The following is a 57,671-nucleotide window of genomic DNA, read 5'->3' as shown; positions in this document are numbered from 1 at the left end:
GATATCCGTACGGTAATCGACATGCTTAGAAACAGAAAAGATTTTTCCATCATCGAAGAAAAAGATTATATAACCAGACAGAAGGATAGCGGGTACAGATCGTATCATGTCATAATCAAATATCCGGTTGAAACGGTACATGGAGAAAAGAAAGTGCTCGCCGAAATACAAATCCGCACATTGGCAATGAATTTTTGGGCGACCAATGAACATTCCTTGAATTATAAATACGATGGACAAATTCCTTCGAACATAAAATCAAGATTGAAAAGAGCTGCAGAGGCTGCATTTAAATTAGATGAGGAAATGTCCCTGATTAAAGACGAGGTCCAGGAAGCGCAGCGTATATTCCATAAAAATAAAAGCACACACTAGTTAGGAGGACATTTTTAACATGAAATTCTCGATCACTTCCAAAGGAGACCAAAAGTCAGATGAATTGAAAGCTATGATCAAACAGTATTTGACCGACTTTGAACTAACCTACGATGAAGAGGAGCCTGATTTGTCCATTTCGGTAGGCGGGGATGGCACTTTTCTAGAAGCATTCCATACATATATCCACCGTCTTGATAAAACTGCATTTATCGGAATTCATACAGGACATTTAGGTTTTTATGCTGACTGGGTTCCGGAAGAAGTGGAAAAGTTGATAATTGAGATTGCGAAAAACCCTTTTCAGGTTGTCGAATATCCGCTTCTGGAAGTGACTATCTGTCCGAAATCCGGAGGGGATGTCGACCGTTATCTTGCCCTTAACGAGTGTGCGATCAAGACTGCAGAAGGTTCGGTTGTTTTCGATTTGGAAATAAAAGGGGAACACTTTGAGACATTTCGAGGAGATGGACTGTGTATATCAACCCCGTCTGGAAGTACGGCTTATAATAAAGCACTTGGCGGCGGAATCATCCACCCTTCGCTGGAGTCGATTCAAATCACAGAAATGGCGTCCATCAACAACCGGGTGTTTCGTACAATAGGCTCTCCGCTCATACTGCCTAAACACCATGCTTGTGATCTTCGTCCTATCTATGACAAGAGCTTTCTCATAACGATTGATCACATAACGAAGACTTATACAAATGTCGACAGGATTGAATGCAAGGTGGCTGAAGAGAAAATACGGTTTGCCAGGTTCCGTCCGTTTCCTTTTTGGAAAAGAGTACGCGATTCCTTCGTGTCGGATGAAGAATAAAGCCTGACGAGAGACTTGATGAAAAGGTGAAAAACGTGAAATGGAAGATTGCACCCGAACATGATGACATGCTCATCAAAGAGTTTTTACAAAATCAGGGATTTTCCCGTCGGATTCTTAAAGCTGTTAAATTCGAAGGGGGCAGAATCAGTTTGAATGGGAAAGACGTAACAGTCAGGCAGCATCTTAAAACAGATGACGAGCTCGAAGTCATTTTCCCACCTGAACAAAGAGGGGACCGAATGGAAGCGGAAGAATTGGACTTGGACATCGTTTATGAAGATGAGGATGTCCTCGTTTTAAACAAACGTGCAGGGATTGCAACCATTCCATCAAGAAATCATCCGAAGGGCACTATTGCCAATGGCCTTTTAGCCCATTATGAACGCAAGGATCTCGATTATACGGTCCATATCGTCACAAGGCTTGATAAGGATACTTCTGGCCTCCTTTTGGTTGCCAAACATCGATTTAGTCATTCTGCTTTGTCCTTCGCTCAAAAACAGGGCAAAATCAATCGCCGTTATACGGCTGGAATTGAAGGGACCCTGGCAATGAAATGTGGAACGATCGATGCACCAATCGGAAGGAAGTCAGATTCGCTTATTGAAAGGGAAGTAAGGGCTGATGGCCAGTACGCAGTCACCCATTATCAAGTACGTAAAGAGTTTCAGGATCGTACGAGTGTCGAAGTGCGGTTAGAGACGGGCAGAACCCATCAAATCCGTGTACATTTCGCTCATCTTGGCCACCCGCTTCTTGGGGACACATTGTATGGCGGCACGACGAAATATATCAATCGACAGGCACTTCACTGCCATTCTTTAGAATTCAACCATCCCGCAACCAAAGAGCGGATGCACTTTACCGCAAAAGCTCCAGAAGATTTTGAGGGGCTATTGTAAAAGGGGGAAGGTGCGATTCATAAAAACCATAGACTGCGACATAACCTTTTCTGGCTTCCTTCCATTCTTTTCGAATTGAGTAGTAGTCCAGCGCTGGAAAAATATTTGCTTTCCGTGGGGCATCAAAAAATTACAGAAACCATCAAGAAAAGCGGGAAGGAGCTTGTCCTTCCCGCTTTTTCTCTGGATGCATCTGATTGTCCGCAAATTATTCCCCTTCAAAGTAACGGAATTTCTCCTCCACAAAAGGCTGTTTCGAAGGCACAGAGACTGTTTCTTCTTCTGGCAGCCGGAATGCGGTTAGCTTGTTGCCGAACACACATCCTGTGTCGATATTGATTGTCTTGTTGACGATTCTTGGTTCTTTTACAGGTGTATGGCCGTAAACAATCCATTTATCTCCGGAATAATGCTGTGCCCAGTCTCTGCGGACTGGTCTTCCGTCTTCATAGGATTCTCCGGTGATATCGCCATATAATACAAAGGTTTTTACTTTTTTCCCCGATTTTCCGATCAAATCCTCACTTATCCCGGCATGTGCCACGACGGCATTCGCTTCGGGGAGCTGAAGATACAGTGGAGCTTGTTCATATAATGCGACAAAATGATGGTTGACTTGTTTTTGTTGCTTTGCATTTAAAGCTTTGTATTCAGCAACAGTAGTTTCCAATCCATGCGTTTCTTTGACGGGATTTCCCAGGAAATATCGATAAAGTTTGTTGCAATGATTGCCCGGTACATATTTTGCTGTCTGTTTCGCAACAACCATCTCGTACACGAGTTTGATCACCGCTATGGAATCAGGACCTCGATCGGTCAAGTCACCGACAAAAACCGGCATTCTGCCACCAGGGTGAACCGGAATACCATCGTCCCATTGATAGCCGAGTTCATTAAATAGTGTTTTCAATTCGGTGAGACAACCATGTATATCACCTATTACATCAATTTTCATTGTCTGCCTCCAATCCGAAGAATTAAAACAGGGTGGAATCTATTGAATAGCATTTCCACCCTGAAGGTTAATCAAACATATATTGTTTTGTCCGTGATCTGATGTTCAATGCAATCCCGATGGCAATCAGATAGGTCAATGTTGAACTGCCCCCGTAACTTAAGAACGGGAGTGGTAGCCCTGTAATCGGAAGCAACTGAATGGACATACCGATGTTTTGGAAAATCTGAAATGCGAACATCCCGATCAGTCCGCTGATCACGTAGCTTCCAAATGGATCGTTGCTTTGCAATGCGATATAGATTAAACGGTAAATAAGTAGGAAAAAGAGCGTTACAACAAGACTGGCACCTACAAATCCGAATTGCTCAGCAATTACGGTGAAAATCATGTCTGTATGCCGTTCGGGGACGTCGATTTCGAAATCCATCAACCCTTTACCGGCTAACTGACCGGATCCAATCGCCAGCATGGCACGTTTCAGCTGGAAGCCTGAGTCCACATATTTTTCAGGTTGGAGCCAACCATAAAAACGGCTTTCCACGTGACGGAATACGGATTCTTCCAAAGTGGTTCCTACGGTGTCGGGGAACATAATCGAGAGCCCAATAGCGGCACCAAGCAAGAAGATACCGACAAATGCTACAAAAGTAAGCACTCTCCACCGGATGCCGGATATCAACACCATAAAAAAGACAATCGCACTTAGGACTAGAAAACCGCCCAAGTCCGGCTGGACGGCGACAAGGCCCATCGGTGGAAGGGAGATAGCAGCTATTTTAAACAAAAGCCAAATATCTGTCTTGTTAGTTCTAATTGTATATTTTTCATTATGGTTCACCATTATATGGGCCAAGATAATAATCAGAAACAATTTGAAAAATTCAGCAGGCTGAATCGTGCCGATTCCAGGCAAAATGAACCAGCTCGTCGCATTATTTGCCGTATGGATGATCGGTCCCGGGAATCGAAAAAACAGCATTAACAAGGTAATCATGCCGAAGCCGAACAAATACCAGGCGATATGACGCAAGCGGTCATAGTCAAAGAGCATTATGCCACCGATCAGTATACCGCCGCCAATGTACCAAAAAACCTGTCTGATAAACCAATTGGTTTCCTGGACATTGGCTGGTAGATAAGGTTGGATGCTGTACAATGCAAAGCAGCTGACAATACCGAGCAGCAGAACAATGAAGATAAGGGTATAATCTATATTTGAATGCGGGTTTTTTGAATTCATACGTTTCCCTTTCTTTCCATTAATACTTATATTTATGGTGACACAAAAAAACAGTACAAACAAATAAGTATCTGAAAGAACTATTTTCTTATAAAATAATGGTTAAATAAACGGTCAATTATCAATCGGTTTGATCGAAAAGAAGCCATACATAAAATAGTGTACATCAAATTGCACTTTTTTTTAAGCATTGTGATATTTTCTTTTCATAAATGTGACAGAAAAGTTCACTGTTAATTCGTTGACAAATAACTGGGTTGTGCTTACGATAATATTTTCGAGGCGATAAGGAGGTAATGCTACATGGAACAGCGATTGGACGAACACGAAAGAGAGGAATATTGGGAAAAAGTACAAGATGCTTTGTTTAATGCACAAATCGACCAATTTCGTGCTGAGTTTCTGGAATTGCATCCATATGATCAAGCGAAAATATTTGAAACGCAACCAGAAGAAGTTCGTAAACAAATATACACTTACCTGTCGCCTGAGGAAATTGCTGAAGTAATGGAAAATATCGATATAGATGATGTAGAGCTGTTCTTTTCCGAGATGTCCTCCGACTTTGCAGCCAAAGTTCTTGCTGAAATGGCGACAGATGATGCAGTGGATATTATGAATGAATTGGATAAGAACAAGGTTGCAAGCTTTCTTACTATCATGGAGAAGGAATCTGCGGAAGAAATAAAAGAGTTACTTCACTATGAAGAAAAAACAGCTGGAAGTATTATGACGACAGAATTTGTCGTATTGAATGCCAACCAAACCATCAAAGAGGCAATGAGACACCTCCGGAAAGAAGCACCAGATGCCGAAACAATTTATTATACGTATGTTATTGACAATGATAAGCGGTTGGTCGGTGTTCTTTCTCTTAGGGATTTAATTATTGCCGAGGGAGACTGGCTTGTTTCGGATGTTATGAGTGAGCGTGTTGTTTCCGTACAGGTTGGCGAAGACCAGGAGGACGTAGCCCAAATGGTTCGTGATTATGACTTCCTGGCCCTTCCTGTGTTGGACTTTCAAAACCACCTCCTCGGAATCATCACGGTTGATGACATCATGGATGTTATGGAAGAGGAGGCAAGTGATGACTACTCCAAACTTGCTGGTATTTCCGATGTAGACGGTCCGGATGATAATGTCCTGAATTCAGCCAAGAAGAGACTTCCGTGGTTGGTCATTTTGTTGTTTTTGGGTATGTTGACGGCAAGTTTAATCGGCCGGTTTGAAGAGACGTTGGACAAAGTAGCAATTTTAGCGGTTTTCATTCCGTTGATTGCCGGCATGGCGGGTAATACAGGGACACAAGCGTTGGCTGTAGCTGTCAGAGGGATTGCAACAGGCGAGTTTGAAAAACAAGGAAAGCTGAAAACGATTTTGAGAGAAGCAGGGACCGGCCTGATTATCGGGATATGCTGCGGAGTGCTGACCACCCTTGTCGTATATGTATGGCAAGGTGACATTTTTCTAGGGCTGCTAGTAGGGATTTCGATTATGGCAACTCTGTTTGTAGCTACTATTGCCGGTTCTCTTGTCCCGATTATTATGCACAAGTTGAATATTGATCCAGCTGTTGCTTCGGGCCCATTTATCACAACCATAAATGACATTATTTCCATATTGATTTACTTTGGCATGGCTACGGCTTTTATGAACTTACTATTACATTAAGTATTAAAGGAGGTTAGGTAAATGGAGCACGGAGAATCAGTTACCTCACTTGTTATTGTTATATTGGCAGCATTTATTACACCGATATTGATGCACCGCTTTCGTCTGAAAGCAATACCGGTGGTCGTTGCCGAAATTATCATCGGCTTGATTATCGGCCAAAGCGGGTTCAACTTGGTAGAAGAGAGCTCATGGCTTGAGATACTTTCCACCCTTGGATTTATCTTTCTGATGTTTCTAAGCGGTCTTGAAATAGATTTCTCCATTTTTGCAAAAAGGAAGAAGAGAAAAAACAATAATGGCAGTGGAACGCCTAATGCGGTCGTACTTTCCACCCTTGTATTCCTTGCCATTCTTGCTTTGTCGCTAATCCTGTCATATCTGTTCGTTTTAGCTGGATTTATCGACAACGTCTTTTTGATGACCCTGATTATTTCGACAATATCCCTCGGAGTAGTGGTACCTACATTAAAAGAGGCGCAGGCTATGCAGACAATGGTCGGACAGACGATTTTATTGATTGCTGTTATTGCTGACCTTGTCACGATGATTCTTTTGGCCGTTTTCGTATCTTTATACGGAGAAGGGTCTGGAAACATGTGGTTGTTATTGATCTTGTTTGGGGCAGGTATTGTTTTGTACTTTGTCGGCAAAAGGTACCGGAACCAGACTTTCCTTGAAACCATGTCAAAAGGTACAATCCAGATTGGTACAAGGGCTGTTTTCACCTTGATAATTTTCCTCGTCGCGTTATCAGAAACAGTCGGAGCAGAGAATATACTTGGTGCATTCCTTGCCGGTGCTTTGGTTTCCCTGCTTTCGCCCAATCCTGATCTAGTCCAAAAACTCGACAGCTTTGGCTATGGATTTCTTATTCCGATTTTCTTCGTGATGGTCGGTGTAGAGATTGACTTATGGTCCCTGTTCAGTGATCCAATGGTTCTGGCATTGATTCCGTTGTTATTGATTGCCTTGCTTGCATCAAAACTGCTTCCTGTTCTGTTGTTGAAAAAGTGGTATGACTGGCAGACCGTTATAAGTGCCGGAATGATTTTGACATCCACTCTTTCTTTGGTGATCGCTGCCGCCACTATCGGAGAGCGGATGGGAGTCATAGACAAACAAATGGAGGGTGCATTGATTCTTGTTGCTGTATTGACCTGTATCATCACGCCTCCGTTCTTCAAGAAATATTATGTTCGGAAGGAAGAGGAAGAGCACAAGCAGGTGGTCTCTTTCATTGGCTCTAACCAGTTTACACTCCCGGTCGTAAGAGAGCTTGATTCGAAATTGTTCGAAATCAATATGTACCATACGAAATTGGACAAGGTTGATGAGAAGCTTAACCGTTCTATCTTTGATATCACACAGCTGGAAGACTATAATATTGAACGATTGGAAAATATCGAAGTATTTGATGTGGACATTTTGGTAGTGTCGACCGGAGATGAAGCGAAAAATGCTGAAATATCTGCTTATGCCAAGGAAAAAGGCGTCGACAGGGTAATTGCCAGAGTTGAAACCCCAGGTCTCGATAAAGAGTTGAAAGACAAGGGGATTGAAGTTTTCTCTGTACTACTTTCCACCAAGACGTTGTTAAAAGCTTTGATTACAGCGCCTAGTGTCGTCGATATTTTCACAGACCAGGAAAGTGCCTTATATGAAATCAACATGAACAACCCTGAATATAATGAAATTATGCTGCGGGAATTCCCGTTTACTGGGGATGTCATCATGGTCCGTATTTTCCGCGGAAAAGATTCCATCGTTCCTCATGGGGATACCGAGTTACGTCTTGGTGACCGCCTGATCGTCACGGGCAGCCATGAGTATGTGGAAGAATTGCAAGGTGTACTTGAGTTCGGATAAATTTTAAAAACTCCTGTCCTGGATATGGACAGGAGTTTTTCTCTTTTGGGTCGAAGATAATAAGGATGCGAACCAAATAAAGGAGGATCAGTTATGAAAAAGATTATTCCGCATATAACGGTAGAAAATTGCCGGGAGGCCTTGGATTTTTATAAGCAGATTTTCGGTGGGGAAATTAAAAACGCGCAGCTTGCTGACGGGATAGATATGTTTAAAGGCCATGAAGGAAAATATATACATGCAGAACTGCACATCGATGAAGCAAACGTACTTTACCTGGTAGACGACTTTCATAAAGAATTGGTAAAAGGGAACAATATAGTGCTAAGCCTCGATTTGGAAAACGAACAGGAAATCGTGCGGGTTTATAATGAACTTGCCAGCAATGGAACAATAACTATGGAACTTCAGGATACATTTTGGAATGCAAAGTATGGCAAGGTTAAAGATAAATATGCCATTGAATGGGAACTGAATGTTTCAAAGTAAATAAGTATAGCTAATCATTGAGTTTCTTGATTGATTCGGCTAGAATAGCATCAGGTACTAATAACTAGTAATAATAATCTATACCTCAAGGAGGAAGATTCATGAAATTTTCATTAGAAGGTCGTACATATGTGGTAATGGGTGTAGCAAATAAGCGCAGCATTGCATGGGGAATTGCCAGATCACTGCATGAAGCAGGGGCCAGGTTGATTTTTACTTATGCAAATGAGCGTTTTGAAAAACCAGTCAGGGATCTGGTTGCTTCACTGGAAGGGCAGGATGCATTGTTCTACGAATGTGACGTAACGAATGATGAAGCTGTCAACGAAACATTCAAACAAATAGGTGATGATGTAGGGACGATTCACGGACTTGCCCACTGTATTGCATTTGCCGACAGAGAAGACTTAAAAGGAGAATTCGTTGACACAAGCCGTGACGGTTTTTTGCTTTCACAAAACATCAGTGCATACTCCTTGGTAGCTGTTGCAAGGGCAGCCAGGCCGTATCTTGCTGAGAATAGCAGTATTGTGACAATGACCTACCTTGGCGGTGAACGAGTAGTTCAAAACTACAATGTTATGGGTGTTGCCAAGGCAAGTCTTGATGCAAGTGTAAAATACCTTGCCAATGATCTCGGAAAGAATGGTATCCGCGTAAATGCCATATCTGCAGGTCCGATTCGTACCCTGTCCGCTAAAGGAATTGGCGATTTCAATTCAGTCCTTAAACAAATTGAAGAGAAAGCGCCTTTGCGTCGGACTGTAACACAAGAAGAAGTAGGCGACACGGCTTACTATTTAATGAGTGACTTGTCCCGGGGAGTTACTGGAGAAACAATCCATGTTGACTCAGGTTTCAGCATTTTGGGACTGTAAAAGGATGGAAAGAGCCTTATCGAAAGATTTGGCTCTATTTTTTTTTATCCTGGATCTACACGAAGACCTGGTTGTATTTAGTGCCGAATAGAAGGCAAAAAAACTTCACTGGGTGAAGTTTCGTGTTATGTACACAACGTCCTGGAAAAGGACGTTATGTGTTTAATTGATGATTAAAAAATAGAAACTGCTGGCAGACAAGTTACTGCACAGAAGCACTTAAGGTCGACAGTGATACAGATTCCTGTACGGGAAAGGTCTTCAACGGATTCATGGTCAAGCTGTTTGCACGGGCTGTCTTTTTTGTGATGATGTTCTGATCCATTGTCATCAAAGTCGAGCAATTCTAGAACTGCACAGCAATCGTCATCGTCGCTTACTTCAGTAACCCGGAAGATGAAGCTTTCTGTACACTCGAATTTCGGCTCGCCGTTATGCAGTTCAACATCTACTCCGAATCCTTTGAATGGCTTTAAATCTTTGCCGTATAGGATAACTGGAACAGTGTCCAGGCTAGATCTGCCTACTGGTGACAACAAGTTGTTGATGGATCTTGCACAACTGATATCGCAAGTGTTGTCGAAGACGTCATCTTGTGCGTCAGCAATAGCACGAAGGACATCGCAGACACAGTGTTCTCCAGAGAAAGTTTCTCCTAGTACCTCATCGTGTTTTTTCCCCATAGAGATATGCACTCCTTTATTAGAATAGTGATTACATTAATAAAGTATGAAAATGTTTCGATTTGGTATGGGTATCTGTCCATGTTATTCGAAGAGAATTAATTTCTTCTCCAATCTTTAACAGGCTTTGATGCATTGATTGAAGGCAGTTTTTTTCAGGAGACTAATAAGTTCACTTGTATATTATGTAGTAAAAATAGGACTTTGCATGCTCCTGCCTAAGATGGCTTAATGGCCTCATTTTCCACTCATAATAAAAAACTAGGCACATAACCACCCCGCCTTCATATAATGAGAAGAAAAGGTTGGAAAGGGGAGAGGTAAGTCATGAAAAAGAGAAGAAAATACAGCAGAGAGCCGATGATGTACATTACCCAGCCCAAGCTGGCTGCACCAGCTGTTACGATGCAAGCCCATTACAGGTCGTTCAAGAAAAGAACGAATAAACCAGATAATCATAAAGAACCGGAAGAAAACGTAGAGGAAACACAATCACACCCTCGAAGTAAACAAAAAAAATTCAAGGATATGACCATCGAAGAAAAGGTCTTGTATTTTGTGAGATTGCCGAAACAAGTACCGAAAATGAAGTGTGAAATTTTTACTGAAGAAAAATCATACATGGGTTTAATTACAGGTTATAACGATCATAAAGTAGTAATTAAGACTGCACGTTCTCCTCGCCAAGTGGAATTGGATATAAAAGATATAAAAGAAATAAATTTATTAGGTTTTTAAAGTTTGAGTGGCAGGTTACTGCCTCTTTTTTTATATTCAGTAGAGGATTCCGCATATACCTTATTAACGGGCGGGTGTCCTATACCCAAATGGAGACATCCGCATAGACTAATAGCGATAAAGTTTTCAATTATAAGGGAGTGAATATCAGAATGTCAGAGAAGAAAAAAGTGATATATGTGAAGGACCTTGTGATCAAAGCGGATAATGTTCACATCGAACCACAGCACAACCGCCGTCCTGCAGTGGATCCTTTTTTTGGTCACCGCCGGGTAGAAGAGGAAATGGAAGACCGAAAAGATGATCATGTGGAAGACATTGAAGATGTAGAGGACGACCACGATCATAAAGATAAACAAGATGATGATGAGAGACGTCCATTTTCCTGGATATAATCAAAAGCTGTTTTCTGTAGAATAGTATTGTCTTACAGTAACCATAAACTGCGACATAATTTGGTGTGGCTTCCTATCATCCTTTTCGGATTGAGTGGTGAGCCGACGCTGCGGAAAAATACTCCCTTTCCGTGGGGAACGCTTCAGTCTCCTCGCCGGAAGACAGACCGGCTGTGGGGTCTTCAGACTGTTCCTTTCCCACTGGAGTCTCGCGTTTTTCCTCAGCTTGGTATAGTTTTTCTGAATAGGTGAGAAATGTTCCTGAAAGGTGTCTTACATGGTTCTCCCTAACAAGAATGGAGATAAACCTTATGTAGCGAGAGAGGCAGAACAAGTTGACTCTTGCGATTACAGTACTTCCTGGTTCTGGAATCCAGAATTTTGAAAAGACATCCATTCATTTACACCGCAGAAAATTAACCTTTACTTTTCAAGGAGTGTCGCATTATTTCTTCGCTTTGGATAGGGCTTCTAATCAAGTAGGAAGTGGTCCTAAATTTGTTTAACATGGAATATTCCCTAACCAAAATTCAGAAAAAATCTAACAGCGAAAGCAGAACACACAGACTCCTATGGGAACAGCGAAAGGTCTTCGATGGGGCGAGTAATCGCAGCCCCACGTGTCCGAAGACCCCGCAAGAAACGTACTTTGCTGATGAGGAGGCTGAGGCCGTGCCCATGGAAAGCGAAGTGTTCTGCCGCAGCGAAGTCATACCACTCATTTTTAATCAGAACGAGAGGAAGTCTCCCTAGAAGGAATTGTCACTAGTTCGCAGTTTCTCTCAAATCTGAAAAACAATGAGGAGGTCGGTGTGCGGGGGATATCCCGTATCACTGTGAAATGAAAAAGGCCTGGTAAATGGAGACAGTTTTGCTGCTGTCTCTTTTTTATCGTTGAGATAAGGGGGGGATATCTATTGGATGATGGGAATGAATTTCCGTTAAAGAAACATTTGCGTGCAATTGATAAACATCTGGATCTAAATGAAAAGTGGCTGCAGCACCCAGAAAAGAAAATGAAAAAATTGGAGAAAGATGTTGGTAACTTCAGCAAAGAAATGGAAGAAGGAATCAACCAATTGGAAAAAACGATGGCAGAGTTTGAAAAGCTGCTAAAAGAGGATTAAAGGCCCACATACTTTTGCAAAAACAGGGTATAGAAGGATATATCAAGAAAAATTTGGAGGGGGACCAATGGGATATATTTTGCCGATACCACTCTACCAATATCAAGATTATCACGAGCGTGTAACCGGGAAGAAACCGAATCCTTTTTTTATCGAAAGACCTTACAAAGCCAATCTCAATATAAAGCATAAAGAAATTGAAACGAGCCAGGATCAGTGTGAAAAGCAAACAGGCTGTAAAAAGCCAAACCATTCAGCCGCCTTGTTTGTACCTTCCATGCATAAGTCAAAAGTAGCAGAAAAAATATATGCCGAAGTTACAGGAAAAGGCCGCCATTTCAGCGAATCAATATAGAAAACAGTTGAAAGAAGGAGAAATGGCGATGGATTTTCAAACGCTGAACAATGGGACCTGTTTTTGTTTTCATGGTCCAGTTAACATCGGCTATGTTCTAAACAAAGACAATGGAATGCTAATTGATGCCGGTATTGACGCCGGAACAATGAAGAAAGTGCTAAAGGAACTGGAAAAACGCGACCTGCCAATCACGCACCTTCTGATTACCCATGCTCATTCAGACCACTATGGAGGTGCGGCTTATTTACAAAGCAAACATCAGGTGTGGACGATAGCTCCCGCTTTAGAAGAAGCGATTTTGAGAAATCCGATTCTGGAACCTTTATACCTATTCGGGGGTAATGATCCATTATCAGAGCTCCGCAACAAGTTTTTGGAAGGGGAACCCATCAAAGTGGATGAGGTGATAAGTGAAGGAGAATGGAAGTTTGACGAATTATCATTCTACGCTTACAGTCTTCCGGGGCATAGTTATAACCAACTCGGCATCCTCGTAGATCATGTTTTATTTGCAACAGATAGTTATTTCAGCACTGAGCAGTTGCATAAGCATGGAATTCCCTACTTGACAGATGCAGCGGCAGCGATTGCAAGTTTACATAAATTAAAGGGTATTCCTTGTGACGGAGCGATTCCGGGACATGGAGAATTTGAAACGGACTTCCTTACCACTATAGAAGAGAACATCCGATATCATGAGCATTTAATGGACTGGCTGGCAGAGAGAGTTTCCCGGACATCAGCGGGAATCAGCCATGAAACCATTATTGCGGAAATGTGCGAGGCCTTTCAGGTGAAAACGCCCCGCCTTTCGCAGTGGTTGCTGTATCGAACGGCTGTGACGGCCTATCTGACCGGTCTTTTACGCCAAGATCGAATCATTAGCAGTATCGAAGGATACCGCTGGATATTTAAATCCAAAAGTTAGTAACCGTGGATATGCAGCTTTTCGCCTTGCTTCCATTCTGCATAAAAAACATCTTTAGGCGAGGCGACATTTTGCTGCTTTAATTGATTATGTAACCATTGTTCGTCTAACTGCTTTTCCTTCAAGTTATCCCAAAGAATCTCCCCATCTGTGATAACGGTGACAGGAAGTGTCGGTACGTTTGATTCCAAGTTCAAATCAGATCTTGTCAGATTCTGTGAATCTGACTTTTTCAATACCGATATTCCACCATCTGTCTCCAAAATAGCGTATGCAACCTCACTTACAGAAAAGGCTCCTTTATCCCTTAGCAAATGCTGAAGCTGATTGATATCGAGTTTGTTTTTTTTCATTTGTTCTCTTTGCAGTTTACCGTCTTTAATGACAATTGCCGGCATCCCTTCCAGTAGTCCCCGGGTTCGTTTGAACTTCTGGGTGATGATTTCTGTTGTATAAAGAAGGACTCCCCAAACGGCCACAGCGAAAGCAATCTCTTTTATACCCGATTTATCATCAAATAGGGCATTGCCGACCAATTCACCCAGAATGACAGCGGAAATAAAGTCAAAAGCTGTGAGCTGGGTGATTTGTGATTTTCCCAGTACTTTGGTAAGAACAAATAATGCTAAAAAACCAAATATCGTCTCGACAAAAATGGACGGAAAGTGTCCCATAAGTTTGCACCACCCTGGAGGAGCTGTTTCCTTTTTATCGTTGCCAGGGAGCAGGATTTTCATACAAACGAAAAAAGCCCTGCCATATTGGCAGGACTGTGATTTATAAGTTTTTGGTCATGGTGACGTGCGGAATACCGGCGTCCATGAATTCCCCTGAAACGGTGCGGTAACCAAGCGATTCATAAAACTTTACCGCTCTCGTTTGAGCATTCAGTTTTGCTTTTTGATAGCCTTTGCTCTTAATGACTGCTTCCATCTCTTGGATGATGTTGGAACCGAGAGAACGTCCCCGGTAATCTTTCAGAACGCATATTCTCTCAAGCTTTCCATATTCATCCACAAACCGAAGCCTGCTCGCAGCTACAGGCCCGCCGTCTTCATAACCGACAAAATGGATAGATTCATCTTCCAAGTCATCTATTTCCAGTTCGGCAGGTACTTTTTGCTCTTCGACAAAGACGATATTCCTTACATTATAAGCTTCTTTAAGTTCTTGATCTGTTTCTGTTGTTTTTATTTCCATGGTTATTACTCCTACTCCTCATCAAAAGTGAACGTTTCATAAACAGTCCATGCGCCGTTTTCCAACTGGTACATAAGCTGAAAACGATCGACAGTCTGTTCTAAATTGAACCCCTGCATTTGTAAGCTGCCGAACACATCGGAATATTCATCATAGGAGAGCTTCTGTGCGATGGTAATGTGTGGGACAAATGAATAAGTCTTTTCCTGTGGCAATTTACCGGTATGCAATCGTTCATTCAAGTCCATCAATTCTTCAACGGGTTCTACTTTTAGATAAATGGTGTTAGTAACAGGCGAAAAGGAACTGACCTTGCGTATTTGCAGAGAAAAAGGCTTTGTTTCCTTTGCCACGTTACGCAATTCTTGGACAATTGAATTTATATCCTCTTCATTTGCTTCAAAAGGTTCTTTCAGAGTGATATGCGGTGGAATCAGCGCGTAATGCGGGTCATACCGCTTCCTGTATGAATTAGCAGTATCCTGTATTTTTTTAGACGGAAAGATAGCGATTCCATATTTCATAAATATTCCTCCTATTCCATAGGGTCATATGATGGACAAATCACTTGTTTAGCTGGAATCCTTTTTGAAATGATCCCTTACATTATACCAAATAATTGAAAAAATCATAATAGTGGCTTTTAGTGAGCAAGCAAGTTAATTAAACATGGTGATTAAAGCCCGTTTCATATCTTTCTGCCAATACTTCCAAGTATGTGCGCCGTCCAGTTCATGATATACATAACTGGATCTGTGGTTGTCTAAAAGGGTGCGGAGTTCTCTGTTCGGACTTAAAAAATCTTTGACTTCTCCTGCAGTCGTCTTTACTTCAGATTCCTGATTTCCGATTGTATGGTAAATGGATAGGTTGCCAAGAGAATGTGACTCCCTCACCGCAGCAAGGACGGTGTCGTCTACAAAAGGTGACTGCATTATGACCTGTCCAAAAGTGTTAGGATATTGCAAAGCTGCCATAAGGGAAACAGTTCCGCCGAGCGAATCACCCATCAAAGTGCGGCTTCCGCCAATATGATAGGTCGGCAGTTTTTCATCCAGAAGCGGTACAACTTCTTTTACCAAAAAGTTTATATAAGCTGTCTGCTTTGGTCCCTTTGGGTGATATTTATCCTGACGATCATATTTGTCTTTATAATGAATCCCGGCGAAGACAGTGTTTTCAATTTCGCCTGACTCATGGAGACGGTCACTGAGTGTGGCCACCCGCCCCATTTGAAAGTAGTCATCCCCATCCTGCATGATGCAGATGTGGTATTTATACAAGTCAGAAAAAGTTTCCGGGACATACCATTTTACTGTGAGGATTTCCTCTAAAAAATTGCTATTAATTTCTGCTTCGAGAAATTTTCCTTTTCTGCCCATCATACCCTCTCCTAAATGAAAGTTCAAATTGAAATATTGAGTTTATATTCCCTGAAAATATATAACGATAAACTATTTTAAGTGTAACATACTTCCAGTCGATAGTTGTCCAGATCCCGATTCACAATAACCTTATCCGGGTATGGAGTAATGAATACTTCTAAATAAGGAGGTAATATCTACATGAAAAGCAAAGTGATCGGAGGAGTTTTTAAGAGCCAGGATGACGCTATCCGTGCCATTGAAGAGTTGAAAGCGAAGGGATACGGCAAGGATGACTTTTCGGTCTTTGCCAAAGATAAAGATGACGTGAAAGCAATTGGAGAAGAAACCAATACCGACATCTCCAAAGACAAAAGCGGCAGAGGAAAAAACGCCGGAAAAGGTCTTGGCATCGGAGCCGGTACAGGTGGTGTCCTGGGCGGTTTGACAGGATTGATAGCAGAAATTGGCTTGCTGGCAATCCCGGGTGTTGGTGCGATTGCAGCCGCGGGGCCGATCGCAGCTGCATTGACCGGCGCGGGAATAGGTGCCGGAGGCGGTGGCATTGTCGGTGCTTTAGTTGGCGCGGGGATTCCCGAAGAGCATGCCAAAGAGTATGAGAACAAGTTGAAAGAAGGAAATATAATTGTACTCGTGGAAGCTAGTGAGCATGACCGGGAAATTTACCAAACATTCTTAGCCAATCGAACGGAGAACCATCGCATGTATCCAGATGAAGTGGTAGTGAATGAACGCAGGTAAACTAAATACCGCCCCGAGGCCTTTTGTACAGGCTTCGGGTTATTTTTTTTCGTAAACCTGGGAAATAATGCATAGAATTTCACATAACAGAATAATGTTAGAGGTGGTTAATACTGGAATGTGAAAGTGGAGGAGTGTGTATTTTGACGGAGAATCAGCGTTATGTAATGATGTTTTTGTTATTGAGTATTGCAATGGTGTTTGGAGGTATCGGTTTGAAGGGTGTGCTCAAGTATGCTCCGGATATCGGTTCCTTTCTGGGTTTCCTGTTCTTTTTGGCTTGTTTGTTTTTCAAGTTCATGGACAGGGCCGAGAGTTCTAAAGCAAATTAACTGAGAGACAAATGAATTTTTATGGGCCAGGCTGTCGGGGCTGTGGAAGTGTTTTTGTGTAGGTTGCAGGTGAACCTTGCATCACATTATCTATATATAGAATATGGGAAGTACTTTCTAAACAAGCTGAACACATGGATTTCCATGTGTTTTTTATATATGATTGTAGTAATTAAATTGGAGGGTGATTAGATGGGGATTTTATCTTTTTTCCATTTTAATTCTTTATGTGGTGATTAAACAGCCGTTCGCAACGGCATCGATCTAAATTAGGCGAGCTAGCAGATGAGAAATTAAGAGAAAAGCGGTTAACTCTCCCAAGTAAGCGGGAAGTGATTAGAAAATGTATGCAATTGGGTTATTTATTTTAGCAGGATTAGCTGAGATAAGTGGCGGATACTTAATCTGGATATGGTTGAGAGAGGGACGGCCGCTGAGCTGGGGACTGTTGGGCGGAGTATTGTTAATATTATATGGTGTGATAGCTGCTTTGCAGACTTTTCCGTCATTTGGACGGGTGTATGCTGCGTATGGCGGATTATTTATTGTGATGTCCGTACTTTGGGGATGGGGGATTGATCGAAAACCCCCTGATCTATATGATTGGCTGGGAGCAGCCATCTGCCTTGTCGGAGTATCCATAATGTTGTTAGGCCCACGACAGTAAAAAACTCCCGGAGTCTGGAACTCCAGGAGTTTGTCGTTATTCCATTCGTACAATCGGTTTGACCGTTGTTCCTTGTTTGGAATCATCAAATGCCTGATTGATATCTTCCAACTCATAAAACTTTACCAATTTATCAAAGGGAAACTTCCCTGCTTTATAGTACTCGACGAGTTTCGGAATGAAGATTTGCGGCACAGAGTCGCCTTCAATTGCCCCGACCAATCCTTTGCCTTCTGCCATGATGTCTTCAAATACATTGAATTCCGTTTCTTGGGTTACCCCGACCACAGCGGAAGTGCCTAGCGGTTTTAAGACTTGAACGGATTGCCTGGCCAGAGCTGGTACACTGGTAGTTTCTACAGCATAATTTGTACCGCCGTTGGTGATCTTTTTGATTTCTTCCACCACGTCTACTTCTTTTCCATTCAATACATGTGTGGCACCTAATTCTTTGGCCATTTCCAGCCGGCTTTCATGGACATCAATTGCAATGATTTTGGAGCAGCCAACTATATTGGCTGCCATTACTGCGCTCAGTCCGACGGCACCGCACCCAAATACAGCTATTGTTTCTCCGAATGAAGGCTGTAATTTATTTAAGACAGTCCCACTTCCGGTCTGGATGCCGCATCCCAATGGCCCTAACAGGGATAGATCGACATCTTTATCGACTTTCACGACATTCCGTGCGTTGGCTACGGCGAATGTACCAAAAGATGACTGACCGAAGAAAGAAGAAACGGTTTCGCCGTCCTGCTCAATCCTGTTGGTACTGTCATTCATTTTTCCACCAAAATTCAATTCATTAAAAGATAGGCAATAAGCTGGATGTCCAGATAGGCAATTTTCACAATGCCCGCAAGAAGAGAACGAAAGAACAACATGATCCCCTTCTTCCACCGTCTTCACGTTAGCACCGACTTTCTGGACGATACCCGAACCTTCATGACCCAATACAGCTGGCAATGGGACAGGCACTTCCTGATCTCTGGCTACGGCGTCTGTATGACATACACCGGACGCGACGATCTTGACAAGCACTTCATTATCGTTTGGTTCGGCTAGTTCTACTTCTTCTATACGGAATTCTTCGCTTTTTCCATGGGTAACGGCAGCTTTTACTTTCAACCTCTCCACTCCTTTTAACATAGAAATTCTGTGTATTTTGAACCAATATAGATACTCTTCCCCATATTGAAATGATTAAATCTAAAGCAAAAAGAATAAAAAATGCTGTTTTTCAAATAAATAAGTAGAAAATCACAGAGAAGGCGATGATACACTTGAATTTACCAGAACTATTAGGAAGAATTGCCATAGGGTTTATCGTGTTGTTTGTACTAACAAGGATCATGGGCAGAAAAGAAATCAGCCAGATGACCTTCTTTAATTTTGTTTCAGCCATTGCTGTCGGTTCAATAACCGCTAATCTTGTCGTTAATCAAAATTTAAGTATCCGAAATGGAGTTATTGCGTTAGTAGGATGGACAGCTTTTACTCTTCTAATGGGTTTTATGGATATGAAGTCCAAGAAAGCCCGAAAAGTACTTACCGGGGATCCGATCATGGTAATCAAGGAAGGTAAGATAGTAGAGAGTGCACTGGCCAAGTGCAGGCTTGATTTAGATTCCCTTAAGGCAATGCTGAGAAGGAATAATGTCTTTTCTCTCAATGAAGTGGATTACGCTACTTTTGAAACCAATGGAAAACTTTCCGTTATGAAGAAGGACGAGAAACAAGGATTGACCAAAAAAGATATGAATATCCTGTCCTCTTCCAACAAATATCCTGTAGGAACAGAGGTCATTTCTGACGGTAAAGTCGTATCACAGAACTTAACAAAGCTGAATCTTGATCAGCAATGGCTTGATCAGCAACTACAGCAGGCAGGCATTGACGATGTATCTAAAGTTTTTTATGCGGAAGTGGAACCAGACGGCAGCCTGTTTATAGATGATAAAGAAAATCAACTGCATTAAAAAAAGCTTTCCCGTTTGGGAAAGCCTTTTTTATGGCTATACCTCTTTCAAGGCATCTGCAATGTTGGTCTCGCCGGTTGTTAAATCAAATGACTTGTTGTATGTTTGTTCTTCATCTAATGCTGCGATAACCGTTCTTGCGACATCTTCACGAGGAATGAAGCCTAATTCCAGGTTTTCGGCGGCATTGACTTTGCCAGTTCCTTCTTCGTTCTGGAGTCCGCCGGGGCGTACGATCGTATAGGTTAAGCCGCTTGCTTCCAACAGCCTGTCGGCATAATGCTTAGCGACATAATATGGCTTGAGCTGTTCGTTCCAATTCTCACGGTGATGAGCCTGGATGGCACTCACCATGATAAATCGATCCACTCCTGCTTGTTGAGCAGCTTCGATTGCTTTACCGGCTCCATCCAAATCAATGAGCAATGTTTTATCATCGCCAGTGCTCCCTCCGGAACCGGCTGTAAATATGATGGCGTCACAACCTTTGGCCGCTTCCGCAATGCTGCCTACATCACCTTCCAAATCGACAATGGCTGTTTCCACTCCATCTTCTTCCAGCTTTTGGGCTTGTTCTTGCTTCCTTACCATTGCTTTGACATTGTGTTTCTTATCTGTTTTCAATAATTGGACGAGATGCTGGCCGATTTGACCGTTTGCACCAATAACGAGTACGTTCATCTTTCTCGACTCCTTTCCCTATTATGATTCCTGAATGTTGTTAATTCTTGCATGCAATAGATATCTTCGCAAACAATCTGCATGAAGAATGATATAGTTCCACTTATCCATACTAAAAGTGGAGGTGGCCAGAATGAAAGTTGCATTACTAAGCCTTTTACTGTTTGCAGCTCCACAGCTTGCAGTATCGGAAGAATTGACGATTAAGTTTGAAGGAAAAGACATTAAAACAATCGAAAAAGCAGACCTTTCCCTTCCGCATTTGAATAAAGAATGGGTCCAGCCGGAGAAGGTGGATTTACTTTTGAAGGAAATAGGAGATGCAGTCTATAAAGAACCGAAAGATGCTTATATTGATGAACATAACAATATTGTCCCGGGAAAAGCAGGACATCAATTGAACCTTCCTCAAATGAAAGAAGCAGTTTATAACTATTATTATGGGTCCAGTGCCGAAAAAATTGAAGCCCCGCTTCAATTAGCGCACCCCAGGGTGGATGGAGAACTTCTCGTATCCATCCGTGAGCAGTTGGTCGGGCAATACCAGACCTATTTCAATTCCCGTAATAAAGAGCGGTCCCATAACATCAAGCTAGCAACAGAAGCAATTGATAATGAAGTAATATTTCCGGGAGAGACATTTTCTTTCAATCAATCGGTCGGAAAAAGAACGAAAGAAAAAGGATATCAAAAAGCGCCCGTCATAGTAAAAGGGGAGCTTGCGGAAGACATTGGCGGAGGCATTTGCCAAGTATCCTCCACCTTATACAATGCTGTCGACAGGGCCGGTGTCAAAATCACGGAACGATATTCACATAGTAGAAAGGTTCCATACGTACCGCCAGGAAGAGATGCAACAGTCAGCTGGTACGGCCCTGATTTCGCGTTCCAGAACACGTACAATCAGCCCTTGTTAATCCGTGCAAAAGCAGGAACCGGTTATGTTGCCATCCGTGTCTACTCATCTGAAGACCTGGAATACACTCCCCGCCAGACGCCAGCATCGAGCAAAGAGCTTCCTAAAGAGGTATCTACCGACTAAAATTCATCGGTCTGCTGGACCCCAAGCATATCCAACAGGGCTCTGAGTTCTTCAGTTGCCCTGTCAGTACCTTTGAAATATTCTTCATGACTGCAGTCCTCCAAATATCGATACCTGTCAATAATGTCATCCAGCGTACCCCGCTCTTCAGGTATCGCATTTAGATAGTAAGGAGCGATTGCAGAACAGAGGACGGTAAACGCACCTCTTTCTTTTTCTATATAGTCGGCAGAAACAATCCCGGCCATCCCGCCAGGATTTTTCACATTCAACGCACGCCTTGCTGTCATTTCAAGTTTCATGGCGATTTTTTGGCTGAACAAATCACATCATCCTTTCAAGTGAGTTTGTTGACAACGTTTTCATTGTAGAGTTTATGATTGTTTTTCCAGTTGAGTAATACCCCTATTATAACGAATGTATGTGAGAAGAAGGGGTGATTGCGCTCAAATTGTTGGGAAAAGTTTGAGGGGAGAAAAATATTTGGAAAAAAGATTGACAAAATCAGCAGTTATACCGTATATTTATATTTGTCGATAGACATTTTTATAACTTGATTCCGTAGCTCAGCTGGGAGAGCGCTACCTTGACAGGGTAGAGGTCGTTGGTTCGAGCCCAATCGGAATCATACCCTAAGAACCCTTAGCATTTAAGGGTTCTTTTTATTTGATCAGTTTTAATATATTCCATAAAAACAGATTGAAGATCGCCCCTCTTTATTTATCGAGCAACCTTCTATTGATAAATAAATACGTTATGGTTAATAACACCAACATTGTAACTACTAGAACTGTTACTTCATAAGGATAGTCAATAACACTATGGATAACTACTAACAATCCTAGCGGTAGAAAAAAAACTCCCCCTGTAACTTTACCTAATAAGGATTTATTTTTAATATTCTTTTCATTAAAACCAGCTAACAACCACGTTTGCTTTTTCACAGCTACCAAGTAGGAAACAAGTAAGAGAAATATACCAATAACTAATAGTCCGTAGTCCATCTTTATCCCCCTTAAGTCAGATTTATTTTCATTACTATAAATACGTTTCAGGAGGAATTAAGTTCCCTTCTTTAGGTAAAGTTTTAGAAATTAATGACCATTAAGGTTTAATTACTCTTCTCAATCTTTGAGAAGTCCGCTTACTGTTCTTGTATATCTTACAGTATGGCTTGGTTCTTAATGTTCGGAACTGTCCTTCCCTTCGGTGGAGGGCTTTTTTGTTTTGAATATTTTTCCTTCTTATTTATAAGTAAAAGAGATTTAGAGGAAAGTCATTAGTTTAAACGTTATTCTTTAAATTTGATTGAATAATAGCTCATCAATATGTCTAAAACTTATCTAAAAGGAAGGGGATATATTGAGAGATTGTTGCGTTTAGAGCTGCAGTTCCTGCTCCATATACACTAAATAGAAAGTCCTTTTTAGGGGAAAGGCTATTAGGATAGAGACTTTCTAATATGAGAGTTGAGGACAAAATCCCCCGATATTTTCAAAAAAATAATTCCCTAATCATTTCCCCATCTTATGTTAAAATTTGATAAAAAAGTAATTTCCAAAATAACACTACCGAGAAATCAGAACACGGGGGAGAAATATGGTTCATGTACTGTACATAGAAGACGAAAGCGAAATAGGCAGCTGGGTCAAAAAGGATTTAACGGACAGAGGATATGAGGTCACATGGCTGAAATCAGGGGAAGATGCTGATAAGTATGTCTCGAATGTGGATATTGTCATCTTAGATGTCATGTTACCCGGTTTGGATGGGTTTTCCATCGGAAAACGGATTAAGAAAGAAAAGCAGGACTTGCCAGTTTTAATGCTCTCAGCCCGGACAGCTGTGGAGGATAAGTTAGAAGGGCTTGGTTTTGCGGATGACTATTTGACTAAGCCATTCCATCCAGATGAGCTGACTGCACGGATGGAAGTGTTGCTAAGAAGATTTCAAAAGAATGATGACGTGTTAGAAATCGGACACCTGCAAGTCCATACAAAAGACATGAAAATCATGGATCAAAGGGATGGCAGAGAAATACTGTTGACAGGAAAGCAGTACAACTTGTTCAACTACTTTATCCGTCACTTGAATCAAATTTTGACGAAGGAACAGCTGTATGAAGGCGTTTGGGGAGAAACTTACATAGAAGGCGACAAAACACTGATGGTCCATATCCGGTATTTACGGGCGAAGATTGAAGAAAATCCGGCCAAACCGACCATTATCGAAACAATTCGCGGAATTGGCTATAGGGTTAAGATATGAAACGGATACTCCGTTCTTTGCAGGCTAAGTATATGCTTATTATTTTGATGGCCATTTCCCTTATTTTCTTTATTCAAATTGCTTATACAATCATTTTCTCGATGTTGGTTGGGGGCTCAGAAGAAGAGAATGTTCCTGCTGGATCTGAAGGGGCCACTAATTATGAGATGATAGAAGAAAAATGGCATGAGGAAGCCAACGCAATTGAAAATATTTCGGGGAAACAGATAAGCCAACACTTTGAAACATGGAAAGAGGAATACCCGGATGCGTCCATGTTCTGGGTAGACGAAAATGACACATTAAGGGAACAAGTAGGTGTCACCGAACAACTCCCTTCAGAATGGTCGTCTGCGTACACAGCCGAATATATTAAAAGTCGTTATGGCGGTGATCCTTTTACCGTTATTGCATTTTTGGGAGAAAAAGAAAGAAATGGCTTTATCGTATTGGAGATTCCCCGTTCAACTTTTGATCCTCCATTGCAAAAGGCCTATGACCAGTATGGAATGTTTCTAATGATTTGCATGGTTTTGTTTACCTTTGTATTTATCGTCGTCTCTTTTCTCTTTTTCCGGGGCATCCGGAAAAGGTTGCTGCGATTGCAGGAGGCGATGGCAATCAGGGATGTGGACGGTCTTCCGATCGAAACGGATATGAAAAAGAAGGATGAAGTCGGACAGCTAGAACAGACCTTTAATCAGATGGTAAATGAATTGAGGGAAAGCAGACAAAGGGAACAAGCGGAAGAACAATTGAGAAGGGAACTGATTGCCAATCTTTCACATGATCTGCGGACACCTTTGACGAAAATCAGTGCGCAAATTTATTCACTCGCTAAAGAGGAGTTAACACATGAGTCGAAATCCGCCATTAAAACATTGGAAACATCGGTTCGGGACATTGACCGATTAATCGAGAATCTGATGTCTTATACCTTACTGATGGCAAGTAAATACAAGTACCAGCCAAAAGAAGTCGACGTGGTCAGGTTCGTGCGTGAAAGCTTGGCCACATGGTATCCGGTTTTCGAACAAGAAGGTTTTGAAATGGAATTCGAGCTGGAACCTTTTCAACAAAGTACATGGGCTGTCGATCCGATGTGGTTTAACCGTGTGCTGGATAATTTGTTTCAGAACGTATTGCGTCATGCCAAGAGCGGCCGGTTTGTAAAGGTCAAAACAGAGTCAACGAAAGAATATGATGCAATCACTATCATAGACCATGGAAAAGGGATGGACAATGTTTCTGTTGAAAAAGGGGCAGGTATTGGTTTATCGATTGTTGATATGATGGTGAAAGGCATGAGACTGGATTGGGATATCGAGTCAAGCAGTAAGGGAACCACAATCAAAATAAAGAATGACAAGCCACGTGCATCTGAAAGGGAAGAATAACTTTTCAGATGCACGTTTTTTTAAACGAATTTTAACCTTTCTTCACCCTCTGTTTTAACCTGAACATCTTATGATAGATAACGAGGTGAGAGAGATGGAATATATAGTGGAAACAAAGGGATTAACAAAGCGTTTTGGAAAGGAAAAAGCGGTTTCTGAATTGGATATGAAAATACCCAGAGGAGAGATTTACGGTTTTTTAGGGCCGAATGGAGCAGGGAAAACGACTACTATCCGGATGCTCTTGGGGTTGATGAAACCTACTTCAGGAGGAATCGAAATCTTTCAAAAAGACTTGAAGAAAGAGAGAATCGATATTTTAACAAGAGTTGGTTCACTGGTCGAAAATCCTTCCTATTATCCCCATTTAACAGCTTATGAAAATCTGGAAGCATGGAGGAAAATTTTGGGTGTGCCAAAAGGAAGAATCCAGGAAGTATTAGGGATTGTTCGATTGTCGGATGCGGCAAACAAAAAAGTGAAAGGTTTTTCACTAGGAATGAAGCAGCGATTAGGCATTGCTGTTTCTCTGTTGAATAACCCCGAACTCTTGGTTTTGGATGAACCGACAAACGGACTTGACCCGTCTGGAATCATTGAAATACGAAATTTAATCAAACAACTAGCTACTGAATCAGGCATGACGATTTTAATATCCAGTCATCTGCTGGCAGAGATCGATCAGCTTGCTACGACCGTTGGCATCGTTACGAAAGGAAAGATGATCTTTCAGGATTCGATCGATGTGCTGCGTCGGTTCGCTAAGCAAAATATAGTGTTAAAAGTGAGCGATAGTGAGCATGCATGGCGGTCTTTGCTGGCAAAGGGAATAAAAGCAGATTTACAGGATGGCAAACTTTCATTGTCTGACAGTACAAATGAAAGAATAGCGGATGCAGTTCGTCATCTCGTCCATGATGGATTTTCGATTTACCGCGTGGAAGAGGAGAAAAGATCCTTGGAAGATATCTTCCTGCAAATGACAAAGGAGGAAGATCGGGTATGATCCGGACCCTTTTTTTAACCGATTTGTTGAAAATAAAGCGAAAAGGTCTATGGTTTTTGACATTCTTAGGTCCGTTCGGCGTGGTTGCCATGCAAATGGTGAATTATGGTGTCCGGAAAGATTATTTACTCCAGCAAAGCGACAATGATTGGGAATATTATGTGCAAAATGTCAGTGCTTTTATCCCTCTTGCTCTTGTACTGGGGATTGTTATCCTAACTTCGTTCATGGCAAGTATTGAAAATGAAACGAATGCATGGAAGCAGTTAATTTCCCTTCCTGTTTCAAAGATGAGGGTTTATTTGTCAAAATTCACTGTACTTGCGAGCTTATTGCTAGTGTCATCATTTCTTTTGATGGTGTTTGCCCTGCTATACGGGATTTTTCTTGATTTAGGGGAGGGCATACCGTACGTGGAATTGCTCAAGCAGAGTTTTTACCCTTATTTTGCTTCGTTGCCAATATTGGCTTTGCAGCTTTGGATTGCTGCAGTCTGCCAAAATCAAGCGATACCGACTTCCACAGGTGTACTCGGGGTTATTTTAACCTACTCCGCATTCACCCTGCCGGATTGGATGATATGGAAATGGCCGACATTGATGAATGATTGGAATGAACCGCTTGTAAATGTCTTGTTGGGTATAGGGGTAGGCTGCGTACTTTATATTGCGGGGATGATAGATTTTACAAGAAGGGATGTGAAATAGATGGTGTCAATTCTTCAATCCGAATGGTATAAACTCCGAAAATCAAAAGTAGCTTCCATCATCTTGCTTGGTCCGCTTGTTGGATTTTTTATGGGACTGACGCCGAATTTTGTAGATGAGGCAGGGATGAATGAATGGATTATCTCCCTTCTTACTATGAATCTGACGTATGCTTTGCTTTTCCTGCCATTGATAACCGGGGTTATAGCCAGTGTCATGTGCAGGTACGAGCATCAGGCAGGAGGATGGAAACAATTGCTGTCCCTGCCGGTAACACGGGGAAAAGTGTTTGTTGCTAAATATGTATTAATAATGTTTCTTGTGTTTGCTTTGCAATTGCTGTATTTAGCATCTATCTACGGATCTGGTATGATAAAGGGTCTTACAGATCCTTTTCCATTAGAGATAATTTGGAAGAGTATTTTGGGTGGTTGGATTGCGACGTTTCCTCTTGTCGCCCTGCAACTGTGGATGTCTATTCTGTTTAAGAGTTTTGCAGCACCGCTTGCGGTGAATGTTATTTTTACATTGCCTTCTATCCTGGCAATTAACTCAGAAAGATTCGGCCCTTACTACCCATGGGCACAGCCTTTTTCCATGATGTATATTGGCGGAGATACAGGCGATGTCTTTTTTATACCATGGGATCAATTATTAACAGTCGTAGGCGGGAGCTTTGTTCTGTTTTTCTTTGGAGGACTATTGTATTTTCAAAGAAAAACGATTTAGGAAAACAGTTACAGCGGATAAAGTTATGCCGCAAAACTCGTAAACTACGATATATCTGGACATAGCTTTCTCCCATCCTGATTAAGTCGAGTGGTAAACAACCGCTGCGGCAGAACACTTCGCTTTCCGCGGGCACGGCCTCAGCCTCCTCATCAGCAAAGGACGCTTCTTGCGGGGTCTTCGGACGCGTGCTGTTCCCACAGGAGTTATTATGAACGAAACTAGCCCCTTAATCGTAACAACGTAGGTTAATTTGGTCATAGTGGGTATAGTAAAGCAAGCCCAAAACCCATAGCCAAATCAGAGCTATAATTACGAAAGGAGCTAGTACTATGGATGATACCACAAAATACGTTGGTCTAGACGTATCAAAGGACAAAATTGCAGTCGCAGTTGCTGATGAGGGACGTTCCAAGCCAAGATATGTTGGTATGATTGACTATACGGTAGAAGCGATTAGAAAATTAATGAAAAAACTAGGTGAACCAGAACTTCTGCAAGTGTGTTATGAAGCAGGCCCAACCGGTTACGGGCTCTATCGCCTTCTGAAGAGTATGGATATTGAATGTGAGGTAATCGCACCGTCGTTAATCCCACAAAAACCAGGTGAGCGCGTAAAAACAGATAAACGGGATGCAATAAAATTGGCAACCCTTTATCGTGCCGGGGAACTGACGCCAATCTACGTCCCGACAGAAAATGATGAAGCACTCCGTGATTTAGTTAGAGCACGTGAGGATGTAAAGGAAGATGAATTAAGGGCTAAACATAGACTAACCAAATTTCTTCTCAGAAATGAAATCCATCCTCCTAAGGGTACCAGGACATGGACGGCTAAATATTGGGATTGGCTGGACAGTCTAAAATTTGAACGTTCCGCTTCCCGTGTAACCTTCCAAGAATATTTACAACAATTGAAGGAGTATCAGCAGCGACTGAAGATACTGGAAAGTGAAATGGAGGAACAAGCCAAAGAAAGCGTCCATGCACCCATGATTCAGACGCTTATGACCTTAAGAGGCATTGCCCTAATTACAGCTACCAGTCTGGTAGCTGAGGTAGGATCGTTCAGTCGATTTCAAACCCCTAAGCAATTCATGGCATACACCGGGCTTGTGCCAAGCGAAAGTTCCAGTGGGTTGACACGCAATTTAGGAGAAATCACCAAAACAGGGAATCGCCATGTTCGGAGGCTTTTAATCGAAGCAGCATGGAGTTATAGATACCAGCCTGCAGTCAAAGGGGAACTGAAGAAAAGACAAAAAGGACACCCGACTAATGTCCTGGGGGTCTCGTGGAAAGCTCAGAACCGCTTGCATAAAAAGTATTTCCGGCTACTGGGCCGAGGAAAAGAGAGTGGAAAAGCCATTGCGGCAGTCGCCAGAGAATTAGCAGGGTTTATTTGGGCGATATCGCGTGAAGCCGATGGTGACGTTCAGACGACTTAGTTGGAATTAAAATATGCATCCTTTGAGGCAAGGGTTAATCCAAAGGAAATAAGTATAGGGCTCGAAGGCAAAGAAGAAAACCGTATAGGATAACGCACGACGTAGACTTGTGCTAGCCTTAAGAGGTGAACGCACGCCAGGAGTTCGTGACAGATCCTTTAACGGAAAGATAAAATGTGAAAACCCACGGATATCAGTATGCTTATCGAAGCAGAGATTTTTGCCTTCGTGCCGTGTAATTATCTCCTTCGTGTAAAAAAAGGAGGTACATAATTCCATCATTCTTAGCTTTTAGCAGGGTTTCAGTCATCTGAAAAGTAGTTGGCAAGCTAAGAAGAAGGAATAGCGCTAGCAAGAATATGGATGGAAACGTAAGAATCAAAAGATCAAAAGAGCCTAAAAAGACTCTTTATTTGAAGCTGGCCAAAAGTATATTTATCTGAACGGGGCTTGACAGTTTCGTTCATATCAGTCTACGTGTTCTGCCCCCGGAAAGGGAGTATTTTTCCGCAGCGCTGGGTTAGCTTTCAACTAAAATCAGGATAACAAGAAGCCACACGAAAATAGAATTTTCACTAGGTCGCAGTTCCTCTCTACTGGAACTATTAAGATTAACGAAAGAAAGCTTTATAACGCTAGGCTGCCGGCTGTTGTGTTTCAGGTGTTGGCAGTCTTTTTGTTGTGAGTGGGTTTAGTTGTTAATTTATATTAGATAGGCCTTCATTGATAAAATTATTGATCATCACAGCCATTTCTTTCGGGGACTGGTCCATATCATTCTCGATCCAGTCTTTGATGACATGGATCGCCCCGCTGATCACAAATGTACTTAAATACTTCGACTCTTCCCTCTTAAAATTGTTATCACTCATCAAGTTATCAATCATGAACCCGCGGGCAAGCTCCATCATTCTTTTTTCAAAAGTCGGGATGGCATCCTTGTTCAACAGTGTGTGGAACATGAAGCTATTTTCTGTGATATATTCCAATATTTTTTCCGTCATTTGAATCGATTCTTCACCCATAGAATAGGTGTAGTTATGCAAGTAATTATTCATATCTTCGGTTACTTCTTCTTCCATCTTGTGAAGCAAGTCGTACTGATCGGCATAATGGGTATAGAAGGTGGACCGATTGATATCGGCCAATTCACATATTTCTTTTACGGTAATATTAGAAAGCGGCTTTTTTGCCAGCAACGCAATCAGACTTTCCTTCAACACTTTCCTCGTATATTTCTTTCGTCTATCCAGCTTTTCACTCACTGTGCTAAAAGCTCCTTTTGTTACAAATTTGTTAATATCCAACACTTTCACAACATTGTGTTGGAAAAATAACGCATATTATAAAACTGTTTGTTGAATATCCAACAGAGTGTCAATACAATATTAGAATGTATGAAAGGTATTGGCAAGAGAGGATGAAGCCTTATTGACTTAACAACTCGAATTATCAAGCATAAAAAAAGCATTGTCATAACATTTATTATCGTTGCAGTACTTAGTACGATCGCGCAATTTGCCGTATCAGTCAATTACAACATGGTTGATTATCTTCCGGAAGATGCCCCATCGATGAAAGCGATGGATTTGATGGAAGAAGAATTTGATGATCCTGTAGCAAATGCTCGGGTGATGGTAAAAGATGTTTCCATAACCGAAGCGTTGAACTATAAACAGAAGCTGGAATCCATTGAGGGGATAAGCGGAGTCACTTGGCTGGACGACGCGGTCGACTTGAAAGTTCCTCTCGAAATGGCCAATGATGACACGGTAGAATCTTATTACCAAAATAACGCGGCATTGTTTTCCGTCACTATCAGCGAAGGCTATGAAGTGGAAGCCACCGATGACATTTATGAACTGATCGGGGAAGAGAATGCAGTGGCTGGTGAAGCGGTTAATACTGCGTCCTCGCAGAAGATGGCTGGTAATGAATCCTTATATGCGGGTGCATTACTGGTGCCGATCATTATTTTAATTTTGGTTTTATCCACGAATTCCTGGATGGAACCCGTCTTCTTTTTGACGGCGATCGGTGTTTCGATCCTAATCAATTTAGGGACGAATATCTTTATGGGAGAAGTATCCTTTGTCACACAGTCTGTTGCGCCTATTTTGCAGCTTGCCGTTTCATTGGACTACGCAATCTTCCTGCTCCATAGTTTTTCCGATTACCGAAAAGAAGTTTCCGACCCTGCCGAGGCAATGAAACTGGCCATAAAACGGTCGTTTCCGGCTATTGTAGCCAGTGCATCGACCACCTTTTTCGGTTTTACTGCATTAACATTCATGGACTTCGGCATTGGCGCAGACCTGGGTCTGAATCTATTAAAAGGTATTCTGTTAAGCTTCATCAGTGTCATGGTGTTTTTGCCAGCATTGACTTTGATGTTTTACCACTGGATTGATCGTACCAAGCATCGGCAATTGGTGCCCGACTTTAAAGGTATCGGCAAGCGCGTGATGAAATTCAGAATACCGAGTTTGGTTCTCGTCTTGCTTTTAATCGTTCCTGCCTTTTTGGCACAAAACAATACATCGTTTATTTACGGTACGGGTGAACATCCTGAGAATACCAGGGAGGGGCAGGATGTAGCGGCTATTGAAAAGGAATTCGGGAAAAACACACCGATAGTGCTGCTGGTGCCGTCTGGTGATAGAGCGAAAGAAGAAGAACTCGTGCAGGACTTAGAAAATCTTGAAGATGTTTCAAGTGTTCTTGCTTATGTAAATATGGTCAGCACGGCTATTCCTCCTGATTACCTGGAAGAATCGGTGACAGAGCAGTTTTATTCCGATGACTATTCCAGGGTTACCCTCTATACAGAAACGGATGCAGAAGGGGATGCGGCCTTTTCGCTGATAGAGCAAGTACAGGAAACTGCCGACTCCTATTATGAAGAAAATCATCTGTTGGGTGAGAGTGTCACCCTGTACGATATGAAAAACATTGTTCAAAAAGACAATACACTAGTCAACTTGTTGACCGTTATTTCGGTTGCGGTCGTGCTTTTGATTACGTTCCGTTCGATATCAATCCCTGTTGTCTTGCTGTTGACGATTCAGGCGTCGGTGTGGATCAACCTGGCTGTACCTTATTTTGCGGATACATCGCTTGTGTATGTGGGATATTTGCTGATTAGCACGATTCAGCTGGCAGCTACGGTGGACTATGGGATTTTGTTCACGGAAAATTATTACTTATTAAGGAAAGAGATGCCCGCATTAAAGGCTATTAAGAAAACAATCGACGATAAGATATTTGCGATTTTTGTGTCGGCATCTATATTATCCAGTGTCGGATTTATTTTATGGATCACCTCCTCAAATCCGATTGTATCTTCGATTGGTTTACTGCTGGGTAGAGGGGCGTTGCTCGCGTTTGTCATGGTTGTATTTGTCCTGCCGGCCTTGTTGGTTATCTTCGATCGTGTGATTGAAAAAACAACATGGAAAGCACATTTTTATAGGGGGAAAGAATAATGAGATTAACTCGACTAACGGCGGCTTTCACCGCAATTCTGCTGGTTTTGCCGACCACCCTTGTTTCTGCGGAAGAAAACGGGTCTTCTGACGAAGAAATCACTCAAGGGGAAGGAACTTATACCGGCAAAGATGAGGTTGTCTATGCGACACTAGATGCTGGCGGAAATCAACAGAACATGTATGTGGTCAATAACTTCACCATAAAAGAAGCAGGAGAAATTATCGATCATGGGCCTTATACAAGTGTCCAGAACTTGACCGATTTGACTGAGATCAAATTAAATAATGACCGCGTCGAGTTTTCGACAGATGCAGAGGAATTTTATTATCAAGGAAATCTGGAGGGTAAACCCCTGCCATGGAATATCGACGTTTCTTATCAGCTGGACGGCGAAACAATCGTCCCGGAAGAACTCCCGGGGAAAGACGGGCACCTTGAAATCCAAATCGATACTTCCCGAAATGAAGAAGCTGAATCTACCTTTTTTGAAAACTATTTGCTGCAAATATCCCTAACATTTGATTCGGGAATTTATGAAAACATTGAAGCACCGAATGGCACAGTGGCCAATGCCGGTAAAAACAGGCAAGTGACGTTTACTGTCATGCCTGAAAAAGAAGAAAGCTTCACGGTCGATGCCGATGTGACAGATATGGAAATGGACGCAATCGAAATCAATGCCATGCCGTCATCCATGTCTATTGATGAGCCCAACACCGAAGAAATGAAAAGTGAAATGACCACTTTGGCAGATGCCACTAAGGAAGTCGATCGTGGTGTCGGTGAACTGACCAATGGCATAGCTGAGTTGAACGATGGCGTCGCCGGCCTTTATGACGGATCGGCACAATATAAAAACGGAATTAATGAACTTCAAAATAACTCTGCCGGCTTATTGGAAGGTTCTGCTTCCATCAAGGAATCTCTACAACAAATGAGCGAAGCAGTCGGAGCTGGCTCTGGTGAAATGAATATAAGTGAATTCAATCAGCTGGAGGATGGCTTGCGTCAAATCGCAGGCGGTTTGCAAGAGGCTGAATCCGGTCTTGTTAATCTGAAAGATCAGTACGGCCAGGCATACCAGGCAATGGATGAGGCGATAGCCGCCATTCCGGACAATGAAATTCCTGAAGAAGATATACAGGGCTTATATGAAAGTGGAGCAGATCAACAAGTAATCGAACAGTTGGTGAAAAATTATAAAGCAGCCCGCACGACGAAAGCAACTTACGCAAAGGTACAAGAAGCGTTCACAGCCGTCAGCCCTACATTAGAAACAGTTGCAGGATCGCTGAATGAGATGAGTTCGAATCTAACAACGATGGCAGATGAAATTGCAAACAGTCTCGACAATATGGATATAGATGAATCGATGAAACAATTGCAGGATGGATTGCAGGCACTTTCTGCTAACTATGGAAATTTCCATTCTGGACTGAAAAAATATACAGATGGGGTAGCAGAACTGGCAGGCTCCTACGAGGAACTACATGGTGGTATCGCCGGATTAACGGATGGAACGGCAGAACTGGAAAAAGGTGCAGCTGAATTGCATGAAGGAACATCCGAATTAGCATCGGCAACCAGTGATGTACCTGACCAAATGCAACAGGAAATCGATGAGATGATGAATGATTACGATAAATCCGATTTCCAACCGGTTTCCTTCGTTTCGACAGAGAATAAGAAGGTTGAAAACGTCCAATTCATTATCAAGACAGAAAGTATCAAAATGGAAGAAGAAAAGCAAGAAGTGCAGCAAGAGGAAGAGCAAGAAAGTTTCTGGGATCGCCTGCTTGCTTTGTTTAACTAATACAAACAGCCTTCTCTGATGGTTTGCCTGGAGGGGGCTGTTTTTTTTTGAATTATGATAAAACCGGAAACTAATATAATGGGCTTAAAATCAGGTGAACAGCTATAGGAATAGCAAGTTAAATAGAAAGAGATTTACCGGCTAACTTCCAGAATTATTTCCGTTTTTGAGAATTTGGTTCTTATATTAATAAGACATTCATCCAGATTGCTAGTAAAATAACGAGAAACAAAGAAGTGAATTTCTTCGATAGAAAGGATGAAGCTAGTAGATTATACCTAATAATGTAAGCGTTAACATAAAGTTTGTCAGGAATAAAATCTTCAAGAGAAAGGGCGAATGTAAAATGGCCGAAGTCAGGTTAGGTATTATCGGTGTCGGAACGATGGGATTTGCACATGCGAGTTATCTTCAGGAAAAAGTGGTTAATGGGGCAGTGTTAACTGCGGTACTGGACAATAGTAAGGAACGGGCGGAATGGCTTGAAAAAAATTTGGATGATGGGGTAAGAGTGTTTACAAATGAAGAGGAGTTCTTCGAGTCAGGTCTGGTGGATGCTGTCATTATTGCCACACCGCACTATGATCACTCTTACTTGGCGATTAAAGCTTTTGAATATGGGCTTCATGTTCTGTGTGAAAAGCCTGCAGGTGTGTTTACCCGTCAAGTTCGTGAAATGAATGAAGCAGCAGAAAAGAGCGGCAAAGTGTTTTCGATGATGTTCAATCAGCGTACCAACCCACTTTACCAAAAACTGCGCGATTTGATTCAATCCGGAGAACTGGGAGAAATCCGACGGATAAATTGGCTGATTACCAACTGGTATCGCTCGCAGAGTTATTACGATTCTGGTGGATGGCGTGCGACATGGGCAGGAGAAGGTGGAGGGGTGTTGATCAACCAATGCCCGCATCAACTGGATTTATGGCAATGGATGACAGGGATGATGCCGACAAGAATGAGGGCATTTTGTCAATTCGGCAAGCACAGGAATATTGAAGTGGAAGATGATGTGACGGCTTATGCCGAGTACGAAAATGGCGCAACAGCTGTTTTTATTACGACTACTGGAGAGGCACCAGGGACAAACAGGCTCGAAATCGCAGGTGATCGCGGTAAAGTGGTCGTGGAAAACGGCAAAATGGATTTCTGGCGATTAAGAGTTCCCGAACCTGAATTTAACCGGGAATTTAAAGGTGGGTTCGGCGCACCGGAATGCTGGAAAGTGGAAGTTCCGATCACAGGGACAGAAACAGCACACCGCGGCATAACCCAGAACTTCGTGGACGCTATTTTAAACGGAACACCATTACTGGCACCTGGCGTGGAAGGAATTAAAGGGTTGACGCTTTCCAATTCCATGCAGTTATCTACTTGGATTGATGACTGGGTTGAACTGCCTTTGGATGAAGAACTCTATTACAAGCATTTGCAGGAGAAGATATCCACGTCCACTGTGAAAAAAGAAGGAAACAATATAGCGCTCAATGTGGAAGGAACCTATTAGGATAAAAGAAGTCCAAAGTAGCGGAGGATATTGCCAACTATAATCGATGGAGAGGCGGAAACATAATGAAATTTTCTGTATTTACAGTGATGGCACCAGATGTAACCCCGGAAGAGTTAGTCCCCCTATTGAAAGAGTCAGGCTATGACGGAGTAGAATGGCGTTTTAAAGAGACACCGGATGAATTGAGACAAGAACAACCAAGTTTTTGGCGAAATAATTTGTGTACCATCTCACCTGATAGTTCTGAAGCAGAATTAGAACAATTATCAGCGCTTACGAGGGAAAATGGCATCGAAGTGACAAGTGTTACTCCATACTTAACGTCTGGTGATTTGACTTCGACCGAACACGTCCTGCAAGTTGCACAAAAACTGGGAGCTTCTCATATACGCGTAGGTGTTCCGAAATATGACCGGTCAGCCAACTATAATGATTTATTCAAGGGTGCTGTCGAGTATCTTTCAGAAGTAGAGCAGATGTGCAAGCAGTATAACGTCAAAGGTTTAGTCGAGACACATCATCTAACAATTGCGCCAAGTGCCGGTCTTGCTCATCGATTGGTCAGTCCGTTCGATCCGGACCACATCGGTGTCTTGTATGATCCGGGCAACATGGTCCATGAAGGTTATGAAAATTACCGGATGGGGATGGAGTTGCTAGGGCCTTATTTAGCGCATGTCCATGCGAAAAATGCGACGTGGCACGTCACCGAAGAGCAAGAGGGTGGTACCTCCGTCTGGCAGGCGAAATGGTCCTTGCTGGAAAAAGGAGTAGTAGATTGGAAACAAGTTTTGCTTGATTTAAAAGCCGTGGGCTATGATGGCTATATCGGAATGGAAGACTTCAGCGGAGCCCTGACAACGGCAGAAGCCCTGAAACATAACAAAGCCCGGCTCCAAGGCTTGTTGCAGTCAGTATAAAAAACATCGTACATCGCTGCTGTTGAACAGTATCCATAAACTGCGACATAGCTAACTTCACTTAACGGAACTTCCTTCCATCCTTTTTGGATTGAGTGGTAGTCCAGCGCTGCGGAAAAATACTCGCTTTCCGTGGGGAACGCTTCAGCCTCCTCGGGAAAAGCGCCCTGCGGGGTCTTCAGACTGTTCCTTTCCCACTGGAGTCTCGCATTTTTCCTCCGCTTCATTCGTTTTTCTGATCAAGTGAGAAGTTGTTCCAAAGTATGTCTAACATGAGGTATTCCTAACATCAAAATTCAGAAAATCCCTAAAAGCGAAGGCAGAACAGCATAAGCTTCAAAAAATAGAATTGTCACTATGTCGCAGTTTCCCTCTACTTTGAACCTTAAAAGTAAGTAAAAAGCGGGACGAGTACACCCTGATAAGTATGCAAAAATGCCCCTCTATTGGAGAGAGGGGCTGGTTATTTGTTAATTATTTTGTGCGACTTTTTCCTGTTTGGTTATTCTGTCTTCCATTCTTTTTCTGTCCCGTTCCAAAATAGGCTTCAAGTACTTGCCTGTATAGGATTGTGGATGGTCGGCTATTTCTTCCGGGGTGCCTGTTGCGATAATCTGGCCGCCTTTGTCTCCGCCTTCCGGGCCGAGGTCGATGATGTTGTCGGCAGCTTTGATGACATCGAGGTTATGCTCGATGATCAATACTGTATCGCCATTGTTGACGAGACGCTGCAATACTTCAAGCAGACGGGAGATATCGTCCACATGCAGCCCTGTTGTCGGTTCATCCAGTATATACAACGATTTACCGTTGGAACGGCGATGGAGTTCACTTGCCAGTTTGACACGCTGTGCTTCTCCGCCTGATAAAGTAGTTGCCGGTTGTCCGAGCCTGATATAGCCAAGCCCGACATCGAAAATCGTTTGGAGCTTGCGCTGGATTTTCGGGATGTTGGCAAAGAAATCAAGAGATTCTTCAATCGTCATATCCAACACATCGGCAATGTTTTTGCCTTTGTACTTCACTTCCAATGTTTCCCTGTTGTACCTTTTGCCGTGGCACACTTCGCAAGGGACATAAACGTCGGGCAAAAAGTGCATTTCGATTTTGATGATTCCGTCGCCGCGGCATGCTTCACAGCGTCCGCCTTTCACATTGAAACTGAAGCGGCCTTTTTTATAGCCGCGGATTTTCGCTTCGTTGGTCTGGGCGAATACATCCCGGATATCATCGAATACCCCGGTATATGTCGCCGGATTGGACCTAGGCGTACGACCGATCGGGGACTGGTCAATATCGATGACTTTTTCCANACTTCCTTCCATCCTTTTTGGATTGAGTGGTAGTCCAGCGCTGCGGAAAAATACTCGCTTTCCGTGGGGAACGCTTCAGCCTCCTCGGGAAAAGCGCCCTGCGGGGTCTTCAGACTGTTCCTTTCCCACTGGAGTCTCGCATTTTTCCTCCGCTTCATTCGTTTTTCTGATCAAGTGAGAAGTTGTTCAAAAGTATGTCTAACATGAGGTATTCCTAACATCAAAATTCAGAAAATCCCTAAAAGCGAAGGCAGAACACGCAGACTTCTCGAAAATACAAACCGATTTTCTTCGTCCGATGTACTGCTGACAAAGCCTTCCTTATCCTTTGGGAACAGCAAAGGTCTTCGATGGGGCGAGTAACCGCAGTCCCAAAAGGTCTTCGATGGGGCGAGTAATCGCAGTCCCACGAGTCTGAAGACCCCTAGTGATGGGTCTTCGCCTTCCAATTAGCTTCGTAGTGAATTCCTCAATCCAAGGGAGCAAGGAAGCTTATTCAAGTAGTCCCCTGGCTGAGGCCGTGCCCGCGGAAAGCGAAGTGTTCTGCCGCAGCGAGTACATAAGCTTAACTAAAGTCAGAACAAGAATAAGCTTCAAAAAATAGAATTGTCACTATGTCGCAGTTTCTCTCTACTACGAAATTCGAGTGTGCTTAATATATCGTGAAAGAAGGAAATGTAAAAAATCAAGGGAGTGTATGGAAATGAGATTTGGGTGTTGTGCGGATATTAGGGATGCCGGCCTCCTGCATGAGGCTGGCTTTGATTTCATAGAATGCACGGTAACATCGCTCGTGCCTGAACGTGATGAAGATTTTCCTGAGATTTTGCAACTGTATCAGGAAAGTCCGCTTCCTGTGGAGGTATGCAATATCTTTCTGCCAGGCACTTTAAAAATCACAGGTGAAAATGTCGACCAAGCCGCCATAAAACAGTACCTGGAGAAGGCGTTGCCGAGGGTGAAACAAATCGGTGTCGATACAATTGTCTTCGGCAGTGGTGGCGCAAGATCTCTACCAGAAGGTTTCTCCCGCCATAAAGGGGAGCCGCAGATCATCGAATTTCTCCATCTGGCTGCCGACTATGCTGAACCATTGGGTCTGACTATTGTGATCGAACCGCTTAATAGAGAGGAAAGCAATATTATCAATAGTATTCCAGAGGCAGTCCAGTTTGCTAAAAAGGTCAATCGAAAGTCGATACAAGTGTTGGCCGATTTCTATCATATGGAAGAGGAGAAAGAACAACTTGACCATCTTGTCACATACAAGGATTATATCCGGCATGTCCATGTAGCCGACACGGACAGACAAGCACCTGGAAAAGGCAGTTACCCCTACCCGGAATTCAACCGGTCTTTAAATCTTGCCCAATATAATGGCCGTATATCGATAGAGTCTAAATGGAATGACTTTGAACAGGAACTGGCCGATGCCAGGAGATTTTTGGCTCAGTCCTTATCTGTTTCTGTAAATTAGGTTGAAAAAGACCTTCTCTTAGCAAATGGTGATATATACCTGTGCTTCCCTATTCTGGAGGAAGTACAGGGTTCGTTCTTGGTTTTCAAAAGGGGGAGCATCTATGAAACAGAAAACGAATGAAAAGATTAATGCGCATTACCGGTTAATTGACAAAACGTGCAGAAAGGGCGATTTCCGCTATCATTCCCATGAAAGGTTTGAAATCTATTTTTTTCATGGTGGGGACTGTAAGTATCTAATAGGTGATCATATCTATTATTTACAGCCGGGCGATATCATCATTATGAATGGTTTGACTCTTCACCGGGCTAATCCGGAGGCGGGAACTTGTTATGAAAGAAGTGTCATTGAGTTTTCGTCCGAGTGGGTAAAGCCGATATTGAAAAGCCTGAACGTCCCGGAATTATTACAACCTTTCTATACGTTGGGCAATGTCCTGTTCAGGGGGATTTCCGCCAATGAACGGAATGCAATCGAAGAACTAATAAAGGAAATCGCCAATCTGGACTTGAATTCGCTGGATGAGAACGGCGACAAGATGGAGAACCGCTTGAAAGAAGGAGAGGTATCTACATTGCTTGTCCATCTATTATTCAAAATCTATGAATTAAGTAAAATAAGGCTCGTCAAAATACCGCCTGCCAGATCGGAGAAACAACTTCATGTAAACAGGGTCGCCAAATGGATAGACCAGAATTTCAGTAAGGATATCAACCTTGATCATATCTCCGATAGCTTGAATATCAGCAAATACTATATGTCCAGGATCTTCAAAGATGTGACAGGTTATACAGTTATGCAATACCTGATGTGCTGTAGAATTAACCGTGCAAAATACTTGCTTGAAATTTACCCTGAAAAAACCATCTTGGAAGTGGCGCTGGACTCTGGCTTTGAGAGTGCTTCCCATTTCAGCCGTTACTTCAGGAAACAGGTGAAAATTACACCGACAGAGTACCGCGGCAACAAAACGGGACAGCCCCGTACCAAAAAGAGGATTGTTCACCAATAGAACTTACTACCTTACTCTGTAAAAGAGCAATAAAAGACAAATTCCCTCCCATATAACACAATTACAATCATGCCGAAATCTTCTACTTTTTTTACAATAATACTAACCACATAAAAGAAACGATCCACACCCAGAGATAATCGGACAAGACTAAAGCAATATACAGCCTTCAAAGGATAAGAAGCGGCAATCTCAAATGTAAGCGTTAACATTAGTGTCGTTTCTGAAGAAAGGAGAATCTTATGGCCAAAAACAGTTTAGAAATGGAGACAGCCCCCAGACCAGAACCCCGTAGACCAAGTCCTGATCCGGGAGTGAAAGCAGCACCTAAGCCAAAAAGAACAAAAATGAAAAAGAACAGCTTAATTTGGTATGTGTTTCTTCTCCCAAGCTTTCTTGGAATTTTACTTTTTATGGTTTATCCAGTGTTCGAATCACTAAGACTTAGTTTCTATCAATCAAATGGAACAATCGAAACGTACATTGGTCTTGATAACTTTAAAACTGTCTTAACTTCCGGACCGTTTTGGAACTCTGTGTGGAACACTTTTTACATTGGCATTTTTCAAATTGTTATTACGATTCCATTAGGGTTCATTTTTGCATCGTTGATTAATTCGACACCAAGGGGCCAGAACTTTTTTAAAGTAATCTACTTTCTTCCCAATGTCACTTCGATAGTCGCGGCAGCAATGATCTTTGCTTTTGTTCTTCACCCTGAAATGGGGATTGTCAACTATGCGCTTAATTCCCTTGGACTTCCGGGCCCCGACTGGTTGTCCGACCCCTCTACATCAAAGTGGGCTGTCATACTATTGGCGGTTTGGCACTGGATTGGTTTTGTCATCATTATTTGTTTGGCCAATTTGCAAGCAATCTCGCCTGAAATGTATGAAGCAGCCAAAATTGACGGGGCAAGCGGCATCCAACAATGGTTGTTCATAACTATCCCTAATATGGGACCGACATTCGCTTTCTTGCTGATTACCGGGTGGATCGGTGCTTTGCAGCGATTCAATGAAGTCTATGTACTAGGTGGTCCAAATGGAAGTCCCGCCCGTTCTATCCAGACGATGGGTGCGTTCATTTATGAACGTGGGTTCACCGGCTTTGAATTCGGAATCGCTTCCGCAGCTACTTATATCATGTTCATGATTATCCTGGCATTTACATTTGTCAATTTGAAAGTTTCAAAAATGAAATTATAGAAAGGAGGAACAGAAGTGAGAACTGCAATGACGCATAAGAAAGTTGAACGTTTAACGGTTTCTTTCAAGTTTGTTATCCTGTTGATTTTTGGCGTTCTATTGATGGCCCCCTTTATCTGGATGATTAGCGTTGGATTTGACCGGACGGCGAATATTACCATGCCATTCCCGCCACGCTTGTTACCGGAAGAAATCTCAGGTTTCAACTATGGAATCGTGTTTGAAAATGGCAGACTTATTCAGTCCTATATAAATTCCGCCATCGTCACCATCAGTTCTGTAGTGCTAGGTGTATCGGCTTCGTTATTGGCTGGCTATGCATTTTCGAAGGGGCAGTTTAAAGGGAAAAAGTTGTTGTTTCTGCTTGTGCTCTGTACCCTGATGATTCCGATGGAGCCACGCTTGATCCCTCTTTATAAGCTGTTTAACTCCGTTGATTTGTTAAATACTTTCTGGCCGTTGATCCTCCCGCCAATCATTAATGGGATGCTGATTTTCCTTTGTAAGCAGTTTTTTGATCAATTGCCGGATACATTGCGCGAGGCTGCGCAAATCGATGGTGCTGGTGAGTTCAAGATTTTCCTCCGGGTATATTTGCCTCTGGCAGGACCTATCGCAGCGACGATGGTCATCTTAGCCTTTATCTGGAGCTGGAATGATTTTATGTGGCCATTGGTTGTACTCAATAACCAGGAGCTTCATACGGTTCCACTTTACCTGGCTAGTTTCTCACTGGAAAACGGGACAAGCCTTGGCGGGTTGACAATGGCATTAGGTACTGTCAGTGTGCTGCCGATCATTGTTCTATATCTGTTCCTGCAGCGATATATCATCCAAAGTATCGCGCTTAGCGGTGTCAAAGGCGAGTAATTAATACGTGAACAAGATCTATCAAATTAATTTAAAATGGGGGTACTAAAATGATCAAGAGAAAGTTTGGCAAGGCGACATTTATAGCTGTTGTGTTCCTGCTGTTGGTTTCTGCTGTTCTGGCCGGTTGTTCTGATTCCGGTGGTTCCTCGTCGGCATCCGGCGGTGACGGGGAATGGGCAGGCCAGAAAATCAAAGTGCAGTTGATTGGTGACTTTGCAATGGAAACCAAAACAGATCCAATCACCGGTGAAAGTGTAAAAGGGGTGGAAGTGCTGAAAGAAGAATTTGAAAAGCAGCATCCTGGAGCAACAGTGGAATTTATCCTTATGCCTTGGGAAGGATACACAGAGAAAACGCAGGCAATGCTCACATCAGGTGAAGCAGATGTTTACCAAATGCCTGGAACCGCAGACTTTGCCCCACAAGGATTAATAGAACCATTACAGCCTTACATTGAGGAAGATGATGAATTCAATCTTGATATCTTCGTCGAAAATCAGGTGGAAGGCTGGAAAGCACTAGGCCCTGATGATGACGAATTACAAATTTACGGTTTACCATTCCTTGGTGATGCCCGTTTTATCGCTTATGATAAACAGCTTTTTGATGAATGGGGAGTAGAGTATTTATCTGAATACCCGACAATGGAAGAAATAAAGGAAAAAGCTGAACAAATGACTGGCAAGAATCCTGTAACAGGTGAGCAGAACTACGGCATCTGGTTCCGCGGCGACTGGTCAAGCGCCTTCACGCTTATAAACACTGCGGAAGGACAAAATGGAGCGTGGGGAGAAGGATTTGCTTGGGATGAAGTAAAGTTCAACTTCAATTCACCTGAAATGGTTAATGGATTGAACTGGCTGCTTGATATGCAGGAGTTAGCCCCGGATGGTTTAACAAGTAACCAGGGTAATGAAAAATGGCTGACAGAGGAAAACAATATTGCGATTATGCTGAATCAGGGACCTGGAGATACAGTGAAACCTGCGTATTCTCAAGGGCTGGGAGACAGAATCGGTATTGCCCAGGAATTTAAAAATGATGAAGGCAAGGGCGGATTGTTTGCCGGTAGCCCGATTACGATTGCAAAAGACAGTGAAAATAAAGACTTGGCCTGGGAATGGCTCAAATTCGCGACAAGTGAATTTGCCCAGAAATACGTTTTCGAGGAAATGGGCTTAGTACCGTCTATTAACTCCGCTCTTGAATGGGACAGTGTAAAAGAACAGGACTTGATGCTGCCAGTATTTGAAGCAATGAGTACGCCATGGACTCCGCGTTATCCATGGGGTTCCTCACAACCTCGTTTTATTCTGACTTCTGAAGTGGAAGCTGCCCTGACCGGCGAGCGCACTGCTGAAGAAGCACTGGAAAAAGCGCAGAAAGAAAGTACGGAGTGGCTGGAGAATAGATAATAGATCCATGCAAGAAGGAGGAGTCCCCCTCCTTCTTGTCGTGTTTCTGAATAGATAGTAAAGAAGGTTACAGCGGGAGGGTGCTAAATTGGAAACAGGTTTATCCGGTGGATTATACAAGGCGTGTATATGGTTGGCACGGCTGGCATACCTGAATTTGTTATGGCTCTTGTTTACTTTTGCAGGTTTAGTTGTAGTCGGTTTTTTCCCTGCGACTGCAGCGATGTTCAAGATTGAACGGAAATGGCTGGAAGGAGAGGAGGAACTGCCGTTATTTTCGGTATTTGTAGAAGAATGCAAAAAGTCATTTTTAACCGCTAATTTGCTAGGGTATCTATTGGTACTGTTCGGGTTATTGTTAGTTATCAACTACCGGCTTGCAACGGCAATGGATGGAGTGGCGGGTGACATGATTGGATTCTTCCTGCTTGGATTAGGGGTTGTTTATGTAATCGTAGTCGCTTATCTTTACCCTGTTTATGTTTATTACGATGTGAAGTCATTGGACCATATAAAATATGCCCTTGTCATAGGAGTTTCTTCTCCTGTCGTCACTCTGTTGATGGTGGTTGGCATCATTTTGTTTATTTACTTTAGCTCGGTGTTCCCAGGGGTGATTCCGGTGTATGGCGGTAGTTTTCTAAGCTTTATATTAATGGGATTCTCATATAGTGCCTTCAAAAGGCTAGAGCAGAAACATTTGCCACAGGCGGATGAAAGGGTAGGGTGAGATTATGAATACCAAATCAGACAGAAACGACCGTACATACTGGTTGGAATCGTTAAACAAAATAGCGCATCCCGTTCTTACCGCTCTTACACGAAGGGAATTGAAGCAATCGATGCCTGTAGAAATGAAAAAAGGCACAAATCGCGATCATTTTTCTCACTTGGAAGCAATGGCACGACTTTTGGCTGGGATGGCTCCGTGGCTGGAGGGAGAAGCAGAGGGGGAAGAAGAGCAGCTGAGGGAATATTATGGTCGGTTGGCAAGAGAGGCTATCAGCGCTGGAACGGATCCGGATTCTCCCGATTACATGAACTTTGAAGAAGATTACCAGCCGATAGTAGATACTGCTTTTTTGGCCCAGGCTATCTTAAGGGCCCCGATCGAACTATGGCAAAAATTAGACGATCGGACAAAATCGCATGTGGCAGATGCTTTGAAAGCTACCAGGACAAGAAAGCCGTTTTTTTCCAATTGGTTGTTGTTCTCGGCCATAATCGAGGCTGCTTTATACAAAATAGGGGAACCAGACTGGGACCCGGTCCGGGTGGATTACGCTCTGAAGCAGATGGAACAGTGGTATGCGGGTGACGGTATGTACAATGATGGCCCATTATTCCGATTTGATTATTACAATAGCTATGTTATCCATCCAATGCTAGTCGACATAATCGAGGCGGTTGGCCCGGAGTATTCAGACTGGAAGGCGGAAAAAGAAGAGATTATGAGAAGAGCCAGGCGATACGCGGCCATTCAGGAACGGCTTATTTCTCCTGAAGGTACGTTTCCGCCAACCGGCAGATCGCTTGCATACCGGTTCGGCGCATTTCATCTTCTTGCCCAGCAGGCACTGAGAAGGCAACTGCCTGATTCCATTTCACCTGAGCAAATAAGATGTGCCTTAACAGCCGTGATGAAAAGAACCATGGAAGCGGCTGGAACATTTACAGATGAAGGCTGGCTGACTATCGGCTTTTGCGGTCATCAGCCAGATATTGGAGAAGGATATATTTCAACAGGAAGCGCCTATTTGTGTTCCCTGATATTCTTGCCACTCGGTCTTCCGGCATCTGATTCTTTTTGGAGCGGTCCACATGCAGACTGGACTGCAAGAAAAGCATGGTCAGGAGAAACCTTTTCGATAGACCAAGCACTTAAAGACTGATAAGCACCTACCTGCAAATTATGAAACTGATACTTCCTACAACTAAATGAGAGAACCCTTGTCATCCAACAAGGGTTCTCTCATTTCTTTTTATGACTTTTTGCTTAATAACTTTGATAATGGAAAGATGCCGATGCTCTGAAGGACAAGGGATAAAAGAATGGCAGCAAATGCGAGGGATACGAGCATGTTATCCCCTTCCGGAACAGCTACTTCCAACCATAACAGTAAGGCAACTGACATAGTCCCTTTAATGCCGGACCATGTAGTCAATGTAATAGTTGACAAGTCGTTTTGGAACTCTTTCCTCCAGGAAGGTACTCCGTAAATAAACCCTCCCAATACGATAAATCTCGCAACCAAGGATAACACGAAAATAATTACAGCCAGCCACCAATTAGGAAAAGATAGATACTCTGCCGCTTGTATACCAATCAAAAGAAACAATAGCGAGAGAACGGTCGGATTAATGATATTCCAGAACCCGTCCAGAGAATTTTTGATATCTTCGCTTTTAGGATGACGGGTGAATTCATAAGAAAGCATGATACCAGAAACAACTGTCGCCAGTACGCCTGAAACTCCAACCGCTTCGGCGATATAGAAACCGCCATAAGCTCCGACAATCGTCAGCATCACCTGATATTGCCGTTGGTGGGTAAAATGGATTGCTTTACTAATGATCCATCCGAATAAAAGACCTAAGGCTACCCCGCCTATTGCCACGAACAGAAACTCCGTAACAAACTTTGTGATGGAAAAACCGCCGCCAGTCTGAAACATCGTCAGAAAAATAGTGAAAATGACGACACTAGTCCCGTCATTGACCATGGATTCTCCTTCGACGATATCGGCGATTTGTTCTGCGCCAGTACTCTCTTTTAAAATAGCCGTGACGGAAACAGGATCGGTAGGAATCAGAATAGCTGCCAGCAGGAATGCTCCAGTCAAAGACAGAGATACGAAAGGCATACTCGCAAAGTATATTCCGAGTCCTAATAAGACAGCGGTTGCCATCAAGCCGGCGGTGCTTAACGTAGAAATAATCCCGGCATTCTTTTTCAACTGCTTCAAAGGAAATTGATAGGCAGAAGTAAACAAAATAGCCGGCAAAAAGACACTGAAAATAATTTCCTTGGAAATATGCAGGGAAGAAAACATCGGAATAAAGTAAAGACCGATACCAATCAATACTAGAGCAACTGGTACGGGAAAATATTTGCTTTTGATGTCGATTGTATAAATAAGATATCCGATAAATAGCAAAATAATAATATGGTGTGTTACCAAGATAAACGCTCCTTTCCTATCAGGCTTGTTTTTCATTTCCTCAATAAAAGAAAAGTAAACATTAAAATAAAAAAGATCACCCCTTATAAGTAGGGCAATCCCTCTTGTCGCTTTGATAGACTTAATTAAATAAAATCACCGTAATGATTGCTATATAGGAAATGACCGCTGTCAGGGATGGTAGAATGTAGTAAAAGGTATTTCTTGCTTTGCATCTCATTAAAACAATCATAACGATGACAGTGAGTACAAATCCTGCAATGGCAATCATGATGTTTTGGTCACCCGCAGCTGCCCAGATACTTCCGTTCACATAAAAAAAGTCAGATAAGGGAATTACAAAGACATTGAACATATTACTCCCGAGAATGGCCCCCACAGCTAAATTAACATTTCCAAGTTTCAATGCTGTGTAGACACTTACTCCATCAGGGAGCGAAGTGGTTAAAGCAATTAATATACTACCCACGGCTGTTGCAGATATCCCTGTGGCTTGGGCAATCTGGTCACCGGTTATCGATAAGGCACTGCCAGAAACAAAAATGACAGCAGAGAAAAAGAGGAACCATAATACAGTTGGTTTAACGGACTTTTGCCGTTTGGCTTCCGTGTTCACTTCCTCGGACTCCGCTTCCTTTTTTTGCTGCTTGGAGATAAGCCATGTACCTATAAAGTAAGTTAGTATCATCACTATGCTCAACCAGCTGAATCTGAAGATCTCACCTTGGACATCCCACCACAAAAATACTGCAGCCATCGCGCACAATAGTAAAGAGATAACACCTGTGTTTTTATGACTGTTATCGACGTGTAGAAACAGCTTCTTCCGGCGGAAATGTAAGTCGAGTACAAATAAGGCGAACATATTGAAAAGGATGCTTCCAAGACCATTGCCAACTACTATTTCCGCATTCCCGATTACTGATGCTGATATAGAGGCGGTAAGTTCTGGCAGTGAAGTGGCAATTGCCAGCAAGACCATGCCGGCTGTCATCCCGCCTATCTTTGTTTCCCTGCTGATGATATCTGCGTAGGCAGACAAGCGGTTAGCGGCAATTACAGATATAATAGCAGAAATAATAAATAGAAAAATCATTAACATCTCATTGTCCTCCAATAATAGGGCAAAAGTTAAGGAATTCTTTTCATATTCCCAAATAAGGAAACCTAAAACCTGTTAGAGGGATGAGCGTTTTGTGAAAATCTCTGTCCGCATGTATTGTTCAAAGAAACTTCTCCATTTAGAATGTTCGTTCAAATTACAGTGGAGAGAAACTGCGACATAGTGACAATTCCCTCCGTCTTGTTCTGATTAATGTTGATCTGGTGAACTGGCTGCTGCAGAACACTTCGCTCTCCGCAGCGTCGGCTTAGCACTAAATCCGAAAAGGGTGAGAGGAAGTTATGTCTAAGTTTGTGGTTTTTGGTGAAAGCCTGTTATTTTTGGAAGTATTCTCAGGTCAACAATCACTTGAAAACAGACAAAAAAGATCGCCATTGGTAAACCGAATGGGATCCTTTTTAAGTGATTTTTGTGCTTTCCCTGAGGGGGATGCGTCATTTAACTTTCGTTATTTTCTAAACTCGATATATATTGCTTAATCGATTCTATTATCTCTCTCACATCATGCCCCTCGTAAATATCCTCTAGTGAGCGAATCACACTCTCCAGCACATATATCCTTGGGTTGGCTTCTTGTAGTTCCTCGATTAAAAATGAGATTAGTTCCGTTTGTTTCTTAGGGCTGTTTTTCGTTGTTTTCTCATTTATCTCTTTCAATAGCCCAATAATCCGGTGTGATTCTGTCAAACTACTGCTGTCCGACAAACCAAGCCAGTTGTCCGGGAGGAAAGGGGTATTATCTGATTGATTTTCAACGAGTAATTTGATTTGGCGTAAACCATATTGGATGACTTTCTCACTGTCTATTTCCTCTTTTGAACCGAGTTTCCATATGTGCAGCATATGGTGAATCGTCCCCATAAGGATGACAGCGTGGTCTAATCTATAAGCGATCGCCTCCGGTGGATACAAATCTCCAAGTCTTTTCGCTATCCAATGCATTTCACTCCGATATTGTCTTTCCATAAATGATTTCAGTTCGGCATCGTCAAAGAAAGATACAGTTTCAAACATTGTCAGCAAATGATGCTGGCGGTTCATATCTATTCGAACAGCGACCTGCTTGATAAAGATGTCTTCTCGGGATTTTTCCGTGTTAAGGGCCAATTCGCGGCGTTTTTGGTCTATTTCTTCTGTGACAGACTGCAAGATTGCCCGCAAACATGCATTTTTTGAATCAAAATAGTTATAGAATGTTCCTTTGGCGATTCCGGCTTTATCCAGAATATCCTGAATGGAAGTCGTTGAGAAACCCTTTTCCACAAATAATTGATGTGCAGCATCCAGTATTTGCTTTCTTTTTGTGTTCATTTTATCATCCTTTTATACTGTCGGTCTATTTCTATTATGAGTGTTAAATCCTTTTAATTCAATAATTAAAACGGAATAAAAATTTATCATTGCATTTATTAGACTATCGGTATAAAATACATTAGTACTTATAATGAATGGAAAGAAGGAATTGTGTTGGAAACAAATTCTACAATTAATAAATCACCAATCGGCATGATCGCCATTTTATTCATAGGGGCATTTGTTGCCATTTTGAATGAGACGCTGCTGAATGTTGCTTTGCCTTCGATCATGGAGGAGTTCGAAGTCAATCCGACAGCAGTTCAATGGCTTTCGACGGGCTATATGTTGGTTAACGGAATCCTGATACCGGCCAGCGCCTTTTTTATTCAAAGGTTTACGGATAAAAAGTTGTTTATCACCGCGATGTCGTTGTTCACAATAGGAACATTCTTGGCTAGTGTTGCACCGGCTTTCGGAATCCTTTTGACAGCAAGGATGATCCAGGCTTCCGGTTCGGCGATTATGATGCCGTTGTTAATGAATGTTATGCTTACCGCTTTTCCGGTAGAAAAAAGAGGAGCTGCAATGGGGACCTTCGGGCTTGTCATGATTACCGCACCGGCAATCGGGCCTACATTGTCCGGATGGATTATAGAACATTACAGCTGGAGAATGTTATTTGATATTGTATTGCCAATTGCCATATTAACGTTGATTTTCGCTTTCTTTAAGCTGAAAGATATCACACCACAGAGGGAAATAAAGCTTGATATTTTCTCTCTGATCTTATCCAGCATCGGTTTTGGCGGTTTGCTTTATGGGTTTAGTTCTGCTGGAGATAAAGGGTGGGATCATCCGCTTGTATATGGAACAATCGTTATCGGTGCGCTTGCGCTAATAACCTTCATCCTTCGGCAGCTTCGGATGGATGATCCGATGCTTGAATTTAGAATCTATAAATATCCGATGTTTGCGTTGTCTTCGGCCATTTCCATTGTTATAGCGGTAGCGATGTTCTCCGCGATGATTTTGATGCCGATCTATGTGCAAACAATCAGGGGCATCTCTCCATTGCATTCCGGTTTGCTGATGCTGCCGGGAGCGATCGTTATGGGTATCATGTCTCCGATCACTGGGAAACTCTTTGACAAATATGGGGCGCGTGCCCTTGCTGTTATCGGTTTGACGATCACCATTATTACATCTTACTTTTTTAGTGAAATTACACTCGAGACAGCATATTCCACTTTGGTAGTTCTTTACACATTCCGCATGTTTGGTATGTCGATGGTCATGATGCCAGTAATGACGAATGGATTGAACCAGTTACCTGCAAAAAACAACCCGCATGGAACTGCGATGAACAATACGCTTCAACAGGTTTCCGGGGCAATTGGTTCTGCTTTGTTAATCACCGTGATGAACAACCGGACAGAGACAAGAGCTGAGGAATTAACCGCAGACGCCATGGCCAACATGGATGCGGGAGCGGCACAGCAATCAGCAGAAGCAGCGGCTGAAATGCAGCAGCAAATTGTAAATCAGGCAATGCTGAATGGTATCAATTTTACGTTTCTCATTTCAACGTTGATTGCAGTTATTGCACTTGTGCTGGCATTATTCATGAAAAAAGTGACACCTGCCCAGGAAGGTCCTATCGACCAAGGTAGAGCGGACGAAGAAGAACAGACAGTCGGTCAATTGAAGAATGTTACAGAATCTTAATCAAGAAACTTTTGGCGGCACCTTAAAGGGGTGCCGCTTTTTTGTGAGTTGTTTCTGTTACTACCCGCTAACTCTATAATAATTTTTATACCATTCTACGAATTTTTCCAGTCCTTCGTCGATTGGGGTGTGTGGTGAAAAGCCGATTTTCTCCTGTAAGTCACTGATGTCTGCATAAGTTTCCTTCATATCTCCCGACTGCATCGGCAATAGTTCGAGGATTGCTTTTTTCCCTATAGTCAATTCCAGTTTTTTAATGAAGTCCAAGAGGTGGACAGGCTTGTTATTTCCGATGTTATAGACCCTGTAGGGGGCGTGTTCTGAACGGTTCAGATTTGGAGTATCCTGCTGGCTCCCGGTTGCTTTCACAGGGGGGTGATCGATTAAGCGGACGATGCCTTCTACGATATCATCGACATAAGTGAAATCCCGTTTCATATCGCCATGATTGAAGACTTTTATTTTATTTCCTTCCAAAATATTCTTTGTAAAAGTGAAATAGGCCATATCCGGCCTTCCCCATGGTCCATAGACCGTGAAAAAACGGAGTCCTGTTACCGGGATGTGATATAAGTGGCTGTACGTGTGCGCCATCAACTCATTTGCTTTCTTTGTGGCTGCATATAAACTGACTGGATGATCGACTGGATCATTTGTCGAGAAAGGGAGTTTTCTGTTCGCTCCATATACAGAGCTGGAGGAAGCGTATAGAAGATGTTCTACAGGATAGTGCCTGCATGCTTCTAAGATATTGGCAAAGCCTTTTAAATTGGAATCGACATAGGAATAGGGGTTTTCAATACTGTATCGGACTCCAGCTTGTGCTGCCAAGTTTATGACAATGGGAGGGTTCCATTTTTCAAAGGCTGCAAACAGTCCTTTATGGTCTGCGATGTCTACCTGCAAAAAGGAGAAATGCTTATATTTCTTGAGCCGATTCAACCGTGCGGCTTTTAACTGGACATCATAATAATCATTAAGATTGTCAATGCCGATGACAGGATATCCGTTATCCAGGAGACGATTCGAAAGGTGGTACCCGATAAATCCTGCTGCTCCTGTGACAAGTATATGGCGCTTCAAATTCTTCATTGCCTCCCTTCATTACAGGTTTTACTTCTACTACCATAAATTCATACAAGGTCTAATATGTACAGGGGATACAACCAGAATTGGAAGAACTGGACGCCTCTTTTTTGTTGTTTTCCTGTTAATTAGGCGTAATTACCTTCCTATTAGTCCATCCTTCTGTCCTTGAAGATGCATAGACTGGGAGAAACGGATGATTAAAGACTACGATTCGGAAAGGAGAAGAGGCTAGTGCGGACAGTCATGCATTTGAATTTAAGGGTTGACCCCACCCAGTATATCCCACAAATAAGGGAAGTGCCTGGTTATGATTATCTTCATCTGGTCAGACAGCCTAAATATATGGTCGATATGTCGCTATTGAATGAGAAAGTCCATTATTTAAATGAAATATTTACGCCAGAAGAATTTGTGAAGAAAAATAATATAAATGTTCTTCATGCACACCATGCCCAGCTTGGCATGTTGCTGCTGCCTTTCAAGAATAAGACAAATCTTCCGCTTGTCACCAGTATTCGTGGAAGAGATGCAACATTGGCGAACCAGCCAGTCGGCTACATGGAGGGAGTAAAGAAGCTATTTGAAGAAGGGGAATTGTTCCTGCCTGTTTGCAATTATCTGGCAGATCGGATCATGGATTGGGGATGTCCGCCTGAGAAAGTTAAGGTGCTTTACGGTGGTGTAAATCTGGAGCAGTTTAAATTCAGGCCGCCAAACATTGCAGGTGATTCTCAAAACATATTATCGATGGGACGCCTTGTAGAAAAGAAAGGTCACCATGTTTTAATGAGAGCGTTTAAAAAAATCCAAGGAAATTTTCCATCCGCAACTTTAACTATTATCGGCGGAGGATTGATGGAGGAAGAACTTCGAAACCTGGCAGCCGAACTTCAGTTGGGAGATTCTTTTCAATTATTCAGCAAAATTCCCAAGTCTCTGGTTCATGAAAAAATGAATCAGGCAGATTTGTTCGTGGCCGCCAGTATGGAGGCATCCAATGGAGACGTTGAAGGAATACCGAATACAGTCAAAGAGGCCATGGCGACAGGGCTTCCCGTCGTCACTACCACACATGCCGGAATCCCAGAACTTGTTACAAACAATGTGGAAGGATTGCTGGTGAAAGAAAATAATGTGGATGAACTAGCAGAAGCAATCGAATATATGCTCTTAAACCGTGCTGTTTGGAAACGGTACACATTTTACGCCAGGAAAAAGGTGGAGCAATACTTTGACCAACAGCAACAACTCCAAACCCAAGCGGGTATATATGATGAATTGTTAGGGGGATTGGAATGAGCGAAAAACACGAAAAGCAAAAAGACCATGCGAAAAGTATGTTTCCTGACATCGACAAAATCAATGTTTCCAAGGGAGAAAAGACACTCCTGATCGACAATCCCACCACATATCCATTAATAGGGATGGGGGCCCAGGGTGCTGTTTTTCAACTATCAGACGACAAATGTGTGAAAATATATCCAGATCCTCTGAAGGCCCAGATGGAACAGGAGGCAATAAAAGCTGGCGAGCATTTGGATTTTTTTCCTGAAATTTATGAAACAGGAGATAATTATACAGTTATGGAATTCTTTCAGGCACCAACACTGAAAGAATATCTGAAAAACAGCACCTTCCTGCCAGAATCGATTACCAAAAAGCTCCTTCATATTCTAAACGAATTAAAAAGAGCCGAATTTACCATGATTGATGCTCCGCTCCGACATATTTTCGTGTTGGACAATGAAGAATTAAAAGTGATTGACCACGTCAATTCCTTCAAAAGACAACATCCGGTTCCACTGAAATTATTGCGCGATTTAAACATTATCTTGCTGAAAGAAGCATTCCTGGACCAGGTGAAGCGTCTGGATCCGGCAATGTATGAGGAATGGGATAACTATTATCATCAAAACAAACTGGATTATAAGGAGATCGCTGTGACTTCAGGAGGATCAGGAAGTGCAGTCAAGGTGGACAGCGCTGTTTCACAGACACTCATTGGGAAAGGGCATCAGGGAGCGGTATACCGGATAGCTGAGGACCGTTGTGTGAAAATCTATCCGAAGCCGGACCATGCCAAACAAGAACAGGAAGTACTCCTGTCCAACCAGGACCTGTCCTTTATCCCTAAGGTATATGATACAGGGGATAATTATGTAGTGATGGAATATTTACTTGGACCGGATTTGAATTCCTTTTTAAAGAAACAGTCGGAATTATCTATTGATATTACCAAGAGAATAATGGATATATTGACAGCTCAAATAGAAGCTGGTTTTAAACTTATCGATGCTCCTTTGCGCCATGTTTTTGTTACTGCGGATGGATTCAAAATGGTAGACCATGTTTATTCCAATACACGGGAGCAAAACCGCCCGCTGGAATTGTTTCAAAATCTCCATGAAAGAAATTTTCTTGATGCTTTTTTAAATCAAATAAAAGAATTGCATCCATCGTTACATGATGAATGGACTAAAGAACCGATTCCTCTTCAATCAGAAGAGAATACAGACGATGAACCGATCTTGCTTGCAAGCAAGGTCAAGGCAAGTCCGGAAAATACCGAACCTCATGTAGAGCCGTTGTCTCCAGATGAAGAGACTGGTACTGACCTATCCTTACAACCGGAAATGGAAGAACCAGATTCTTCTTTAACCGAAAGCGATACGGAGGAAGCGATTCCAGGTAAAAAGGACAAAAACAAAAAGAAAACCGAAATCGACTTAGACTTCATCAAACAAAAGGAAAAAAGAAGAAAAAGAAGGAAAAAGAAAAGAAGTAAGACTTTGGGAGAAGCATTGTGGTATATATAATGCCAAGTAATGCTTTTCTCTCTTTCTGCTCAGTAGATGATTCAGCCAGTTCGGGATGAATTGGCTGTGATTATTCTTCGCCTTCCACCGAACCCCTTTATTGCCTCTCCTTTTCAGAAGATTTATAATGATGTTAACAACTTTGTTCAATCACAAAACAAACATTTGTAAGCGTTTTATATTCTTGAAAAGGGGAGGAATTTCTATGACAGTCACAAAGCAGGATCGTTTGGCTTACTCAGAGAAAGCACAAGCAATAGTCGATCAGATGACCCTTGAGGAAAAGGTTTACTTAATGAGTGGCAGAATGTCATTTGAACAGTTGATGGAGGATATTGCCAATGGCCACCATTACAATTGGTATCCATATCCTGCCGGAGGGAACGATAGGCTTGGTGTACCGGAAATGAAATTTGTCGATGGACCACGTGGAGCAGTATCCGGCAACAGTACCTGTTTTCCTGTTTCTATGGCAAGAGGAGCTACGTTTGATAAAGATCTTGAACAGCGGATAGGAAGGGCAATAGGAAAAGAAATCAGGGCACATGGCGGTAATTTGTTTGGCGGTGTCTGTGTAAACCTGCCCCGGAACCCTGGATGGGGAAGAAGCCAGGAAGTATATGGGGAAGATTCTTTTCACTTAGGTGCAATGGGAGCGGCTTTGACAAAAGGTGTGCAGGAAGAAAATGTGATTGCATGCGTGAAACACTACGCTTTCAATAGCATGGAAAATGCTAGGTTCAAAGTGAGTGTGGAAGCGGATAAACGGACTGAAAGAGAAGTTTATTTGCCCCATTTCAAAGATTGTATCGATGCCGGTGCAGCGAGTGTGATGAGCGCCTACAACCTATACAAGGGTACATATGCCGGACATAACGATTATCTATTGAATCGGGTTTTAAAGGAAGAATGGAATTTTGACGGTTTCGTCATCAGTGACTTTATATGGGGAGTAAAGGATACGGTAGAAGCAGCAAATGGGGGTATGGATATCGAAATGTGCCATACCAAATATTTTGGCGATCATTTGGTAGAGGCAGTCAAAAGTGGGAAGGTCAACGAAGAAAAAGTAAATCAAGCAGTATTACGAATAGTCAGGACACTGCTTGCCTTCACAGAAGCAGATGACAAGAAGTATGGCAAAGAGCTAATCGGTAATAAAGAGCATATTGAGCTTGCGCTTGAAGCAGCTGAAAAATCGATGACATTGATGAAAAACAATAATAACACGTTGCCATTTTCCAAAACCGATGTAAAACAGGTTGCTGTCATAGGTAAGCTCGGTGACAAGGGAAATATAGGCGACCATGGTTCAAGCCGAGTATTCCCTGATTATATCGTCACACCGCTGGAAGGGATAAAAAGCCTTCTGCCGGAAGTGGAAGTTGTTTATCATGATGGCGCGGATATAGAAGGCGCCAAACAACTGGCAAAGTCTTCAGACGCAGTGGTCTTCGTAGTCGGCTATAATCATGATGATGAAGGAGAATTTATTAACAACCCGGATGAAGATGTCGATGCCCGGGGTGGCGGTGATACCGGTTTCGGGGCAGGGGGAGACCGAAAAACCTCACTCGGACTTCACAAAGAGGAAATAGAGCTGGTCAGAGCTGTTGGTCCTGAAAACAACCAATCGGCAGCTGTCTTAATTGGTGGAAATACAATTATGATAGAAGATTGGAAACAAGATGTTTCAGCAATCCTCATGGCTTATTATCCAGGCATGGAAGGCGGAACAGCACTGGCGAGAACCTTATTCGGTGATGTCAATCCTAGTGGGAAGCTGCCGTTTGTCCTTCCTAAACAAGAGAGCGATTTGCCTCAGGTGGATTGGGACGCATCTAAAATAAAGTATGAATATTATCATGGTTATGCAAAGTTGGATAAAGAAGGGGTGGAACCTTCCCTGCCATATGGATTTGGACTCTCCTATACGACCTTTAAGATATCCAATCCCGAATTCAGTACCAAAAATGATCAGGTTGTGGCCAGCTGTGAGGTGGAGAATACCGGTGAGCGGGAAGGGGCGGAAGTAGTCCAATTGTATGTGGGGTACGGTAATTCATCCATAGATCGTCCCGTGAAAGTTCTGCGCGGATTTGAAAGGGTTATCCTCCAGCCGGGTGAAAAACAAAAAGTGGAAATCACTTGCCCTGTAGATAAACTGAAGTTTTATAATCCTGAAACGAATCAATGGGAATTGGAAGAGATCGACTACGAAGTGTATATAGGAACGAGTAGTGATGAGAAGGATTTATTGGAAGGTACGTTAACTTTTGAGAGCGTTGAGCAACAGTAAAATAACAAAAACGTTCGTTAATTTGAAGCTGTCGAGATGGACCTCGACAGCTTTCCTTTTGGGATGTATTTGTAACTTTTGCAATAGGA

At 42.6% G+C, this 57,671-nt stretch carries 55 protein-coding genes, 1 tRNA gene and 1 pseudogene (1 of these 57 only partly in view); 39 read left to right on the top strand and 18 right to left on the bottom strand.

The features are described from left to right. The 3 genes in view from yjbM to CZ434_RS10210 are tightly spaced (at most 26 nt apart) and all read left to right on the top strand, a layout consistent with a single transcriptional unit that may run on beyond the window. Positions 1–375, top strand: the 3' portion of a protein-coding gene (gene yjbM, locus CZ434_RS10220) for a GTP diphosphokinase (protein WP_077623044.1). Its footprint begins 246 nt before the window's first position; 375 of the gene's 621 nt are visible here — the last part of the coding sequence; the start codon falls outside the window, past its left edge; its stop codon occupies positions 373–375. Between the two features lie 19 nt (positions 376–394). After that, positions 395–1,195: an NAD kinase gene (locus CZ434_RS10215; RefSeq protein ID WP_077623043.1), complete on the top strand. Its 801-nt coding sequence runs from the start codon at positions 395–397 to the stop codon at positions 1,193–1,195. A gap of 26 nt (positions 1,196–1,221) precedes the next feature. Continuing rightward, positions 1,222–2,100 carry an RluA family pseudouridine synthase gene (locus CZ434_RS10210; protein WP_425442033.1) on the top strand — a complete coding sequence of 293 codons (879 nt, stop codon included), beginning with the start codon at positions 1,222–1,224 and terminating at the stop codon, positions 2,098–2,100. A gap of 208 nt (positions 2,101–2,308) precedes the next feature. On the opposite strand, the gene prpE is transcribed toward CZ434_RS10210, so the two are convergent. Together prpE and CZ434_RS10195 are read right to left on the bottom strand one after the other, a co-directional pair. Next, positions 2,309–3,055 carry a bis(5'-nucleosyl)-tetraphosphatase PrpE gene (gene prpE, locus CZ434_RS10200; protein WP_077623041.1) on the bottom strand — a complete coding sequence of 249 codons (747 nt, stop codon included), beginning with the start codon at positions 3,053–3,055 and terminating at the stop codon, positions 2,309–2,311. Positions 3,056–3,122: 67 nt separating this feature from the next. Beyond that, positions 3,123–4,298: an FtsW/RodA/SpoVE family cell cycle protein gene (locus tag CZ434_RS10195; protein WP_077623040.1), complete on the bottom strand. Its 1,176-nt coding sequence runs from the start codon at positions 4,296–4,298 to the stop codon at positions 3,123–3,125. 303 nt (positions 4,299–4,601) lie between these two features. Here CZ434_RS10195 and mgtE point away from each other — a divergent pair, with 303 nt between their 5' ends. From mgtE to fabI, 4 genes are all read left to right on the top strand, one after another. Beyond that, positions 4,602–5,972: a magnesium transporter gene (mgtE, locus tag CZ434_RS10190; protein ID WP_077623039.1), complete on the top strand. Its 1,371-nt coding sequence runs from the start codon at positions 4,602–4,604 to the stop codon at positions 5,970–5,972. A 21-nt stretch (positions 5,973–5,993) separates the two neighbouring features. Then, positions 5,994–7,841 carry a monovalent cation:proton antiporter family protein gene (locus CZ434_RS10185; RefSeq protein ID WP_077623038.1) on the top strand — a complete coding sequence of 616 codons (1,848 nt, stop codon included), beginning with the start codon at positions 5,994–5,996 and terminating at the stop codon, positions 7,839–7,841. A 93-nt stretch (positions 7,842–7,934) separates the two neighbouring features. Next, positions 7,935–8,330: a VOC family protein gene (locus CZ434_RS10180; RefSeq protein ID WP_077623037.1), complete on the top strand. Its 396-nt coding sequence runs from the start codon at positions 7,935–7,937 to the stop codon at positions 8,328–8,330. 101 nt (positions 8,331–8,431) lie between these two features. Then, positions 8,432–9,208 carry an enoyl-ACP reductase FabI gene (fabI, locus tag CZ434_RS10175; protein ID WP_077623036.1) on the top strand — a complete coding sequence of 259 codons (777 nt, stop codon included), beginning with the start codon at positions 8,432–8,434 and terminating at the stop codon, positions 9,206–9,208. A 173-nt stretch (positions 9,209–9,381) separates the two neighbouring features. Here fabI and CZ434_RS10170 read toward each other — a convergent pair whose 3' ends face one another. After that, positions 9,382–9,891: a CotY/CotZ family spore coat protein gene (locus CZ434_RS10170; protein WP_077623035.1), complete on the bottom strand. Its 510-nt coding sequence runs from the start codon at positions 9,889–9,891 to the stop codon at positions 9,382–9,384. A gap of 327 nt (positions 9,892–10,218) precedes the next feature. Between CZ434_RS10170 and CZ434_RS10165 the strand changes: the two genes are divergently transcribed. Together CZ434_RS10165 and CZ434_RS10160 are read left to right on the top strand one after the other, a co-directional pair. After that, positions 10,219–10,629 (top strand): CotO family spore coat protein, encoded by a 411-nt coding sequence (locus CZ434_RS10165; RefSeq protein WP_077623034.1) that lies wholly within the window; start codon positions 10,219–10,221, stop codon positions 10,627–10,629. A gap of 152 nt (positions 10,630–10,781) precedes the next feature. Beyond that, entirely contained in the window at positions 10,782–11,024 is a 243-nt protein-coding gene (locus tag CZ434_RS10160; protein WP_077623033.1) for a hypothetical protein, read from the top strand. 76 nt (positions 11,025–11,100) lie between these two features. Here the strand turns inward: CZ434_RS10160 and CZ434_RS10155 are convergent, their stop codons facing one another. Further along, positions 11,101–11,421 (bottom strand): hypothetical protein, encoded by a 321-nt coding sequence (locus CZ434_RS10155; protein ID WP_077623032.1) that lies wholly within the window; start codon positions 11,419–11,421, stop codon positions 11,101–11,103. Between the two features lie 520 nt (positions 11,422–11,941). On the opposite strand from CZ434_RS10155, the gene CZ434_RS10145 reads away from it, so the two are divergent. From CZ434_RS10145 to CZ434_RS10135, 3 genes are all read left to right on the top strand, one after another. Further along, entirely contained in the window at positions 11,942–12,151 is a 210-nt protein-coding gene (locus CZ434_RS10145; protein WP_077623030.1) for a hypothetical protein, read from the top strand. A 67-nt stretch (positions 12,152–12,218) separates the two neighbouring features. Then, on the top strand, positions 12,219–12,506 hold the full coding sequence (locus CZ434_RS10140; protein ID WP_077623029.1) for a hypothetical protein: 288 nt from the start codon (positions 12,219–12,221) through the stop codon (positions 12,504–12,506). Next, entirely contained in the window at positions 12,460–13,437 is a 978-nt protein-coding gene (locus CZ434_RS10135) for an MBL fold metallo-hydrolase (RefSeq protein WP_245830963.1), read from the top strand. The genes CZ434_RS10140 and CZ434_RS10135 overlap by 47 nt, the downstream gene beginning before the upstream one ends. On the opposite strand, the gene CZ434_RS10130 is transcribed toward CZ434_RS10135, so the two are convergent. From CZ434_RS10130 to CZ434_RS10115, 4 genes are all read right to left on the bottom strand, one after another. Then, positions 13,434–14,111 carry a DUF421 domain-containing protein gene (locus CZ434_RS10130; protein ID WP_077623027.1) on the bottom strand — a complete coding sequence of 226 codons (678 nt, stop codon included), beginning with the start codon at positions 14,109–14,111 and terminating at the stop codon, positions 13,434–13,436. The genes CZ434_RS10135 and CZ434_RS10130 overlap by 4 nt on opposite strands. Positions 14,112–14,214: 103 nt before the next feature. After that, positions 14,215–14,637, bottom strand: a complete 423-nt coding sequence (locus tag CZ434_RS10125; protein ID WP_077623026.1) for a GNAT family N-acetyltransferase — start codon at positions 14,635–14,637, stop codon at positions 14,215–14,217. A gap of 11 nt (positions 14,638–14,648) precedes the next feature. After that, positions 14,649–15,161 carry a YjcG family protein gene (locus CZ434_RS10120; RefSeq protein WP_077623025.1) on the bottom strand — a complete coding sequence of 171 codons (513 nt, stop codon included), beginning with the start codon at positions 15,159–15,161 and terminating at the stop codon, positions 14,649–14,651. A 135-nt stretch (positions 15,162–15,296) separates the two neighbouring features. Then, positions 15,297–16,019 (bottom strand): alpha/beta hydrolase, encoded by a 723-nt coding sequence (locus CZ434_RS10115; protein WP_077623024.1) that lies wholly within the window; start codon positions 16,017–16,019, stop codon positions 15,297–15,299. 183 nt (positions 16,020–16,202) lie between these two features. Here CZ434_RS10115 and CZ434_RS10110 point away from each other — a divergent pair, with 183 nt between their 5' ends. The 3 genes from CZ434_RS10110 to CZ434_RS10100 all read left to right on the top strand — a co-directional run bounded on the left by CZ434_RS10110 (position 16,203) and on the right by CZ434_RS10100 (position 17,762). Further along, positions 16,203–16,763 carry a general stress protein gene (locus tag CZ434_RS10110; RefSeq protein ID WP_077623023.1) on the top strand — a complete coding sequence of 187 codons (561 nt, stop codon included), beginning with the start codon at positions 16,203–16,205 and terminating at the stop codon, positions 16,761–16,763. 143 nt (positions 16,764–16,906) lie between these two features. Further along, positions 16,907–17,095: a hypothetical protein gene (locus CZ434_RS10105; protein ID WP_077623022.1), complete on the top strand. Its 189-nt coding sequence runs from the start codon at positions 16,907–16,909 to the stop codon at positions 17,093–17,095. 343 nt (positions 17,096–17,438) lie between these two features. Next, positions 17,439–17,762 carry a YnfA family protein gene (locus CZ434_RS10100; protein WP_077623021.1) on the top strand — a complete coding sequence of 108 codons (324 nt, stop codon included), beginning with the start codon at positions 17,439–17,441 and terminating at the stop codon, positions 17,760–17,762. A 36-nt stretch (positions 17,763–17,798) separates the two neighbouring features. On the opposite strand, the gene CZ434_RS10095 is transcribed toward CZ434_RS10100, so the two are convergent. Beyond that, positions 17,799–18,890, bottom strand: coding sequence for an NAD(P)-dependent alcohol dehydrogenase (locus CZ434_RS10095; protein WP_077623020.1), 1,092 nt, complete (start codon positions 18,888–18,890; stop codon positions 17,799–17,801). A gap of 155 nt (positions 18,891–19,045) precedes the next feature. Between CZ434_RS10095 and CZ434_RS10090 the strand changes: the two genes are divergently transcribed. Further along, positions 19,046–19,741, top strand: a complete 696-nt coding sequence (locus tag CZ434_RS10090; protein ID WP_077623019.1) for a DUF421 domain-containing protein — start codon at positions 19,046–19,048, stop codon at positions 19,739–19,741. A 36-nt stretch (positions 19,742–19,777) separates the two neighbouring features. Here the strand turns inward: CZ434_RS10090 and CZ434_RS10085 are convergent, their stop codons facing one another. Further along, positions 19,778–20,422: an SDR family oxidoreductase gene (locus CZ434_RS10085; protein WP_077623018.1), complete on the bottom strand. Its 645-nt coding sequence runs from the start codon at positions 20,420–20,422 to the stop codon at positions 19,778–19,780. A gap of 133 nt (positions 20,423–20,555) precedes the next feature. Between CZ434_RS10085 and CZ434_RS10080 the strand changes: the two genes are divergently transcribed. After that, positions 20,556–21,464, top strand: coding sequence for a VanW family protein (locus tag CZ434_RS10080; protein ID WP_077623017.1), 909 nt, complete (start codon positions 20,556–20,558; stop codon positions 21,462–21,464). On the opposite strand, the gene CZ434_RS10075 is transcribed toward CZ434_RS10080, so the two are convergent. Continuing rightward, positions 21,461–21,787, bottom strand: a complete 327-nt coding sequence (locus CZ434_RS10075; protein ID WP_077623016.1) for a hypothetical protein — start codon at positions 21,785–21,787, stop codon at positions 21,461–21,463. The two genes, CZ434_RS10080 and CZ434_RS10075, sit on opposite strands and share 4 nt — an antisense overlap. Before the next feature lie 232 nt (positions 21,788–22,019). On the opposite strand from CZ434_RS10075, the gene CZ434_RS10070 reads away from it, so the two are divergent. Beyond that, positions 22,020–22,092: transfer RNA gene (locus CZ434_RS10070), tRNA-Val, on the top strand. Positions 22,093–22,180: 88 nt separating this feature from the next. Here CZ434_RS10070 and CZ434_RS10065 read toward each other — a convergent pair. Continuing rightward, a complete protein-coding gene (locus CZ434_RS10065; RefSeq protein ID WP_077623015.1) occupies positions 22,181–22,468 on the bottom strand; it encodes a DUF3784 domain-containing protein in 288 nt (95 codons plus the stop codon). Positions 22,469–23,063: 595 nt separating this feature from the next. Here CZ434_RS10065 and CZ434_RS10060 point away from each other — a divergent pair. From CZ434_RS10060 to CZ434_RS10035, 6 genes are all read left to right on the top strand, one after another. Then, entirely contained in the window at positions 23,064–23,732 is a 669-nt protein-coding gene (locus tag CZ434_RS10060; protein ID WP_077623014.1) for a response regulator transcription factor, read from the top strand. Continuing rightward, positions 23,729–25,129: a HAMP domain-containing sensor histidine kinase gene (locus CZ434_RS10055; RefSeq protein ID WP_077623013.1), complete on the top strand. Its 1,401-nt coding sequence runs from the start codon at positions 23,729–23,731 to the stop codon at positions 25,127–25,129. Before CZ434_RS10060 ends, CZ434_RS10055 begins: the two co-directional genes overlap by 4 nt. Before the next feature lie 94 nt (positions 25,130–25,223). Then, the gene (locus CZ434_RS10050; protein WP_077623012.1) at positions 25,224–26,135 is read left to right on the top strand and encodes an ABC transporter ATP-binding protein; all 912 of its coding nucleotides are present in this window, start codon (positions 25,224–25,226) and stop codon (positions 26,133–26,135) included. Then, positions 26,132–26,842: an ABC transporter permease gene (locus CZ434_RS10045; protein WP_077623011.1), complete on the top strand. Its 711-nt coding sequence runs from the start codon at positions 26,132–26,134 to the stop codon at positions 26,840–26,842. Before CZ434_RS10050 ends, CZ434_RS10045 begins: the two co-directional genes overlap by 4 nt. Beyond that, a complete protein-coding gene (locus CZ434_RS10040; protein WP_077623010.1) occupies positions 26,843–27,571 on the top strand; it encodes an ABC transporter permease in 729 nt (242 codons plus the stop codon). A 332-nt stretch (positions 27,572–27,903) separates the two neighbouring features. Further along, positions 27,904–29,019, top strand: a complete 1,116-nt coding sequence (locus CZ434_RS10035; protein WP_077621189.1) for an IS110 family RNA-guided transposase — start codon at positions 27,904–27,906, stop codon at positions 29,017–29,019. A gap of 698 nt (positions 29,020–29,717) precedes the next feature. On the opposite strand, the gene CZ434_RS10030 is transcribed toward CZ434_RS10035, so the two are convergent. Then, positions 29,718–30,284, bottom strand: coding sequence for a TetR/AcrR family transcriptional regulator (locus CZ434_RS10030; RefSeq protein WP_077623009.1), 567 nt, complete (start codon positions 30,282–30,284; stop codon positions 29,718–29,720). Positions 30,285–30,560: 276 nt separating this feature from the next. Here CZ434_RS10030 and CZ434_RS10025 point away from each other — a divergent pair, with 276 nt between their 5' ends. The 4 genes from CZ434_RS10025 (at position 30,561) to CZ434_RS10010 (ending at position 36,751) form a co-directional block, all read left to right on the top strand. Beyond that, positions 30,561–32,504, top strand: coding sequence for an efflux RND transporter permease subunit (locus tag CZ434_RS10025; RefSeq protein WP_077623008.1), 1,944 nt, complete (start codon positions 30,561–30,563; stop codon positions 32,502–32,504). Continuing rightward, on the top strand, positions 32,504–34,321 hold the full coding sequence (locus tag CZ434_RS10020) for a DNA repair protein RecN (protein WP_077623007.1): 1,818 nt from the start codon (positions 32,504–32,506) through the stop codon (positions 34,319–34,321). The genes CZ434_RS10025 and CZ434_RS10020 overlap by 1 nt, the downstream gene beginning before the upstream one ends. Before the next feature lie 346 nt (positions 34,322–34,667). Beyond that, positions 34,668–35,828: a Gfo/Idh/MocA family protein gene (locus tag CZ434_RS10015; protein WP_077623006.1), complete on the top strand. Its 1,161-nt coding sequence runs from the start codon at positions 34,668–34,670 to the stop codon at positions 35,826–35,828. A 65-nt stretch (positions 35,829–35,893) separates the two neighbouring features. Continuing rightward, positions 35,894–36,751, top strand: a complete 858-nt coding sequence (locus CZ434_RS10010) for a sugar phosphate isomerase/epimerase family protein (protein ID WP_077623005.1) — start codon at positions 35,894–35,896, stop codon at positions 36,749–36,751. A 470-nt stretch (positions 36,752–37,221) separates the two neighbouring features. Here CZ434_RS10010 and CZ434_RS10005 read toward each other — a convergent pair. Next, positions 37,222–38,061, bottom strand: a pseudogene (locus CZ434_RS10005) (excinuclease ABC subunit UvrA); the annotation flags it as partial. A gap of 706 nt (positions 38,062–38,767) precedes the next feature. On the opposite strand from CZ434_RS10005, the gene CZ434_RS10000 reads away from it, so the two are divergent. From CZ434_RS10000 to CZ434_RS09970, 7 genes are all read left to right on the top strand, one after another. Beyond that, positions 38,768–39,541: a sugar phosphate isomerase/epimerase family protein gene (locus tag CZ434_RS10000; RefSeq protein WP_077623004.1), complete on the top strand. Its 774-nt coding sequence runs from the start codon at positions 38,768–38,770 to the stop codon at positions 39,539–39,541. A 103-nt stretch (positions 39,542–39,644) separates the two neighbouring features. After that, on the top strand, positions 39,645–40,556 hold the full coding sequence (locus CZ434_RS09995; RefSeq protein ID WP_077623003.1) for an AraC family transcriptional regulator: 912 nt from the start codon (positions 39,645–39,647) through the stop codon (positions 40,554–40,556). 242 nt (positions 40,557–40,798) lie between these two features. Then, positions 40,799–41,764: a carbohydrate ABC transporter permease gene (locus CZ434_RS09990; RefSeq protein WP_245830961.1), complete on the top strand. Its 966-nt coding sequence runs from the start codon at positions 40,799–40,801 to the stop codon at positions 41,762–41,764. 15 nt (positions 41,765–41,779) lie between these two features. Beyond that, a complete protein-coding gene (locus tag CZ434_RS09985; RefSeq protein WP_342745680.1) occupies positions 41,780–42,634 on the top strand; it encodes a carbohydrate ABC transporter permease in 855 nt (284 codons plus the stop codon). Positions 42,635–42,684: 50 nt separating this feature from the next. Beyond that, positions 42,685–44,052: an extracellular solute-binding protein gene (locus CZ434_RS09980; protein WP_077623002.1), complete on the top strand. Its 1,368-nt coding sequence runs from the start codon at positions 42,685–42,687 to the stop codon at positions 44,050–44,052. Positions 44,053–44,140: 88 nt separating this feature from the next. Next, the gene (locus CZ434_RS09975; protein ID WP_077623001.1) at positions 44,141–44,782 is read left to right on the top strand and encodes a YesL family protein; all 642 of its coding nucleotides are present in this window, start codon (positions 44,141–44,143) and stop codon (positions 44,780–44,782) included. Positions 44,783–44,786: 4 nt separating this feature from the next. Continuing rightward, on the top strand, positions 44,787–45,944 hold the full coding sequence (locus tag CZ434_RS09970) for a DUF2264 domain-containing protein (RefSeq protein WP_077623000.1): 1,158 nt from the start codon (positions 44,787–44,789) through the stop codon (positions 45,942–45,944). A gap of 90 nt (positions 45,945–46,034) precedes the next feature. Here the strand turns inward: CZ434_RS09970 and CZ434_RS09965 are convergent, their stop codons facing one another. The 3 genes from CZ434_RS09965 to CZ434_RS09955 all read right to left on the bottom strand — a co-directional run bounded on the left by CZ434_RS09965 (position 46,035) and on the right by CZ434_RS09955 (position 49,668). After that, the gene (locus CZ434_RS09965) at positions 46,035–47,234 is read right to left on the bottom strand and encodes a cation:proton antiporter (protein WP_077622999.1); all 1,200 of its coding nucleotides are present in this window, start codon (positions 47,232–47,234) and stop codon (positions 46,035–46,037) included. 121 nt (positions 47,235–47,355) lie between these two features. Next, positions 47,356–48,336 (bottom strand): sodium:calcium antiporter, encoded by a 981-nt coding sequence (locus CZ434_RS09960; RefSeq protein WP_077622998.1) that lies wholly within the window; start codon positions 48,334–48,336, stop codon positions 47,356–47,358. A 459-nt stretch (positions 48,337–48,795) separates the two neighbouring features. Then, positions 48,796–49,668, bottom strand: a complete 873-nt coding sequence (locus CZ434_RS09955; protein ID WP_077622997.1) for a TetR/AcrR family transcriptional regulator — start codon at positions 49,666–49,668, stop codon at positions 48,796–48,798. A gap of 195 nt (positions 49,669–49,863) precedes the next feature. Here CZ434_RS09955 and CZ434_RS09950 point away from each other — a divergent pair, with 195 nt between their 5' ends. Next, positions 49,864–51,378 carry a DHA2 family efflux MFS transporter permease subunit gene (locus tag CZ434_RS09950; RefSeq protein WP_077625146.1) on the top strand — a complete coding sequence of 505 codons (1,515 nt, stop codon included), beginning with the start codon at positions 49,864–49,866 and terminating at the stop codon, positions 51,376–51,378. A 60-nt stretch (positions 51,379–51,438) separates the two neighbouring features. Here CZ434_RS09950 and CZ434_RS09945 read toward each other — a convergent pair whose 3' ends face one another. Then, positions 51,439–52,470: an NAD-dependent epimerase gene (locus tag CZ434_RS09945; protein ID WP_077622996.1), complete on the bottom strand. Its 1,032-nt coding sequence runs from the start codon at positions 52,468–52,470 to the stop codon at positions 51,439–51,441. A 228-nt stretch (positions 52,471–52,698) separates the two neighbouring features. Between CZ434_RS09945 and CZ434_RS09940 the strand changes: the two genes are divergently transcribed. From CZ434_RS09940 to CZ434_RS09930, 3 genes are all read left to right on the top strand, one after another. Further along, on the top strand, positions 52,699–53,766 hold the full coding sequence (locus tag CZ434_RS09940) for a glycosyltransferase (protein ID WP_077622995.1): 1,068 nt from the start codon (positions 52,699–52,701) through the stop codon (positions 53,764–53,766). Beyond that, a complete protein-coding gene (locus tag CZ434_RS09935; RefSeq protein WP_179107236.1) occupies positions 53,763–55,283 on the top strand; it encodes a protein kinase family protein in 1,521 nt (506 codons plus the stop codon). The genes CZ434_RS09940 and CZ434_RS09935 overlap by 4 nt, the downstream gene beginning before the upstream one ends. A gap of 205 nt (positions 55,284–55,488) precedes the next feature. Continuing rightward, positions 55,489–57,582: a glycoside hydrolase family 3 C-terminal domain-containing protein gene (locus tag CZ434_RS09930; protein ID WP_077622994.1), complete on the top strand. Its 2,094-nt coding sequence runs from the start codon at positions 55,489–55,491 to the stop codon at positions 57,580–57,582. Positions 57,583–57,671: the final 89 nt, after the last annotated feature.

Source organism: Sediminibacillus massiliensis (assembly GCF_900156915.1).
Taxonomy (GTDB): domain Bacteria; phylum Bacillota; class Bacilli; order Bacillales; family Amphibacillaceae; genus Sediminibacillus_A; species Sediminibacillus_A massiliensis.
Note: the sequence above shows the minus strand (reverse complement) of the source record. Positions and strands in the feature narration are given on the sequence as shown.

What these genes read in the sequence shown, in the direction of transcription:
- CZ434_RS10215 (WP_077623043.1), top strand. Translation starts at nt 395, where the DNA reads ATGAAATTCTCGATCACTTCCAAAGGAGACCAAAAGTCAGATGAATTG.
- prpE (WP_077623041.1), bottom strand. Translation starts at nt 3,055, where the DNA reads ATGAAAATTGATGTAATAGGTGATATACATGGTTGTCTCACCGAATTG.
- CZ434_RS10195 (WP_077623040.1), bottom strand. Translation starts at nt 4,298, where the DNA reads ATGAATTCAAAAAACCCGCATTCAAATATAGATTATACCCTTATCTTC.
- mgtE (WP_077623039.1), top strand. Translation starts at nt 4,602, where the DNA reads ATGGAACAGCGATTGGACGAACACGAAAGAGAGGAATATTGGGAAAAA.
- CZ434_RS10185 (WP_077623038.1), top strand. Translation starts at nt 5,994, where the DNA reads ATGGAGCACGGAGAATCAGTTACCTCACTTGTTATTGTTATATTGGCA.
- CZ434_RS10180 (WP_077623037.1), top strand. Translation starts at nt 7,935, where the DNA reads ATGAAAAAGATTATTCCGCATATAACGGTAGAAAATTGCCGGGAGGCC.
- fabI (WP_077623036.1), top strand. Translation starts at nt 8,432, where the DNA reads ATGAAATTTTCATTAGAAGGTCGTACATATGTGGTAATGGGTGTAGCA.
- CZ434_RS10170 (WP_077623035.1), bottom strand. Translation starts at nt 9,891, where the DNA reads ATGGGGAAAAAACACGATGAGGTACTAGGAGAAACTTTCTCTGGAGAA.
- CZ434_RS10165 (WP_077623034.1), top strand. Translation starts at nt 10,219, where the DNA reads ATGAAAAAGAGAAGAAAATACAGCAGAGAGCCGATGATGTACATTACC.
- CZ434_RS10160 (WP_077623033.1), top strand. Translation starts at nt 10,782, where the DNA reads ATGTCAGAGAAGAAAAAAGTGATATATGTGAAGGACCTTGTGATCAAA.
- CZ434_RS10155 (WP_077623032.1), bottom strand. Translation starts at nt 11,421, where the DNA reads ATGGATGTCTTTTCAAAATTCTGGATTCCAGAACCAGGAAGTACTGTA.
- CZ434_RS10140 (WP_077623029.1), top strand. Translation starts at nt 12,219, where the DNA reads ATGGGATATATTTTGCCGATACCACTCTACCAATATCAAGATTATCAC.
- CZ434_RS10135 (WP_245830963.1), top strand. Translation starts at nt 12,460, where the DNA reads ATGCCGAAGTTACAGGAAAAGGCCGCCATTTCAGCGAATCAATATAGA.
- CZ434_RS10130 (WP_077623027.1), bottom strand. Translation starts at nt 14,111, where the DNA reads ATGGGACACTTTCCGTCCATTTTTGTCGAGACGATATTTGGTTTTTTA.
- CZ434_RS10125 (WP_077623026.1), bottom strand. Translation starts at nt 14,637, where the DNA reads ATGGAAATAAAAACAACAGAAACAGATCAAGAACTTAAAGAAGCTTAT.
- CZ434_RS10120 (WP_077623025.1), bottom strand. Translation starts at nt 15,161, where the DNA reads ATGAAATATGGAATCGCTATCTTTCCGTCTAAAAAAATACAGGATACT.
- CZ434_RS10115 (WP_077623024.1), bottom strand. Translation starts at nt 16,019, where the DNA reads ATGGGCAGAAAAGGAAAATTTCTCGAAGCAGAAATTAATAGCAATTTT.
- CZ434_RS10110 (WP_077623023.1), top strand. Translation starts at nt 16,203, where the DNA reads ATGAAAAGCAAAGTGATCGGAGGAGTTTTTAAGAGCCAGGATGACGCT.
- CZ434_RS10100 (WP_077623021.1), top strand. Translation starts at nt 17,439, where the DNA reads ATGTATGCAATTGGGTTATTTATTTTAGCAGGATTAGCTGAGATAAGT.
- CZ434_RS10085 (WP_077623018.1), bottom strand. Translation starts at nt 20,422, where the DNA reads ATGAACGTACTCGTTATTGGTGCAAACGGTCAAATCGGCCAGCATCTC.
- CZ434_RS10080 (WP_077623017.1), top strand. Translation starts at nt 20,556, where the DNA reads ATGAAAGTTGCATTACTAAGCCTTTTACTGTTTGCAGCTCCACAGCTT.
- CZ434_RS10065 (WP_077623015.1), bottom strand. Translation starts at nt 22,468, where the DNA reads ATGGACTACGGACTATTAGTTATTGGTATATTTCTCTTACTTGTTTCC.
- CZ434_RS10060 (WP_077623014.1), top strand. Translation starts at nt 23,064, where the DNA reads ATGGTTCATGTACTGTACATAGAAGACGAAAGCGAAATAGGCAGCTGG.
- CZ434_RS10055 (WP_077623013.1), top strand. Translation starts at nt 23,729, where the DNA reads ATGAAACGGATACTCCGTTCTTTGCAGGCTAAGTATATGCTTATTATT.
- CZ434_RS10050 (WP_077623012.1), top strand. Translation starts at nt 25,224, where the DNA reads ATGGAATATATAGTGGAAACAAAGGGATTAACAAAGCGTTTTGGAAAG.
- CZ434_RS10045 (WP_077623011.1), top strand. Translation starts at nt 26,132, where the DNA reads ATGATCCGGACCCTTTTTTTAACCGATTTGTTGAAAATAAAGCGAAAA.
- CZ434_RS10040 (WP_077623010.1), top strand. Translation starts at nt 26,843, where the DNA reads ATGGTGTCAATTCTTCAATCCGAATGGTATAAACTCCGAAAATCAAAA.
- CZ434_RS10035 (WP_077621189.1), top strand. Translation starts at nt 27,904, where the DNA reads ATGGATGATACCACAAAATACGTTGGTCTAGACGTATCAAAGGACAAA.
- CZ434_RS10025 (WP_077623008.1), top strand. Translation starts at nt 30,561, where the DNA reads ATGGTTGATTATCTTCCGGAAGATGCCCCATCGATGAAAGCGATGGAT.
- CZ434_RS10020 (WP_077623007.1), top strand. Translation starts at nt 32,504, where the DNA reads ATGAGATTAACTCGACTAACGGCGGCTTTCACCGCAATTCTGCTGGTT.
- CZ434_RS10015 (WP_077623006.1), top strand. Translation starts at nt 34,668, where the DNA reads ATGGCCGAAGTCAGGTTAGGTATTATCGGTGTCGGAACGATGGGATTT.
- CZ434_RS10010 (WP_077623005.1), top strand. Translation starts at nt 35,894, where the DNA reads ATGAAATTTTCTGTATTTACAGTGATGGCACCAGATGTAACCCCGGAA.
- CZ434_RS10000 (WP_077623004.1), top strand. Translation starts at nt 38,768, where the DNA reads ATGAGATTTGGGTGTTGTGCGGATATTAGGGATGCCGGCCTCCTGCAT.
- CZ434_RS09995 (WP_077623003.1), top strand. Translation starts at nt 39,645, where the DNA reads ATGAAACAGAAAACGAATGAAAAGATTAATGCGCATTACCGGTTAATT.
- CZ434_RS09990 (WP_245830961.1), top strand. Translation starts at nt 40,799, where the DNA reads ATGGCCAAAAACAGTTTAGAAATGGAGACAGCCCCCAGACCAGAACCC.
- CZ434_RS09980 (WP_077623002.1), top strand. Translation starts at nt 42,685, where the DNA reads ATGATCAAGAGAAAGTTTGGCAAGGCGACATTTATAGCTGTTGTGTTC.
- CZ434_RS09970 (WP_077623000.1), top strand. Translation starts at nt 44,787, where the DNA reads ATGAATACCAAATCAGACAGAAACGACCGTACATACTGGTTGGAATCG.
- CZ434_RS09960 (WP_077622998.1), bottom strand. Translation starts at nt 48,336, where the DNA reads ATGTTAATGATTTTTCTATTTATTATTTCTGCTATTATATCTGTAATT.
- CZ434_RS09955 (WP_077622997.1), bottom strand. Translation starts at nt 49,668, where the DNA reads ATGAACACAAAAAGAAAGCAAATACTGGATGCTGCACATCAATTATTT.
- CZ434_RS09950 (WP_077625146.1), top strand. Translation starts at nt 49,864, where the DNA reads ATGATCGCCATTTTATTCATAGGGGCATTTGTTGCCATTTTGAATGAG.
- CZ434_RS09945 (WP_077622996.1), bottom strand. Translation starts at nt 52,470, where the DNA reads ATGAAGAATTTGAAGCGCCATATACTTGTCACAGGAGCAGCAGGATTT.
- CZ434_RS09935 (WP_179107236.1), top strand. Translation starts at nt 53,763, where the DNA reads ATGAGCGAAAAACACGAAAAGCAAAAAGACCATGCGAAAAGTATGTTT.
- CZ434_RS09930 (WP_077622994.1), top strand. Translation starts at nt 55,489, where the DNA reads ATGACAGTCACAAAGCAGGATCGTTTGGCTTACTCAGAGAAAGCACAA.